This is a genomic window from Megasphaera sp. SC8-1 (assembly GCF_024436295.1).
Taxonomy (GTDB): Bacteria; Bacillota; Negativicutes; order Veillonellales; family Megasphaeraceae; genus Megasphaera; species Megasphaera elsdenii.
This window is the reverse complement of sequence record NZ_JANFQH010000032.1, coordinates 57,672-115,342: the sequence shown is the minus strand read 5'-3', so window position 1 is coordinate 115,342 and position 57,671 is coordinate 57,672. Positions and strand designations below refer to the sequence as shown.

The window sequence follows — 57,671 nt, the reverse complement described above, 5'->3', positions numbered from 1 at the left end:
GGTTGAACTTCTTGATGAACAGGCCAAAAGCGATGGCGACGAAGATGAACAACATGGAAATGGAAGCGGCAGCGGCATTGGGCAGGACCATGGAACCATCCTTGGCGAAGCCGTTGAACGTCGTAGCGACGATATCGCCGAAAGCGGCGATGACCAGCAGGCTGAAGACCCAGCAGAAGAGCAGGAACAGGCGGCGGCCCGTCGTGCCGATATACTTTTCGATGAGGACGCCCATAGATTTGCCGTCATTCTTCATGGACGCATAGAGAGCGGCAAAGTCCTGGACAGCGCCGAAGAAGACGCCGCCGATCATAAGCCATAAGAAGGCCGGCAGCCAGCCGTACGCGGCGGCGATTATCGGACCCGTGACAGGGCCGGCACCGGTAATGGACGAGAACTGATTGGCAAAAACCGTGAATTTCGAAGACGGCGTATAATCCTGACCGTCTTCCAGGCGATGAGCCGGCGTCAGGGCGTTGGGATCGATGCCCCACGTCTTGGCCAGCCACTTGCCGTAGAACCGATAGGCTACCGCCAAGATGACGATAGCACAGGTGACTAAAACAACACCATTCATATGAATACCTCCTACAAAAAATATGCTGCAGAGGATGCGCGAAGATACGCAGGATACAATAAATGCAGTAAATGAATAGCAAAAAGCTCTGCTATGACTTTTTCGCTTGCCTCTGTACCTGTAGGTATATCACGATTAAAATGGCCTGTCAAATATACTATTAAGTCATCGTCGGCGTTTTACTTATATTTTTTAAGTATAAAAAAGAGATTAAACGTTATGATTCCGTTTAACCTCTTTAACATCTTATATGCCTTTATGACAATGATTTATATTTTATGGATTTTAATTTTTTTACTCATCAATGGCCGGATACACTGGCCTGGCTCGTCGGACCGGCCTGGCTGTGCTGGGCCGCGCGCGGACGGCGTCCCCGTTTCTTCCGGGCAGCGGCTTTTTTGGCATTGGCCTGAAAATTGGCGACAATCGTCCGGGCCAGCCAGCCCATGAGACAGCCTGTCAGCAAGATCTTGACAGCCAGCAAGTCCCACGTCGTCGATAATAACAAGGCCAATACGACAAAAATAGACGTAACGATCGTTTTATTCATGAACAAACACATCTCCCCTATCGATATACAAAAAATTCATTACATTAACTTTAATTATATACTTTTTTCATGAATAAGGCAAGATTAGGCCTGCCCCTTGAATTTATGGATGAGCCCCGTGCGGTGGGTCACGCCGAAGCAGTGATTTTGTAAACTATCCCGGTATACATGGGCCTTTGGGGCATGGTATACTTATAAAAAACGTATAGCGAAAGGATACACCCATGAAAAAGAACGCTTTTCAGCTATGGAAAACAGCAGCCTGCCTGACCGCGGCCGTACTCATCCCCCTCGGCCTGTCGGCGTTATCGCCAGCCGCCCCGGAAAGGCCTGTGGAAGAAACGGCGCCCTTGGAGGAGCAGGAAATCCCAGTTACGGAAAAAAGCACGTATCCCTATATCGAGATCCACGGCGACTACCGCTGGCTCTGGGGACGGGGCCAGTTCCGTGCCGATAGTTTGCCTGCGCCCAATAAGGTCCGCCGCCACGATGAACGGGTCTACCTGGAGACGCGCCGCCTGCGCCTCTTCCCCTTCGTCCACTTTGACGAACGGACGTCGCTGCGCACGCAGCTCGAAGACCTGCGCAACGATAAAGAGCCTGACGCCAACCATCACTTATATCTCGGCCGCCTCTACGTACAGCACGAACAAGACCGGCTCAAAGTCGAAGCGGGCCGGTTCAACTACTATCTCCTGGACGGCAACGTCATCGACAAAAAAGTCGACGGCTTGCGCCTGCGCCTGGGCCAGCGGAATGACAATCTGGGCAGCCTGACCTTCTTTGCCGGCCGCACGACGGGCGCTGACGACAGGCATCGCCAGCGGGGTTGGAGCCTGCTCCACAGCAGCCAGTACGGCCGGCTGAAAAGCGACGCAGCTTATCTCGATTTCCACCGCATCCAATCCCTGCCGCCGTCAGGGCCGAGATTTGTCGGCCAGAGCCGGGCCGGCACGGGCTTTGATTGGCAGCGCATCGCCGAATGGCGCCTGATGTATGAGCTGACGCCGAAGTTCACGGCCAGCCTGGACCTGCTCCACGCCTGGGGCCGCCACGATGCCGATGGCTATGATACGACCGATTCAGGCTTCGTCGCCGCCCTGACCTATGGCCATCTCGACGAGCAGCAAAAAGGCTCGTATGAAGCCTGGATACGCTATTACGACCAGCCGTCGGCATCTATTCTCTACCATACGATGGACGGCGATACGACCTTCTTCCGCCGCATGGGCTTTTGTGGTTGGGGCGCCCGCCTGGATTACATCGTCCAGCCAGGCCTATCCTGGGCCATCGAAGGCTTTTCCCTGAAGAACCACCACGACACGGCCTGGACAAGAGATTTCCGAGAAACGGTCATCGGCACGAGCCTGACGGCTTACTTCTGACGGGACGGGGCATAGCCCTTATCGGCGGCTTCAACGGCCAGGCCGATCAGTCTTTTGTGGCCCGTCTTGCTGAGCATATTGCTGATGTGGAAACTGACAGTCCGCTTGCTGATCTGCAATGCATCGGCGATTTCCTGATACGACAGGTTCTGACAGACCAGACGCAGGATATCCAGCTCCCGGTCCGTCAGGCTGATGTGGCAAGCCCCAAAGGTCACTTTTTCCCGCACATCCGGAAACAGGTGCTCCCCAGACAGGGTCCGCTCCAGGCAGTCCAGAAAATCACGGGCAGCACTCTCTTTATAAATGAAGCTGTCTGCCCCAGCGTCGCGGGCCATTTCGATAAAACTCACATCTTGGAACCCGGTCATGATGATAACCTTCTGGCCGGGATATTTCTTTTTCAAGCGCCGCGTCAAAGCGATGCCGCTGTTCTTCCCTTCCATGCAGATATCCAGGAGGACGGCGTCGGGCCGGAACCGGTTGCAAGCCGGTTCGACAAGTTCCGAAAAAGACAGAGTACTGACGACTTCAATATGCCGCTGTCCTTCAAATATTTTCTTCAATCCTTCAAGCAAGATTTTTTGGTCGTCTACGATGATCAGTCGGATCATGGTTCTCCCCCATTTCTACAGTAACGATAAAGTGCGGTGTCTTGGTCAGCGTCAGACGGCCGCCTAACGCCCGTACCCGCTGCTCCATAGCCTGCAGGCCCGTACCGGTCTGGATGGGGCCCGGACAGCCCTGGCCGTCGTCGGCAATGACTAAAGCAGGCTGCCGGCCGGTACCGAAGGTCACGGCAATCGACCGGGCCTGGCCGTGGAGCAAGGCGTTGGTCATGGCCTCGCGGATGATGCGCACGAACTCCCCGGCTCGCCGGGTATCGGCAGGCAACATCCCTTCTACCGTCACGGCGATGCCCAAGTTGCGGTACGCCGTCACCAAGGCATCCAACCGTTCTTGCGGATTGGCCACGGCATCACGCCGCAAATCGGACAGGACATCTTCGACGAGCGGCAGGATTTCGCCGTAATCGCTGACGGCCGGGTTATTCAGGAGCTGCTGCAAGATAGTGATGCGCTGACCCAGGAGGTCGTGTATCTTATAGCGCAGGCTCTCCGTCGTCTGCTTGATCTGGAGGGCTACGAGACCGTCGAGGACTTCTTTCATTTCTTCATTGCGCTGTTCCAGGACAGCATTCTTCTGGGCCAGTTCCCGGTTCAAGCGATAAAGGGTCGTCACATTGGCTGCCGTAATCTGCCAGCCCGACTGGCGGCGGAAGCGGATAGGGCGCCGCTGCAAGAGCCAGGCCTGGCCGGAATCCCAACGAAAGAGCAGATCCCGGCCTTGGCGTTCCATGGAAAGGCCGGGGCGATTGCCACAAAAGGGCAGGAGATGCCAGAAGATGTTGGCATTGCGGACAACCGTGCCGACGAGCTGTTCCATGACGGCATACATGGTAAAGTTGACCAGCACAGGCTCGCCCTTTTCCCAGCTGATGAGGATTCCTTCATCAAGGCAGTCTACGGCCGTCTGGATGGAGCGGGCCGTCAGATGCTGCTGATACTGATCGTAAGTCCGTGGAAAGAGGAAAATCAGGCGCCAGGCCAGACAAACCAGGGCCAGAACCAAAGAACCTGGCAGCCAGTCATCGAAGACGGGCAGCAACAGGATAGACGCTGCCAGAACCAAGAGGCTCCCTGCCTGGCGGTCATGGATCCAGTACACAGCACCTGCCGTCCCGGCCAGGGCGGTGCTGTAGCGCCAGAAATCCGTCGCTTCGTCGTAGACGATACCGCTCAGGCTGTCCGTGTAGACTTCATACAAAATAGCCGCCACCGCCATAAGCAGGAGCAGGCTGCTCCCTTCCAAACATTTGCGGCCGAGCTGGCGGAACTGGGCCTGCGGCATGAGGTAATAATAGAGGACGCTGTTAGCTAGGAAAAGACAGAGAATCACACCGATGAACAGGACGACGACATACGTCGGCAAGGTATAGAGATTAACCATGGTCCCCCTCCTTTCCCACACAGACAGTCAGACGCTGGCCATAGCCCGTATCGTCACAACGCACGGCGACATCATAAGCAGCCAGCCCTTGCCATGCCGGCAGCCAGTCTGGGCCTTCGCCTTTTTCCAAAACCAGAGAAAAAATCCAATGGTTCTCCGCTTCCCGGAACTGACAGAGCCAATACGATTCATGTTGAGCCAGGGCAGCCTCCCCCACCTCTTCAAAGACATCATATAAGGTCAAGGCTGCCGACGCCGGCAGCCGCCCTGACAGGTCGAAACCGACTCGCCCCTGAAGGCCGGCCTGGTCCAAGTAACGCTGCGATTCCTGCAGTGCCAGGAACAATTCCCGGGCATCGAGAGTCCCATCTTCTCGTCCCCGCAGCAAGAGAACACAGCGCTTTTTCAGATAACAGGCCAAGATATGGAGCCAACAGACGACGGCATCCGTATCGGGACCGGGCCGGGCCGTCTTGAGATAGGTCAGGCGTTCTTCGATAGCCGGGCGCTTCTGAGCAATGATTTCTTCCAACTCCCTATAGATGCGCTGACGGACCTGACGGTCCACGACTTGGCGGCGGATGGCACCCGCTCGGCAGCGCAGTTCATATGACCGGGTCAAGGCCCGGTTGACACGGCGCAGGGCGGCCTGTTTTTCCCGCAAAGGGCGGATATCCCGATACCAGCGGACCCAGCCGCCGCGGATTGGCATGGACTGGGCTTCCCAATCGGTCTGTACTTTGCGTTCTACATCATGCGAAGCATAGCAGACGCGGCCTGTATCATCGTAGAGCTGCATAGCTAGGTTGGACTGGCGGAAAAATTCGACATAGCCTTCATTGGCCGGAAGGAACCGCCCTTTAGTGACGATTTCCAGCCAGACCAAGGTACAGATGACCGTTGTCAGGATCAATTCGGAACGGAAGACATTCGGCAGGCCCCAGGCGTAGCCGATAACATAGCCGCCATACACAAGGGTACAGGCCAGGGGCAGGACCAGCCGCCAAGACGGGCCTACGCGCTGGTGCAGGGATGTATAACAGAGGGCACCGTTGACGGCTAAGAACTCGGCTCCATAAGAGAAAGCCAAGAGAAAATATAAGGGACCATAGCCATGGTCGCTGTCTGCCACAATGACATCCGCAGAAAAGGTAAAGGCCCACTGGTGGAAATCATTGGTCAAGATGCCGATGGCCAAGAGAAGGTTTCCGACGAAGAGCCCTTTTAGCCAGCCCGGGCAAGAACGGGTCAGGCCGATGTGAGAGGCGACATAGCCAATCCAGACCAACAGGGAAATGAGGATCCCGTAAAAGAGATAATAACTATACCAGCTCCAGCGAATCCCATCAGCCCAAAAAACGGGAAAGCTCAATTTGAAACAGCGGAGCAATATCCAGGCACAGAGAGTGATGATGACGCCGAGATATGCCTGGCGGACAGGCGGCTGTAAGACTTGGCGTCGCAAGCGGCATCCCCAGAGGATGACCAGGAACAACGCTGCCATATACCAGGTCAGGTGGTTGATACCTGTCAAGCTGGTAAGCCGGTAAACCTTGGAAAGGCGGTAATCGATTTGTCGGGAAATCTTGTCAGCTTCTTGGAAAAGCATTTCGTTTTCTGAAATATATTGGCTTGGAGATGGTGGGATTAGGGTGTAATCTTGAGATATTAACATTTCCGATAACTTATAGTCATCCAAAGCCAGTGGGCGTTTAGCTAGCAAGCCTTTCTGAAACGATAAGGTCCCTTCAACGGGGACGACAAGATGAATAGGTGCTCCCCGACGCTGCCACTGCCGGGCTTGGTAATCAAAGAGGACCCATACCTGGGCCGGCAAATGCTGCGGTCCTTCTGCCATCTGCAAACGCCCTTGTTCCTGGATGCGCTGTAGCAGGTCCATCCCGGCTTGGCCAGACAGATTCCCGTCCAAGCCATAGCTCATGGCTTGCATGAAAAAGAGCGACTCTGGTTCATCGGCCGTCAGCGCCAATGACACTGGTGCCGCTGCCAGGCTCTGCCAGCCTGTGATAGGAAAAGGACAGGTATCGGCTACGGCCAGGACGACCGTCGCCGTATAGTGAGGATACCAATAATAAGGAATACGGCGATTCTGCTGCAAGACCGCAGCCTGGACGTCGTAAGCTTCAATGGCCAAGACTTCATCCTCAGCCAGCCAGCGCAGCAACTGGGACGACGGCTGGCCCTGTACTTCGTCCCCTGTCAGTTCAGCCAGGATACGGCCATAGGCCTGACCATCATTATGATCATATAAAATGACGGCCCCAAAGGCTCCCGTAAATGCCAAGAGCCAAAAGAACCAGCAAAGGCACACCAGCCTGCCCCTTTTCCCCACCTCCGTCACCTGCCTCTCCGTACACATAACCGTTGCTTTTTATTAATTATAACATAAGACAGCTGAATAGACAAAAAGGCGCTGTCGCATGAAGACAGCGCCTTTTTGAGTATTAAGATTGCAGTTTGTAGTTTGTAGTGAATGGTTTTAAATTTAAAGCCATCTTCTACAAACTCCGTCCTTATTTCTTGACGCGGACACACTGTACCGTCGGCGTGCCGTCTTTATCTTGATGAATCGTATCGATGCGGATATAGGACAGTTCATTGCTAAATTCACGGGCCAGGCGGTTCATTTCCGGATCCGTATGGCCAAGTCCTTTTTCCATCAGGCGGTAGACGATGGCTGCAAATTCGTAGCGCGTCATCATCTGATTGCCCTTGAACAAGCCGTCGGGATAACCTTCGAGGATACCGTTGCCAGCCAGTTTGCTGACGTATTCGTAAGCCCAGTGGTTATCGGCTACATCCGGGAAGAGCAGGCTCTTATCGGGGTCGATAGCCAGATGATGCATCCCTTTGAGCTGAGCGATTTCAGCAGCCTGTTCAGCCAGGGCCTGCCGCAGGTCGCGGATTTCCTTGGCCATGGCGACACGGGAGTTGGAAACATGGTTGCCGCGGCCGATTTTCAGGCTGACGCCGGCATTGATCATGTTTTCACCGCCGCCGAAGCTGCCACCGACGCTGAACATGGTGTCTTCATTAGGCCGATAGATGACACATGACATAATTCAACAACGCAACTGTCATGACAGATAAAAAGGCAAAAAAAAGACTGCCCCATGATGGGCAGAAGCCTTCATGGGACAGTCCCTTACCGTTAGGGCAGATCCAGGCGATAGAGGTGCTGGACGTTCTGCTTACGATTGTAAATGGTGAAATAGACGTGGTTCGTTCCGTCCGTGGTGATGGCATCGGGCGTGTAGACCTGGTCGTCAATCTGATAGGTGATATCTCCGACAGCGGCACCGGTCTTTTTATTGAAAATGCGGAACAGGCCCCGTCCGGTAAACACGACATAGTCCTGAGTCACTACGATAGGTCCGCTGGCGGAAGCTTTCTGCATTCCTTCAGCCAGGCCTGTATTTACTTCAAAGGAACGCAGTTCCTTGCCATCCGGGTCAAAAGCATAAACCGGTTTCGTCCATCCCGTGCCATTGTTCGAACCATTACGGGCCGTCCACTGCATATAGAAGCCGTCTGTATCGGCTGCAATCAGCTTGGGAGCGACTTCGTCTTTAGCAGCCTTGCGCTGGTCTATATAACCAAAGGTAGCCAGCAGCAGTTTGGGATTCGAAAAGCCGTCTTTCGTGAGCGTGCCCCGCGTGATGCCGGCCGTCGCACTGGCCCCTTCGCGATCGAAATAGACCGTATCACTGCCGTAGACAGCCTGGAGGGAACCTTCCCGGTTGCTGCTCAAGGCCGCCTGGTGGACAGCCGAACCGTCATAGATGCCCTGGACATGATTGCCCTGGCAAAAATAGACGTTCTGGCCGTTCGTCGTCAGCCAGGACCGTTTCATCAGACCGATTTCCTGTCCAGCCGAGAGCTTGTCGCCTTTCATCGGGAATTTCCAGAGATGAGCATCGTCTTCCCCTTTCTCCTGAGTCGGAGCATAGACCGCATCCGCTGTTACGGCCAAGCGAGAATTGACGAAATGAGGCAGCTCAGTGCCCGTCAATTCATAGAGCGGTACGTCTTTGCCAGCCAGTTTAAGTGTCTGGATAGCTTCCATCTTAGGCGGCGCTTCTCCGCCCGTTTTACCCGGCTCCGTACTGCCGCAGCCGCTCAGGAAGGCCGTGCAGATAAGGCCTATTGCGGCCAGGGAAAAGAGCCGTTTCGTCATGATTTTCTTCATAGGACACCTCCTCTTAACCAAAGGCCTCTTTGCGGCCTGCGTAGATGTCATAACTGTCCTGGAGCATCATCTCGACGGTGTCCGTACGGCCAAGCCAGGGAGCTGCGGCCGTTTCAGGATGCATCGTGAACCAGGCGATGTGCTGCCGCAAGGCATGGCGATAATACCACTGCTTACTTTTTGGCTGCAGCCCATCGCGCGCCGGCGTGACCTCGTAGACGAGCGGTGCTCCCTTGTCCGCGGGCGTCCGCGACAGGATTTCCAGTAAGCCGTTGCCGTCGAGGTCCGTCACGGCAAATTCCTGCAGCGGCGCCCCATCCAGGGGATGAATGATCTGCCAATGCTTTGTAAAGACGTGGATCTGCTGGGCTTCATCAGAAAGAAGGCGCACGGCCTGGGGACGGCCTTCTTCACAGGCAAAGCCGCTGCTGCTGAGCAGGCAGGCTGCGATTAGGAGTAACAACTGTTTTTTCATAGAAAGTCCTCCTCGTATCATTGTTTGGAGGGGCGCTTTTTTACGGGCCGATGGCAATCCGTCCTTGTCCAGTGGGATTGCCATAGTCCGCAGCCAGCGTGTCCCCTTGATGGCGGAGATAGTCTGCCAGAGCCTCGACGTCGGACAGGCCCGTATCTTCCAGCAGGAGGCTGCCCTGCAGGCTGGTCTGGCCGTCGCCGCCGTTTTGCAGGACGTAGGCCGTACCGCCGACGCGGTAATCTTCATCGGCCTCGATGGCCTTGCCGTTGACTTGGACGTCTTTGACCCGCCGCGGGCCGGCCACTTTGACGAAACGGCCCTTATCGTCGAGGACGACGGAACTGGGAATCGCCGGATCGATGCGGTAAGTCAGGCCGGACACCTGCAAAAATCCGCCAAATTCCTGAGGATACCGCGAAGCCCCCATTTCCAGGGCATCGAGGAGCTGCTGGCCCGTTACGCTGCAGACGACGAGCTGATTGGAAAAGGGAAAGACCCGGTATAACGATTCATAGGTCACAATGCCGGCTGATAGCGGGGCCCGGAAGGAACCGCCGTTCAGGAGCGCCACATCCGTATGCAGCCGGTACCGGATGGCATCGACTGCTAAATCGGCCAAGTTCGTTTCCCCGTTCCGGACGCGCCGCTGACCCTCGATATCGGTCACGAAATCCACAGGCAGCGTGGCAACCGGCTGCTGGAGTTGTTCCCGAACGACAGCCATTTCGCGCTGTACGACGGCTTCTGTCGCCGCATCGGCCCCGTCCAGCTGGGTCACTAATTCGCCCCGCACGTGGCCGTAGTCATCGATGACCAATTTGCCGACAGACTGGAACTTCGTTCCCGTCTGTGCGATGAGGACGGGCTGACCTTTGCGGTTCTTGACCAAGCGTTCATATTGTTCATGGGAATGACCATCGATGATGGCCGCCACTTTCTGCGTATGTGCAGCCAAGGCCTCGCTGGTCCAGACCGGGAGCGACCCATTCTGACCTAGATGCGTGACCAGGATAATCGTCCGGGCCCCTTCGTCCCAAGCCTGGTCGATGGCCTTTTGGACTTGTTCATAGAGTTTCTGTCCTGTCGCATCTTCTGAAAATCCGTAGATGAACTGTCCCTTATCGTCCTGGAAGTAACGGGGCGTCGAAGAAATCAGGGTCTGCGGCGTCGTCACGCCGATGAAGGCCGCCTTTTTCCCGCCGTCATAGGCCACCATCTTATAGGGCGGAAAAACGGTCTTCCTCGTCCGCAGATCTACCAGGTTACAGCTGTAATAGCCGCCAGCAAGCTGCGGTGCCAGTTCCAGCAGGCGTGCTACGCCATAGTCAAATTCGTGATTGCCGGGAATGGCGAAATCATAGCCGGCGACATTCATGATGTCGATGACGGCCTGCCCCCGGGTCAGACTTCCCAGAGGTTCGCCCTGGATGGCATCGCCTGCATCGACGAGCTGCACCGTATCGTCAGGATTCTTCATCAGGTCCTTTTTATACTGGGCTAGCTGGGCATAGCCCAGCTGATTCTCCACGCCACAGTGGACATCGTTGGTGTGTAAGACGACGAGATCGGCGCTGACTTGGCCCGCCCCCTGCAGAGCCAGGCAAAGGGCCAGGCCCAGCCAGTATTTTCTGCCAAAAATCATCGGATTTCCTCCTTCGTATTTTGCTTAAAACTTCCCGCCGCCACCGCCGTGATTCTCGTCGGTACTGTCGTTGCGGCCCGATTTTTTCGCTTTGGCTACGCGGGATACATTCATAAACAGGAACGTATCTTCCTTTTCCGTAAGGTCAAAGCTGTTCTCATCGAGGTAGGCCGACGCCGCCAGGGCCGGTGCGACATTGCTCATGGTGCTGATGAGATAGCGCCGGATGAGGAAGCCGCCGCCGATGCCGAGGGCCAGGGCGATGAGCAGCGCCGTCCAACTGAAGGCGTCATGCGGATCATAGGCCTTGCCATTGGCTTCATAATAGGCCAGCAGTTCACCGGACTCCAAGGCATAGGCTTTGAAAGCCTCGGCATATTTCTTTTCTTTCAGCAAGGGCAGGAATTTCTCTTCCAAGACGGGAAGGCTGCCTTTATCGCTGATGCGCTGGCGCATGGCTTTATCGGTGGCTACGTAATAGTCCCGCGTATCCATCGCCAGGACCAGGACCATATTGCCGTTCTTCCCGTCTGTATAGGTGCTGTCCAGGAGCTGATTGGCATAGTCGCCGATTTTTACTTTATTCGTCGTCTTGACGGTGACGACGGCCAGGCGCACGCCGTATTTCCTTTCAATGTTGCCGAGTTCATTCAGCACGGCAATGCGTTCACTGCCCTTCAGGAGCTGGGCCCCGTCAGCCAGGCTGGACGGATTGGCGGCCAAGACATTCATCGCCAGGAAGAACAGACAGGCCAGGAACAGCAGACTCTTGGTTACATATCCTTTCATGGCTATCCCTCCTTACACGAACCACTTGGCAATGAAGTAGAAAATCGTCGTCAAGATTAAGGCACTGCCGGCCCAGTACAGGTTGGCCCTGGCCTTGTCATAAGGCAGGCTGCCGACCATCTTGCCGGTCTGGCCGTTCATCATGAACGTATACGGCTGGTCCTGGTAACGCGTCGTCAGGATCCACACGGGTGCCATGGCATAGGACACAGCCCCTTCATCTTTGCTGATGACATCTTCTTTGAGTTCTACCCGGTCATAGCCTTCGACGGTATCTTCGAGGACGCCGAGGGCGCTCTGGCGGACCCGTTCGTCCGCACGGGGCACGGCGGCTTCGGCATCGACGTCGTATTTATCGGCCAGATAACCCGTCAGATAGGCGCTGCTGAAGGGAACCAGGTCGTGATAATCGTAAGGCTCGATGCTTTCCATATAGGTATCGTCCATCTTCTGGCTGCCGTCGACGGGAATACGCTGGAAGCGCATGGTCCCCTGGCGGTCGCAGCGGTAGACGCTGGTTTCGGTCACGGTTTCATCATTCGTTTCATAGACCGTATCGGTCTCAGCCCGGAATTCGGCCGACGCTGTCACATCAGAATCGAAGAGCCAGAAAGGCACGTACATGGCCTGGATGGCTTCGACGCGGTTATTGGCCGTGAAGGCCTTGGGCAGAAGCCGTTTGCCCTTATAAAATTCTTTCAAAGCGGCTACGGCCTCGTCTTTCGTCTTTTTAAAAGGAATAACGAAATCCGGCTTGAGCATCCCCGAAAAACGGCTGGGGATCATGGTCGGGTTGCCGCAGTAGCAACATTCCGTCGCCATCGTATTGCCATCGCTGACCAGCTCAGCGCCACAGGAGGAACAAGTGAAGGTCTGCATCTGGGCTGCTTCGTCTTCGCCCCATTCACTGCCGGCATCGGCCGTATCCCACTTGGCTTCTTTCGCCGCCTGGGCTTCGGCAGCCAATTTTTCCTGTTTAGCAAAGAGTTCTTCGATCTTGGCGACTTCAAATTCCGTATCGCAGTACGGACAGGTCACTTTTTCCGACCCCGGCGCAAAGGCCAGGGGGCCGCCACAGTTCGGGCATTTATAGCCTACGGAAGTATTGGCCATAAGCTCACCTCATTTCTTACGCTATTGTTGATCGTGCTCGTCGAAAGGATCGCCGCACTGAGGGCAGAATTTCGGCGGATGATGCGGATCCGGCGGCTGCCAGCCGCACTTGTCGCACTTGAAGAGCGGTGCGTCAGCCGGCTTCTGAGTCCCACATTCCATGCAGAACTTGCCCTGATTGACAGCGCCGCACTTGGGACAGGTCCAACCCGCTTCCGGCGCTTTCCCTTCGGGCTTGGCCTTACCGCAGTTCATACAGAATTTCCCCGTATTGCCAGTCTGGCCGCAGTCGCAGTCCCACGTATCGGCCGGCTTGGGTTCCGGTTTCTTCGTGCCGCAGTTCAGGCAGAACTTGCCCAGGTTTGCCGTGCCGCATTGCGGGCAGGTCCAGCTGCCTGCCTGCGCAGCTACGCCCCGTTCTGCTTCGGCCTTCACTCGGGCCATTTCGGCTTCTAACTGCTGCTGGTCCATCAGTCTTTGCCGCCGTTCCATCAGCTCCTGCTGCTGAGCCATCTGCTGATACATGCCGGCACCGGCATTGCCGGCCATATTCATATTCATGAAGCCGAAAGCCGCGCCGCCACCGCCTTCATTCTGGGCCGCCATGCGCAGGGAATCGCTGGTGGCATCGGCCATGGCACCCATGGCCAGCGACGGATCCGACAGGGTCTTGCCCATCTGTACTTTCTGGATCTTCGCTTCATCTTCTTCATTGGCCTTGATGCTGTTGATGCCGAAGGATACGATTTCCAGGCCACGCAGTTCCCGCCAGCGCTTGGACAGGACCTCATTCAGGGCGTCGGCGATTTCAAAGGTCCGCCCCGGCAGTTCGACGTAGTCGATACGCTGGGCACTGAGCTTGGCGAAGGCCGGCTGCAGGGCGTTGAGCAGTTCCGATTTCAGCTGGCTGTCGATCTGGCTGCGTTCATACCGGTCGGAAACGTTGCTCGCTACGTTGGTATAGAACAGGACCGGGTCGACGATACGATAACTGTATTCGCCGAAACAGCGCAGGCGGATCAAGAGAATCTGACCCGTATCGGGGTCTTTCATCTTGAACGGGACTTCCTGCGGCGTGCCGTACTTATTGCCGATGAGCTCTTTCATGTTGAAGTAGTAGACCCGCTGGTCCTTGCCCGTATCGCCGCCAAAGGTGAAGCGTTCCTTCATCTGGCCCCACATATCCCGGAGCCCCTGTTCGAGGCCTCCCGTAAAGATGGACGGTTCTGTCGACATATCGTAGATATATTCGCCCGGTTCGTTGCAGACGTCGACGACCTTGCCCGATTCGACGATCATCATGCACTGGCCGTTGTTGACGGCAATCTTCGAGCCGTTGGAAATAATATTGTCTTCGCCGCTCGTATTGGAACTGCGGCCGCGCGAACTCGTCTGCTTCTGCCCTTTCATCATGAGGATGTCAGGGGGCATACTATCACAATAGAAAAATTCCTTCCACTGGTCAGCCAGGACACCGCCGGCTGCTCCCATTGCCGCTTTGATCAAACCCATAAGACTACCTCCTTTTCGTAACGATTCTTGTAAAATTCTTTTCTTGCTTATAGGATAGCTTATTTCAAAAAAAAATCACCTGTATTTTACTACAGGTGATAGATATAAAATATACATAGCACACGGCCATTTTGCCTTTAGTTATGCTGTTCAATCATTATTTGATTTTATTGAGCTGCGCTGCCAGTTCTTCTGCCGACGGGTCGCCGTTGACCGGCGTCATGATGTTCTGCGGCCCTAAGTAGAGCGTACCGCCAGATGCCGTAGCCGGCTGCTTGCTGTGGCCGTTCTGATACGCGGCAGCCAGGTTGCCCAGGACGAAATAGGACCGTTCGGCACTGCTCATGCTGTACGTGGCGGCAGGCTTGATGAATTTCTTGCCATTGACGTAGACTGTACCGTCTTTGACGCTGGCATGTTTGCCGCTCATTTCATAGAGCTTCTTGGCGTAACTGTCGCGCCGTTCCTGATGGGACGGATGATCCGACGGCGAGAAGATTTCCCCGACGAAGTCGCTCGTGTTGTCGCCGTATTTTTCCATGACCCGCTGCCAGATGGCGGCCGTCGCGCCGGGATTATAGCCGGCCCCGGTGATATAGCCGAAGGACAGGTTGTCCGCTTCCCATTCGGCAGCCCGGTCGATGTGGACCGTCTCGATCTGGTTGCTGATCGTATTGAGGATGAGGTTGTTCAGGCCGGAGCCACCAATCGTGTCGGCCAGGACCATCTTGCCGATTTCGACATTGACCTTCTTCTGCGTCGAATTGGCGACGTGGTGTTTCTGCCCATGGCCCATTTCGTGGCCCAAGACGACGGCGATTTCATCATCATTGCTGACCAGGTCGAACATGCCCTTGTTGACAATCATGACGTGGCCCATGGTGCAGGCCGCGTTGAACGTCTTGTCCGGGCTGACATACCAGCGGTAGGGCAAGGTCTTGATACTGGAGTCCGTCTGGGCGATGCTGTGGCTGAGGCGGTTCATGATGGACGCCAACCGTTCATTATAATACTCATTATCGAGGACGCCGGTCCGCTTGGTGACGGCCTGGTAAATCTCGTTCTGCCCTTCCTTGGTCGTATCGTAGTGCTTGATCTGCTTGCTCAGGGCCGACTTCACCTGGAGGCCGCCGATGACATCGGTAATGAGGTCTGCCTGGACCGGCTGGACCGGCACGATACCCATAGGCAGTGAAACTGCGGCCATGACTGCCACACAGGCAGCAGCTGCTTTTTTCTTCATGTTCATAAAAATCACCCTTCCCCTGTAACGGAAATCTATACTTTCATTATACAAGGAAAGGGTGGACTTGCAAAGCCTAATGAGCCATCAATTCTTCGTAGTCGACTTCTTCGCCCTTCTTTTCGCGGACGACGACTTTTTCTTCAGCCAAATGAGACAGATGAGGTTAGGAATTGTACTATTTTATATTTAATATGTAAAGTGTCAAACGTTTAATTGATTTAAATCTCGTAAATTTGGACTACCTTTCCCTCTGTCATATCCAGACTGTTGATCTTTCCCAGTACATTCTGGAAGGTGCAGTCGAGTAGTTCCAACCGGGAATGATTCACTTCAAAAAGTGAGAGATCCGTGCTGGTGTCTTTGAAAGTGGTCCGGACGATCTTTAGATTCTGGCACTCTGTGGCACTGACCAGACCATAGGTACAGCCGCGGATTACGCTGTCCCTAAGGAGGATGTTTTTGCATCTCCGGGCTTCGTACCCATAAGTCCCGCAACCGTACAGATCCAGGTGATCCAGACTGGCATCTTTCACCTGTTCCAGATTCAGCACAGCTCCGGTACAGTGGCCTTCTTGCTGGATATGCCCGAACCGGAGATGAGCCAGCCGGATTTGCTGGCAGTTCAGGAATTTAAACACCGAGGAATAGGGGTCCTCCGTGACGATTTCTGCCGTGATGGCCCCGGTATCCTGTCCCCGGATGGTCAAATCCTGGAATCCGGCCAGTTCCAGTTCATGATAGACCCGGTACAGCCCCGGAGGACTGATGGGATTCCAGGCGAAGTTGTGAATCACCGGGTCCGCAAAGGGTCCCCGCAGCCAGGCAGACAGGTTGTACTGGCCCGGTGCCAGGATGATTTCCGTATGGTCACCAAGAGCCTCCATCATTTCCCTTACATTGTGGACCAGGACAGTTCTCCGGGCCCCCAGCGCCGTTGGGGCCATCATCATGACCAGCAGCAGGGTCAGAAGGGCACATCGCAGCAGCCCCGTCCATTTCGTCTTGCCAAATTGTTTCATCATCTGTCACCTCCGAGAATACCATGCCTATGAATAGCTAACGCTTGACCTTCCCTGCGGCCGTGACCCGTGCCTTCCCATCTACATCCACACGACCTTTGCCGTAACGGTCCAAGGACTTCCAGGACAGTTTTTTCACCTTGTTCCTCAGCTTCTCTTGGAGTTTACCGAACTGATCCATCGTCATATCTTTTTTCTCCGACAAGGTGATGTCCGGGACTCCAAAGGTATTCCAGTACACTTCCATTTTCTCTACAGCCGGATCCCAATGGGTAAAATAATAGCTTTCACACACCAGGTTCCCATTCCCGTCCAGATGGTATTCTCCCAGTATGGAAAGGCTGGCACCCCCGGATCCCTGGTTCAGGAACCGTCCGTTTCCCAGATAGTACCAAGCGTTCCGGTAAAAGCCGCTGAACACCTGATGGAGCTGGCCGTCCCGGATGGTGAACAGGTTAGTGAGCCGGTTGTCCTGACCGATCAGCAGTTCCGGCTTCCCGTCTCCGTTGCAGTCCAGCAGCTGGTACTTCACCGCTTCCAGCCCCTGTTCCGGGGACAGATCCCGCACGCCTTCCCAGACGGCCAGCAGGTCGTCCCGTTCCTCCCCGAAGAGGATATAGCTGCTGCCACTTTGGACCATGGTATACAGGATATCCAGTTCCTCCCTATAGATATCATCTCTGCTGGAAGCGCCAGCCAGTCCGGACAGGCCGATGAGAAAAACCATCAGACACAGACAGGCCCTCTGCTTCCAACCCTTTTTCCCTTTCATGACGCTGGCCTCCTTATTTTCCATGTTCAAAAATCCATAAGCAGTTATCCTTACTATCATTTTACTAAACATAAAAAATAAATACACTGTAATTTATTACAGGTATGGGCAAAAAAAAGGCGCTGTCTTCATGCGACAGCACCTTTTTGAGTTTGAAGTTTGAAGTTGAAAGTTTGATGTGGATGGGACAAAATTTAAAAGCCATTGCCTCAAACATCATACATCAAACCTCAAACATTAAATCTGTGCAAAGAGTTTCTTCCGGGTCCGTTCGGCTTCGGCTTTGATCTTTTCGATGTCCAGTTTGGTAAATTCTTTATGGCGTAAGAGGACTTCCCCATTGACCAGGACTGTGTCAACGTCCATGCTATTGGCACTGTAGGCCATGAGGCTCAAGGTATCGTTCTTAGGATACCAGTGCAGGCCTTCGCGGTCGACGAGGGTGATGTCGGCTTTATAGCCTGTTTCCAGTTTGCCTACGTCTGTGTATCCTAGGCACTTGGCGCCGCCTTCGGTCAGCATGTTGAGGGCTGTTTCGGCCGGAATGACCAAGGGATCCAGGGTATGGGCCTTGTGGATGAGCGTAGCCAGACGCATTTCTTCGACGATGTCCAGGTTATTGTTGCTCGATGCCCCGTCGGTGCCGAGACCGACAGTGATGCCTTTAGCCAGCATCTTGGGCACCGGTGCGACGCCGCTGGCAAGCTTCAAGTTGCTGCCCGGATTGTGGGCGACGCGGACGTGTTTTTCTGCCATGATGTCCATATCGTCGTCATCGACCCAGACGCAGTGGGCGGCCAGGCAGCCGCAGTCCAGTACGCCGATTTCATCCATCAAGGCGATCGGCGATTTGCCGTATTGCTGCTTGATGTTTTCCACTTCCCCTTTGGTTTCGCTGAGATGGATGTGGATTTCTGCTCCCAATTCCCGGGCCTGGTCGACGAATTTATGGAGATAATCGGGCGGGCACGTATAGGGAGCGTGAGGCCCCATCATGACGGTAATGCGGCCATCGGCTTTGCCGTGCCAGTCGAGGAAGAGCTGGCGGTTTTCATCGAGGCCGGCCTGGGCATTCGGTCCGATGCCGATACTGCCGCGGCATAAGCAGGCGCGAATCCCCGATTCTTCGACGGCGCGGGCTTCCTGGTCCATGTGGTCGTACATGTCGGCATAAGCCGTCGTACCACAGCGGATCATTTCGGCAATGCCCAGCATGGACTGGGCGTAGATGACATCATCCGTCAGTTTGGCTTCAGCCGGCCAGATTTTCTTTTCCAGCCAGTCCATGAGCTGCATGTCGTCGGCATAACTGCGGAAGACCGTCATGGCTACATGGTTATGGGTGTTGACGAAGCCCGGCAGGGCCAGCATGCCCTTGCCGTCGATGACTTCATCGTATTCCGAGGCTTTCGGCGCTTCGGGAAAACCCGTGATGCGCGAACCGTCGATGGCGATATTCTGTCCTTCTAAGACGCGGTGGTCCTGGTAGAGGGCTACGTGCTGAATCAGTTTTTTCATCGTTTCCCCTCCTGGTCCTTAGTCGAGATTCAAGTATTTGCGCTGTTCTTCGCTGAGCGTATCGATGGCATAACCCATGGAAGCCAGTTTGATCTTGGCGATTTCCGTGTCGATTTCATGAGGCAGGACATAGACGTGGTTGCCAAGTTCCGCATGGTGTTCGAGGATGTATTTGGCAGCCAGGGCCTGGACGGCGAAGGACAGGTCCATGATTTCAGCCGGATGACCGTCGCCGGCAGCCAGGTTGACCAGACGGCCTTCAGCCAGGAGGTTGATGACATGGCCGTTCGGGAGTTCATAGCCTTCGATGTTGTGGCGGGCTTCAAAGTGGCGGACGGCCAGGGCTTCCAGTTCAGGTTTATTGATTTCTACGTCGAAATGACCGGCATTGGCCAGGACGACGCCGTCTTTCATGTTCTTCATGTGTTCGCCGCGGATGACATCCTTGTCGCCGGTGAGGGTGACGAAGATATCGCCGACCTTAGCCGCTTCGGCCATGGGCATGACTTCAAACCCGTCGAAAACGGCTTCGATGGCTTTGATCGGGTCGACTTCGGTGACGATGACATGGGCACCGAGGCCTTTGGCACGCATAGCGCAGCCCTTGCCGCACCAGCCATAGCCGGCGACGACGACTTTCTTGCCGACGACGGTCAGGTTCGTCGTGCGCATGATGCCGTCCCACGTGGACTGGCCTGTGCCATAACGGTTATCGAAGAGGTATTTGCAGTACGAATCGTTGGCTGCGACCATGGGGAACTTCAATTCGCCGGCTTTGTCGAGGCCGTGGAGACGATTGACACCGGTCGTCGTTTCTTCCGTGCCACCGAGGAGGTTTTCCATGGCATCGGCCCGCGTCGTGTGCAGGAGATGGACCTGGTCGCCGCCGTCATCGATGATGATGTCCGGATGATGGTCCAGGGATTTATTGAGGAAATCGAAGTATTCTTCATCGGTTGCGCCATACCAGGCATAGACGGTCAGACCATCTTCGACGAGAGCCGCTGCGACGTCGTCCTGTGTGGACAAAGGATTACTGCCGGTCACGATGACGTTGGCGCCGGCCCGGTGAAGGACTTCGGCCAAATAAGCCGTCTTGGCTTCGAGATGGACGCTGACGCAAATCGTTTTGCCTTTAAAAGTCTGGTCGGCTTTCAGTTTGTCGCCAATGGCATTGAGGGCCGGCATATGACGATCGACCCAGCTGATTTTTTCATGACCGCTTTTAGCTAACTTGATATCGCGAATAATAGATTCCATACGAATAAGACCTCTTTCTATAATGAATTAATGTTGGAAAAATGCCGGTACGGATACGGCATCCGGCCGGTGGATAATGCCCTTTTCCGTCACGATGGCGCGGATATTTTCATGAGGCGTCACATCGAAGGCGGGATTGAAGACGGGCGTTTCGGGGAGGGCTGCCGCCACACCCCGGAAAGAACGGACTTCGTCGTGATTCCGTTCTTCAATGGGTATCTGACTGCCGTCAGTTATCGACAAATCGAAAGTCGAAGCCGGTGCGGCAATATACAGGGGAACCGCCAGTTCCCGCGCCATCAGGGACAGGCCGTAGGTCCCGATCTTATTGGCCGTATCGCCGTTGGCAGCAATGCGGTCGGCGCCGACGATGATGGCATCGACACCTTTCGTCTTGAGGGTCCAGGCGGCCATATTGTCGGTAATGAGGGTCACGGGAATGTGGTCGGCCATGAGTTCGAAGGCTGTCAGGCGGGCGCCCTGCAAAAGGGGCCGCGTTTCATCGGCATAGACCATGGACACCAGGCCCCGGCGATGGAGCTCGCGGATGACGCCCAGGGCGGTGCCGACGCCAGCCGTAGCCAGGGCCCCGGCATTGCAGTGCGTGAGCAGTGTCAAAGGGCGGCCGAGCTTTTCCAGCTCATCGGCGCCGAACCGGGCCATGGCCGTATTGATGGCCACATCGGCTTCATGGATGGCAATGGCCTTTTCTTCCAAGACCGCCGCCACAGCTTCTGCTCCGTCTGCTTCATGCTGGCGGGCACAGACCATCATCTGGGTCAAGGCCCAGTGCAGGTTGACCGCCGTCGGGCGGGCCGCATCCAGGTCCTGGCAGATGGCTTCGAGAGCTGTCAAAAAGGGCGTATCCCCGCCCTTCTGGCACAAAGACCGCGCCGCCAGGACGACGGCATAAGCCGCAGCGACACCGATAGCCGGAGCCCCGCGGACGGCCAGGACAGAAATCGCCTGGCGCACGTCCTGCCAAGAATGGCAGGGCAGATAGATTTCTTCAAAAGGCAGCTTCGTCTGGTCCAGGAGGAACAGCGTACCTGCCTGCCAACGCAATGTATCCATTATACCGTGAACCCTCCGTAAGCCTGTAAGGTATGACGGCAGGCGCAGTCGCCATTGTCATATAATTCGATGCTCTTCAAGATGAGCTGCTGCAGGCGCTGGGAATTTTCCGCCATGGCTTCGACGACTTCTTCATGGGTCAGCGGCGCCGGAGAAATGCCGGCGGCAAAATTAGTGACCATGGAAATCGTGGCATAGCAGATTTCCGCTTCCCTGGCCAGGCAGACTTCGGGTACGTTGGTCATGCCGACCAGGTCGCCGCCGAGCTTTTCGTACATCCGGATTTCGGCGGGCGTCTCGAAACGGGGACCTTCCGTGCAGACATAGGTGCCCTTGTCGTGGAGCGTATAACCGCCGAGAGCCTGGGCCGCAGCTGCCACAGTCCGGCGCAGGTTCGGGCAGTACGGTTCGGTCATATCGACGTGGACGACGCCATTTTCACCGCCGTCGAAGAACGACGTATGGCGGCATTTGGTGAAATCCAGGAACTGGTCGGGCAGGACGAAATCGCCAGGCTTATCGTCGCGGTTCAGGGAGCCTACAGCCGTCGTCGACAAGATAGCCGTGACGCCCAGGCGCTTCAAGCCCAGGATATTGGCCCGGTAATTGATGAGATGCGGCGGAATGGAATGTGTCCGGCCGTGGCGGGGCAAGAAGACGAGTTCCCGGTCTTTATACGTCCCCTGCCAATAATGGATGGTCCCGTAAAAGGTATCCATATAGTCTTCATGGACATTGGATAAAATCTTCGGGTCACAGACACCGGTACCGCCGATGATGGCAATGAGTCCCATGGTAAAACCTCCTTCAAGGATCTAATTCTGCTTATGGCGCTGGGCAGCCGCTTCATACAGCGCTGCCAGTTCGTCGTGAGACAAGACGTATTTAGCCCCGCAATACTGGCAGGTCATTTCTACCTGCGGGTCCTTCAAAAGGGCTTCCTTATCTTCCTGGCGCAGGGACAACAGGGCATTTTCAAAGCGCTGGCGCGAGCACGTGCAGCGCCAGTACAAATTTTGACGGTAGAGTTCTTTGAAATGCATGCCGCTGAGGATGATATCGATGAGGCCTTCCCCATTCGGATGGTCCTGCAAATACGTCGTCAAGGCACCGACCTGGGTGATATTGGCTTCGACACGAGCCAGGTCTTCATCCTTCGCGCCCGGCAATGCCTGGACGAGGAAGCCGCCGGCTGCGGCAATGGTATAATCCTGACTGACCAGGACGCCCAGGCTGATCGTCGACGGCACCTGTTCCGATGTGAACAGATAATAAGCGATGTCTTCAGCGATTTCACCGGATACCAAATCGGCCTGGCTCGTATACGTCGTCTTTTCCGGCGTGAAACGCGTCACTGTCAGTTGGCCGTGCTGACCGACACCGGCAGCGACATCGAGCTTGCCATTGGCCTTCAGCGGCAGGTCGACCTGGGGATTATCTACATAGCCGCGGAGCTTATTCGTATCGAAGCAGTCGGCATGGACAGCGCCTAAAGGCCCGTCACCGGCGACCTTCAGGGAAACGCCTTCGTGGTTCTTGTAGTCCCCGGCCAGCAGGGCTGCGCCGGTCATCGTCCGACCCAGGGCCGCACTGGCCACAGGCGACAAATTATGGCGCTGCCGGGCCTTTTCAACGATGCCCGTCGTCAAGGCAATAGATACCCGGATGAGCTCATCCGATGTATAATGAATAATCTGGTTACGTGTAATCATGTATGTTCTATCCTTTCTTTACAAATCCAGTCTTTATTATACAACATCAGTGCGGACCTAGCCAGTACTGTACCGACAAAAAAGAGGCTGTCTTCCTGCAACAGCCTCGATTCACTATGCTTTTACGGCGATACCTTCCAGATGGAGGAGCGCTATTTTCTTGTCAATGCCGCCGGCATAGCCCGTCGCCCTGCCATTCGCCCCTAAAACGCGGTGACAAGGGATGATGATGGAAATGGGATTATGTCCCACAGCCCCGCCGATGGCCTGGGCCGACATGGCCTTCCCCGTCCGTTCTTCAATTTGTTTGGCCAAATCGCCATAAGTCGTCGTCTGGCCATAGGGAATCTGACAGAGCAGATACCAGACAAGGCGGCGAAAATCACTGCCCTGCGGCGCCAGAGGCAGCGTCATGATAGCCGGCATACGGCCGGCAAAATAATCATCCAGCCAGCGCGCAGCCTTACGCAGGATCGGCGTCTCTTCGTCCCGCATCACTTCGCCCTGCAAAGAACCATAACAATACTTCTGCCCGTCAAACCAGGCCCCGACCAGCGCCGTGTCACTGGCCGCCAGAATCATCGAGCCTAACGGCGACTCATACATCATTTTATAGTACATTTATATCTTCCCTACTCTTTCTTACTTCTTCAACAGCACTTCTTTGGGCTGCAACAGTTCCGGATGGCGCACCATGTAACCTGTCAGATTCTTCCAGGCTGTCCATTCGTCTTTATAAGGAATCGGCCCTTCACAGAGCTCACTTTCCGCATGGCCAACACCCAAAGGCTGATAGAAATCATTTTCAAAAGTCCCGTAGGCATCGGGCCGGAGCCAGTGGTACGGCGAGACAAGGTGATCAATAGGTTCTGTCAACGACGAGAAGAGCGAATAGTATTCAAATCCTCGCGGTGCAATCAATTCGAAGACAGTCGGCATGATATTCATGTGGCTGCCAATCGTATTGCCCGCAAAAATCGCTGAGTCCAAATCCTGATGATTAATCATGAAAACCGGGCAGTGCCGTTCGCGGACAGAGCAGTCGCGCTTCATAAGCGACGTCTGCTGAAGCGGCGTCATGGCAATGGCATGGTCCGCTGTAACGATGAAGAGACTGTCCGGATAGACCGCACGCATGCGCTGGATGAATTTGCCGATAGCCTGATCCGAAAACCAGAAAGTGCCGAGATTCTGCTGCAGGTCCTTATTGTGCTTGATATCATCCGGTGCATCGGGCATGACCGTTTCCGTATCATAGCCGTATTTCTTCAGATGAATCTTAAAGGGGCCGTGGTAGGATGTCGTATAGACAAAATGGAATTCTGGCTGACCGCTATCCGTTTTCTGAATCAATTCAGCGGCTTTGTCCAAAAAGACGTTATCGTAAACGCCGACCCAAGTCTTCGGTGCTTTGGGTCCACAAAAATCCGTCGCCGTCATGACACGGTCAAAACCACAGGCCGGCGCGAACTGATTGAAATTGCCATACGTCACATTACCGCCGTACCAATAAGTTGAGCGGTAACCCAATTTCTTCAGCTGCAGCGGGAAGGCCGTCGGCACGGTCCCTTGCCAGAACGATTCTTTTTCATTCAGTTCCAAGCCAGCATCAAAGATTCCCGACATCAGGCTGACAATGGATGGTCGAGAAATGATGCCGGCCGAAAGGGAGTTCTTCAGGCTCACCGTATGAGGATCATGCATCAGGTGTTTGCCGCCGGACGTCAGATTGAGGCAGTCATAAGCCGGGTCAAAGAGCTGCTGCAGGTAGCTTTCGCCAACAAGGAGGAATATATGCGACGGCTTGGCAATGCAGGGTCCCTTAGCTGCGTGCTTGAAGGCATAGACAGGATTCGGATACGACGTCACAGATGACACATCCTTTGGCAGGATTGCTTTCAAAGAACTTAAATCTTCTTCATCACTGTGCTTATAAGCCTCATTAAGTTTATGTTTTTTCACTTGTTCCAGAGCCACTAAATCATCTACTGTAGCTTTAGCAAAAAAAATATCCTTTTTAACAATACTGGGAATCGTATCCCATTCCGGCTTATCGTCATGGCTCAACGTACCGCCGTAGCGAAACCAGTAAAATCCTAAAATAATGCCAATTGAAACGAGAATGTTAAAGCCATACATGATAACAGGCGACGTGAAATGAGGATACGGCAGACTTGGTAGTGACAGCATGCCAATAATCGAATACTTGACGAACCACCAGTAAGGAATACCTGCAAGGATGCACAGAAGACCGTGGTCCTGATGGAAGAAGATATCAATTAAATTATGTTTTTCCGCCTTACCGCCAAGACGCATGATTTGATTGTACGTATCGTGGAAATGATTATAAAAAATCATCTTGCCGATAAAAGCTACATAGAGTACCATGGCATAGGCCATGCCGGCATAAAGGCGCACTTCATTGCCAACGGCATAATAACCGGCAAAAAAGAGGCCCGGCAAAGAGACGAAAACCAAAGGCAGTAAAAAAGCGTAAGCATTGAAGTCCATGCCCCACCAGAAACCATAGCGAAAACAATGCCAGACAACGTTCCAACGGCCCTTTAGGCTGTCATACGGAGAATACACCTTAATAAAAATGACACGAAAGACAGCACAAATAATTGGAAAAATCAAAAATAGTTTGATGTCCTGCTGCATCGATAAAAAGAACTGTGCAAACACTCACTTCACCTCATACTTCAAATGATAAAAACTATAATTCAAAAAATCATTTTATATTATAATATGTCCGGTACCATTCGGCAAATTTTCCCAATCCTTCTTCAATCGTCGTTTCCGGCGTAAAGTCGAAGTCGCGTTGCAGTTCGCTGACGTCAGCATAGGTCTGATAGACATCGCCGGGCTGCATGGGCAGGTATTCTTTTTCGGCCGTCTTACCGAGAGCTTTTTCCAGAACTTCAATGAAATGCATGAGCTGTTCCGGCTTGTGGTTGCCAATATTGTAGATCTTATAGCGGTCGCCTAGCTCATTTTCTTTCGGCGGATTACAGAGCATATTTTCAATGCCCGTGACGATGTCATCGACATAAGTGAAATCGCGATACATATCGCCGTGGTTGTAAATCTGAATAGGCTCTCCTTTACGGATTTTGTTGGCAAATTTGAAATAAGCCATATCTGGACGCCCATATGGTCCATAGACCGTAAAGAAACGCAACCCTGTCGCAGGAATCCCATAGAGATGGCTATAGGTATAGGCCATCAGTTCGTCTGATTTTTTTGTTGCCGCATACAGACTGATAGGATGATCCACATTATCTGTCGTCGAAAAAGGCGTCTTCTTCTGGTTTCCGTAGACAGACGAACTGGACGCAAAGAGCAAATGGTCTACTTTATGATGGCGGCAAGCTTCAAGCACGTTAAAAAAGCCAATGATATTAGACTCAATATAGGAACGAGGATGGTCGATACTATAACGTACCCCAGCTTGAGCCGCCAAATTCACAACAATATCCGGCCGAAAAGACTCAAATATGGCATTAACAGCTTTTTCGTCCGCCAAATCTCCTTTGATAAAGGTAAATTCCGGGAACTGTCGAAGAATATTCAGCCGGCTTTCTTTCAAAGAAACGTCATAGTAGTCATTGAGGTTGTCAAACCCAAAGATAGTAGCCCCCGTGGTCAGCAACCGCTTGGCTAAATGGAAACCAATGAAACCGGCGGCACCGGTAATCAAGACTTTATTTGTACTGTCAAAAGATTTAAAATCTGCCATTATCATCGAATCTCCCTTCAATCACGATCAAAAATATCTCGCGTATAGACTTTATCACGAACATCGCTGAGTTCTTCAGCCCAACGGTTAGAAATAACAACATCGCTCATTTCCTTGAATTCATGCAAATCACGGATAACACGGGAATGGAAAAATTCATTGTCTTTCAGAGTCGGTTCGTAGACGACGACTTCAATACCTTTCGCTTTGATGCGCTTCATAACGCCCTGGATGGCCGAAGCACGGAAATTATCTGAATGGCTCTTCATCGTCAGCCGATAGATGCCAACGATGTGGGGATTCTTGGCGATGATCATATCGGAAATATGATCCTTCCGCGTCCGGTTGGCAGCGACAATAGCTGAAATGAGGTTCTGCGGAACATCTTGATAATTGGCCAAAAGCTGCTTCGTATCCTTCGGTAGGCAATATCCGCCGTAGCCAAAGGAAGGATTGTTATAAAAATCACCAATACGCGGATCGAGGCAGACGCCTTCGATGATTTCCTTCGTACTCAGGCCACGCATTTCAGCGTACGAATCGAGTTCATTGAAATACGCTACGCGCAAGGCCAGATACGTATTGGCAAAAAGTTTGATCGCTTCGGCTTCCGTAGAACCGGTAAATAACATAGGGATATCCTTTTTTACCGCACCTTCTGCTAGCAGATTGGCAAAGACTTTAGCCCGTTTCGACCGTTCGCCGACGACGATGCGCGACGGATGGAGATTATCATAAAGTGCTTTTCCTTCTCGTAAAAATTCTGGCGAAAACATGATATTATCCGTATGATATCGTGCTTTTACCTGTTTCGTATAGCCAACGGGAACTGTCGACTTGATGACCATGACGGCTTTTGGATTGATATCTAACACCTCTTCGATGACCGTTTCCACTGACGATGTATCGAAGAAATTCTTCTGCGGATCATAGTTAGTCGGCGTCGAAACGATGACGAAATCTGCATCCGAAAAAGCTTCTACAGGATCTAATGTCGCCTTAAAATGTAAATCGTCCCGCTGCAAAAAAGCCGAAATATCAGCATCAATGATGGGAGAAATTCCCTTATTCAGCATCTCTACTTTTTTCGGCACGATATCCAAGGCAACGACATTGTTGTGCTGCGCCAGTAATATTCCATTCGAGAGACCTACATACCCGGTCCCAGCAATCGCAATCTTCATTCGGTACACCCTCCACTCGTAATGAATCTTATTTATTATACCACTTTTGTTCATTTTCGGATAATTTATCAAAATACAAAAAAGCTGCTGCATGAAGCATTTTGCCTCAAAACAGCACCCCCGATACGATAAATTTAAAAATGCAATTTATAGCGAATCCTTAGCCAGGAATACCAAAATAGTCCTTTTATATACCCAGCCATATTGCCATGGTCTTTCTGATAACGTCCCCATTGCTGGAAATCATGGTAATTTTCAGGTTTTTTAATCGGTAAAATATTCGTAATAGTCGGCCATGGAGATAATTCATTATATTTCCGCCACTGTGCGTCGAAATCAGTCAACACCATCTGCCACGGCTTGCGTCGTCCTGTCCAATGAATAAAGACACTATCCGAAGGAGCATGATATCCTCCACCATAAACGTTATATTCTTTCGGTAAGAAGTAATTTTGCCCATCAAACACTAAATTCAAAACATCCTGACTTTGGCCTAAAAATCGTTCTTTAGGTTCACACTGATACGAAAAACATTTTTCTGTTATATGCTGCTTTTCCCATTCATTAATATCAATAAGCATGATGCCGTCATTAAAATATTTCCCGTTTTTCAATTTTAAATACCCAGCCCGGTACTTAACTGCGTCCGAAGTTTCTGAAACAGCCCCCATCGCAGCCCCTTTCATATCCAAATGCCACAGTTTCTGCAATGAGTTGACACACATCGCGTCAGCATCTACATAAATAAAGCGCGAAGCAACTTTTTTCAATACTTTTGGCATATAGATGCGGCCATAAGTGATTCTGGAAAAACGAGCCACTTTAATATGAAAATCATGAAACGGATCCATATTTAAAACATAGATAGTGCAAGTACAATGAAACTTTTGAGCAAATCGTTGAATGTAATTCTCATTTTGTTCCGAAAATCCATCAGTGAAAATATGGAAAACAAATGCTATATCTGGGTTGTTTTCTACGATTGAAACCATGGAAGTTCCCATGATAGAGATGAAAGGCTCATTAACATTATAACATACGTGCCCCACTATACGCTGATCGTCCTCAGGATTAAAAGAAAAATCGACTTGTGATAATATAAAATGATTTAAATCAAAAAAATTGTTCTCAAACGTTTTCGTAAAAATTCCCCCTACTCATCGATTCTTTTATGTACCACTTTTTGAAGCAATTCTTCCCACTGCCCCCATACAACATCAGGTGAATATGTTTTCATCGCCTCACGAGCAGCTTTCCCCATCTGGACCCTCAAGGCTCTATTATCCATCAATAAAGTTAGCTTTCTTGCAAAATCATCCTCATCAGTCGCCAAAAAGCCTGTAACTTTATCTTCTATCAATTCATTTACAGCTGGAGCTGCTGCAAAACCGACAGCTGGAAGACCTACTGAATTGGCCTCTGCTAATGCTAATCCAAATCCTTCATAGGCTGAAGGAAAAGCAAATATATCTGCATCATGCAAAACATTTAAGGGCATATCTGTAATACCTTCATAAATAACTTGATGATGTAAATCATGAACTTTAATATACTCATCAATTTTTTGCTTATATTCTGAATCTGTGATAGGTCCGTAAAAATGTAATTGCCAGTTTGAAAAGCGTGACGCATTTTTAAGAAAAGCGCGAATAGCAATAAGGGGTCTTTTTTGATGACAATCAATACGACCTATCATAATAATTCTGTATATTTTTTTACAAAGCGATAAATCGGCAACGAAACTATCAGGAATAGTTTTCACAACATTGGGAATACAATAAATATCTGTATTTAAAAATTTTTTTGCTTTGTCGACAAAGCTCGGCATTAACACTTGATAAGCCGTCACTTTACTAGCTTCTTTTCGTTGTAATGTAGTCAAAGAAGCTATTTGATCTTCTACAGAATTATGGCACATGGCAACGACAGGTATTTTTTCTTGTGACAACTGATTAGCCACCATAATGCTGTTAAACTCATAACAAATCATGACATCAATCTTCGACAAATTAATTTGTTTTCTAATAGCTTGACAAAGCTTATCTGTTCTATATTGATCAACACGATTTTTAATATTTAAATGTAGGCCTTTTGATATTTCACGAAGAACTTTATATGATACAGGAGCTTTAATTTTCCCGAAGCCAAGATTGACTTGTTTCACTTGAGAGTTAAAGGGATAATAAGGGACAACGCCTGGACTATCATTCCATATTGTATAAACAGTAGCACCTCGCTCAGAAAAGCGATTAGCCATTTCAACAAAAACTTTCTCAGCTCCTGATACATTGGATATCGAGGCAATACCAAAAAACAAAAGGGCTATATTCATCTGGTTCACTTCTTTCAGGTAATTATTTTAAACTATCATCTCAACGATTTCTTGATATCGTTTTTAATCTTCTTCCATTTTAAACTAATATAGATAAATCTAAACCATCTTAATCTTAACAGCTTTAGGTATTTACGTCCACTACGGTCAATAACCGATAAGTTTTCATCCACTAAAAGTTTGTCTACCAAAGGATGATTTCGCATCTTATTCAACTCACTTTTGCAAGCTGGATAATCTTTTCCGCTTTCAAGGACTTCTCTTTTAATGCTATGCTCTATATTTTTAAGAAAAAACCAATCATTTGTTTTTAACATTATTTCGGATTTTCCTTTGTTCTCAATCAAAAAGCCAAAATCACGATATAGTCGGACAGAATTTTCAAAATAAAATGGCTCATAACGAACTGTCATGTTAGTACCATGTTTACGATAAAAATAGACATAATCATCAATAATATGTAATACCGACACATCCATCATGATTGCAGCAAATAATAGATGATCTTCTGAAAACCAGAGTTTTGAATCAACGTAGGGCAAATTATTATAAATTAAACTTCTCCGGAATAAAGCCTGCCATATGACCCCATCCATGCTCATGCCACCGTATCCATGTTCTGAATAAATAACTCTCTTTTTTATATCATACAATTTGTCTCCATGATAAATTCCCGGACGAGTTCTAGATATTGTTGGGACTACGTCTTCTCCTTGAAGAACGTAGTGTTGTCCTACACAAACATCAGCGCCCTGAATTCCCCGCCACAGAGAAGCCAATGCATGTTTAGCCAGCATGTCATCTCCATCAAGGAACATAATATACATGCCTTTAGCATATGCCAAGCCATTTTTTCTGCTCTGTGCAGCACCACAATTCTTTTTATTGCGAAATAATAATATACGTTTGTCTTTTTTTGTACTCTTTTCTACTATACTTGTACTGCCGTCATCTGACGCATCATCGACAAAAATGGCTTCCCAATTTGCAAAATCCTGTTGCAAAATAGATTTTATACATTGTTCTAAATAAATTTTATCGTTATAAAAAGGTATGACAATAGAAATCAAGGGTTGCATTCTTACTGCTGTCTCTCCTCTATGGATACAACACAACTGCAGGCTATTAAGATAAGCCAATACAGCTTACAAATCAAATATACATACAACGAATAATCTACAATATCATGAATTAATAAGACTATAAGACAAAAGATTCCAATAAAAGCATTTAAATTAAACCGCCGTTTAAAAAAGAAATAGCCGAACTGCCACTCCATAAATAAAAACCCTACAAAACCAACGATGCCCGTTGTTGAAAAAATCGCTAGAATAAAATTATGAGCATGTGGCAAATTCCTTTCAACCGCACCTTTGACCATATAGTGAGCAACATATTCTTTGTTAAAATTATCTAACCCAACTCCAACAATTGGATGTTCTTTTATCATATTCAAAGTTCCCTGGTAAAGATAAATTCTATTTTTTTCACTGTATGAATCAATCGTTGTCGACTCGAAACGAATCACCCCTTTTATATCAGCCAAATGATTACTCTGAGGTATAACCGTAAAAGCACCGACTATTATCAATAAAATTCCCATTGCACTAATAAAAATTTTTTTCTTACTGATATGCTGATGCACACAATAAATAAAGATAAAAAGTAATCCTAAAAGCACTAAAGACAAGACAGCTCCTCGTGACTCAGTACAATACAAAGTCAGACTTTCTAATACTAAAAACAGGCTCCATATTATCCTTTCTACTAAGTATTTTGCGAAATATGTTAAATAGAGAATCGTACAAGGAATCATGAGGATAAAAACATCTGCAATCATGTTGCGATGCAGATCATATTGGTAATACTGTTGATGATGAAAATACTGAAATATCATATTATCCGTTCCAAGACATATCCCTGCAGTCCCGATAGCTAACCCATAGAAAACAGCTCTTGGAAAAAAATATTGACCATTCATGAGCAACAGTATTTCAAACGAAGCCTTCATATATTTAAAATAATTATAAGCAACATGACTGCTCTGACGTACGGTTGGAGAAAATTGAGACACTGCAACAAGTATTATTACATAAACAAGCATGCCAATTACTGGCCACCATCCCTTAAATTGAAAAAAGTCGGGTCTCTTTTTCAGCTTAATACATCTTACTAATAAAGATGCTATGCCAATGAAAAAAGCAACATCTGTCACCTTGTCCGGCATAAAAGGGAATATCCCTATTGAAACAAGGAAAACCCCGAAATTTTGAATTCCATATGTTATTTTCTCTAATTTATCCATTGTTCCACCTGCACCAACGAGTTTTTATAGAAGTTTACCTACTTTCTTATTATAGCATAAATATGATAAAAAAAGAAAATAAGCCACTGCACAAATGCAGCAGCTCATTTTCAAGCATGCCATCCTGGTTTATAGGTTTCATGCATTCCTAGCTTTTCATATTTTGCATCTAACAAAGCCGCTAAACGAACCCGATATTTATCAGTCTTTATATGAAAAAATAAATGTATTTTAGCTTTTATATAATCAAGATGCCAGTGAAAAAAATATTGTCTTTTAAAATGCCGTTTAAGCATTAAATATGAATTACGAGCAGAATAATAGTAATGCCAATCAATTGTTTCTTTTTCATCTTTTATTTTTTGTATAACTGGTTTTTTATGCAGAACTTCCATGTCTGTATAACAAAGGATTTCACCACAAGTTGCTACCCGCAATGAATGTTCAGCATCATCATTATAAATAAAAAATTCTTTTTCGCATAGCCCTACTTTTCGCAGAACCTCTGCTTTAATAATTACCCCTACATAGCTAAATAGCTGTAACGAAAAAACAGATTTTTTATACTCATTTATAGGTACTGACATGGCTTTCATATTATCCCAAGTTAATTCGTAACGACGACGATGATCAGCCTGTATACGACCTTGCTCTAAAACTACAGTACAAATAGCCGCCGCATTTCTCGCTCTTGTATCATTTTGTACATGGGCCTGAAAACGTTCTATGACATTAAGTGCTGGGCAAGCATCATCATCCGCCAACCATACATAATCAGCATTTAATTCTAAAGCTTTTTGACAACCCGTATAAAAGCCGCCACTTCCACCTATATTTTCAGATAAATGAATAATACTGCATTGAAATGGATGCCTTTGCTTTTTCCATTCATCAAGATAATCCAAAGTGCCATCACTACTGTTATTATCTACAACAATAAGGTAATCCGGTGCCTTACTTTGTTGTTCATAACAAGATAACGACCTTTTTAGCAGTTCTAAACGATTAAATGTAACGACTACACAAGCAATACTAGGTTTCATTCAATGGTTCCTTTCGCTCATAAAATTATTAAGCCAATTTTCAAAGCTATACTCACAAACAAATCTTTTCTGCCAGTGACTTTGACCATCTAAGATAAACTGACTCATAGGACGGTGATCTTTTCCAATCAGATAAATATTTGAAGAATCATAGAAATCCATGCTAAGAACTTCATCATTATTGGTAATAAGTTTCTTGTTGAAAAACATAGCTTCTACGATGCGCCAAGTCATTCCTTTTTGCCTTGTCTGCACCATATCAAAAACACATTTTGTATGCTTCACATATTCAATGCACTCAGCATAACTAATGTGTTCACTTAAATAGTCTTTTTGCTTTTTTGTATATTTCTGTTTGCGATCACCAACAACGATAAATCTTGTATCTATGCCTTCTTGCCTAAGCTTTTTATCGATATTCATCAAGCTCTGAAGTCTTCCTTTATCCTTGCCAACAAAAAATACATCTGACGCATAGTCAAAGTTGCGCAACGTGTCATTACTAAAATTAAGTTGCTTAAAATAAAATTGTGGATTGTATTTCAGCCCATATTTACGGGCATCGTTTTTATCAAACGACCAAATTTCACAATTTAACTGTTGAATTTGGTGCAATAATTCAATCCGTTTAATCAGATTATAATAGTAAATAATTAATCGTGCTTTAGGGGCTTTATCGTTAATATATTTAACTACACTGCTATCCTCAAAAGCATCAAATAAAATAATAGTGTCATAGTTAACCACATGCTCTGTCCATTCCGAATTATACCAACGACTTTTATTATTTTCCCCTAAATGATACTGTAACTTATAAATCATTTTAGATAGGCCCTGCACTTTACGATATACAGGGCACACATCAACTAGTTGAGTATTTGCCATAGACTGAGACAACCAGTTTTTTTCTCCTATTAAGATTAAAATATGCTTATGTCTCATGACTTATTCACCTATCAATTGTTAAAATATCAACAATATACTTAATGAGCTTATCTTGCCCATATTTTTCATTCGCCTTAATCAAGCCTTGACGATAGCGTTCTTGCTTTTCTGGAAATTCATTGACAAACTTTTCTAGTTGCTTGGAAAACACATCTACAGAATCTAATTTGACAGCTTCACCAATATCAAATTCTTGTAAGATTTCCGGATTCATTTCAGGCGATTGCATCACGGGTTTATAGTAGCCAATGGCCGTAAAGAGCATGGCGCTTGGCTGATAACGGTAGCGTTCGGCACCATAAGGCAGGAGCATGACGTCGATATCCATGATTTCTTTCTGCCATTCTATGCCTAAGAGATTTTTATGCAGGAAGTGGATATTCTCATAGCCTGCATATTCTTTTTTCAGCCGTTCAAAATCATCACTGTCGACCTGGGTTGCTGTCGCCCCCTGTACGGTCAGCGTAACGGGAACTGTGAATTTTGCCTTAACGAAAGCCTGCAGGAAAAAATCCAAATTCTTTTCCCGCCGGTATTGGCCAAAAAAGCCGAGCCGTAACGGATCATGAACATGAAATTCCGGCGTTACAGGCAAATCAAAAGGAATGTAGACGGGAGCCATAATGGTGTGAAAATTCGGGCAGTCCGCTAACTCAGGGAATTCGGTCTGCAATCCCAACGCGCCTAAATGGACCATTGGATAGTCCTTCAAACTTTTCACACCGTCGCAGAAACGCTGACGATCTTTGGGCATGATACCATGAAACATGAACAAGAAAGGAACTTTGCTGTCTTTCAAAATACTGTGCCGTATGGAGCGCATGACACGCCAGCTATTCGTCGGTACAATGACTGCATCGCATTTGCCAGCAGCGCCTTTTTTGCAGGCGCTGTTCAACCAGGCAATCCGGCGGCGTTCCCGCTGCATCGAGAGCCAAAGCCGCTTCAAACGGCTCACGCCTGCATAAGAAATGGCTTCTCCCCCGTCCAAATAGTCGACATCGCAGTGATAATCGAGTTTGAAAGGGAAGTGTTCCGGCACAAAGAAAACCGGTTCATGACCTTGTTTTTTCAGTTCTTCGACTAGTATCCGGTCAAATTCAACTTCATGCCCCGCCGGCATGACAATCGATTCCAAAATAGCCACACGCATTATTTACTACTCTCCCTTCCGTTGCAACTCATGCAATTTCAAATATTTCAACATGGTGTAGAAAAAGTGGGTGCAGCATAGATAGGAACCGATGCCGCCGTCCAGGAAGCCTTTGCGAAGGACGAACATCTTGAAGAAGCCGCCGATACTGTGCATGAGGATACCCGGCATGGAAGTGCGTTTGCCGCGCTTATAGGCGTCTTCGGCCCAGATGGACGTATACAGGCAGAGTTTTTCTTCCCATTCATGCCAATCACGATAGGTATGATGTTCGATGTAACCTTTCAAGCGTTTATCCGGCAAGTCACATTCCGGGTGTTCATGGACTTTATTGACCCACTTTACGGTCGTCCGCGGGAACATGCGCCGCACGTGATCCGGGTCGAGGACGCCGTGGTTAAACGTAACGCCAAACGCGACGGATTTACGCGTAATTGCATATTGTGTATCCATTTTTCCGTCGGCGATGATGCGCTGGATATCGCCAATCAATTCATCGTTCAGGCGTTCATCAGCATCAAGGTAGAGCACCCAGTCGGCTGTTGTCTGTTCTAAGGCGAAATTGCGCTGGGCCGCAAAATCATCGGTCCAGGCGCGGAAGCAGACCTTGGCTCCATGGGCCTTGGCCAGTTCTACAGTCTTATCGGTACTCCCAGAGTCGATGATCAGTACTTCATCGGTACATTTCTTGGCATTCTCGACAACATCGACGACGTTGTCTTCTTCGTTTTTTGTCAAAATCAAAATGGCGAGTGAACTCACGAGCAGCGTCCCTTTCCTTTATAAAATTTCACGTCTGTTAGCCTACATAATCTTGTAACATTTTACCACATCCAGCCAACAAAGTACAGGAAGGAGATTGTCACACACAGGCTTCTGCCATTATGCACAATCTCTTTTGTTTCATTGTTTGATGTTGCGTGTTTGATGTTTGAAGTGGTCCAGTCTTATCGACGTAAATTTCAGAATTCACGGCTTCCAGAAACGCTTCTGCTCATGGATTTAAGTAAAGTCCCATCGCGCACCTCCTAATGAATAATGGTTCGAGCATACATGTTTATTTTCAATATAACATAGCAGCTCGTGCTTCGCAAGGCGACACAAATACGTTCTAGGCTAATGACATAATTCACGTGGGCGCCCCTACCCAGCTTAGTGACCGCACAAAAAAAGGGACTGCCGCACACTGCGGCGAGCCCCTTTTCGTGGTTCGTTTGGCGTTCGTTGAAATTCCGCACAAATACAATTCGGGATATCCCCAGGATTCGCGCGGGCGTCCCGCACGGACGCCCCTACGAAATCGCATACAGGCGATATTTAATAATTCACAGCCGCAGGCTCGTGCGTAGGGGCTCGCGTGCAGCGAGCCCGCCGTGACTGATGGCATCTATCACGGAATTTATGACGGACAGCAAATGGTCGTAATACAATCCTGAGTCTGTCGTGACGGTACGTCGCATCTGAGTCCGAGCGAACCGCGGACTGCGGACTGCAAACGGCGTGCTTTTCGACAAACGATGAACGTCAGTCTCTTATAATTCTTTGATAAGGTTGACCATTTCGATGGCGCTGGTGGCGACGTCGAAGCCTTTGTTGCCGGCTTTTGTGCCAGCCCGTTCGATAGCCTGTTCGATGTTTTCGGTCGTGATGACGCCGAACATGATGGGGATGCCCGTTTTGAGGGATGCCTGGGCGATGCCTTTAGCCGATTCGCCGCAGACCAGGTCATAGTGGCTGGTAGCGCCGCGGATGACGGCACCGAGGCAGATGACGGCGTCGTATTTGCCCGATTCGGCCATTTTCTGGGCGATCAGGGGGATTTCAAAAGCACCCGGGACCCAGGCTGTCGTAATATCTGCGTCATCGACGCCATGGCGATGGAGAGCGTCATAAGCGCCGCCGAGGAGCTTGCTGCAGATGAATTCGTTGAAACGTGCGACGACGATGCCGAATTTCGCACCAGAACCGATTAATTTACCTTCTTTGACTTGTACCATTGTAAAACACTCCTATTCTGAAATAATTATGTTAAAATCCATTTTCCAGCAGTTTTTCCATCGTCAGGCCCGAAGAAGCCTGCGACGGATGACCGACGGTAAAGCTATGGACGTATTTCCCGATGACATCGGTTTCCAAATTGACGATAGCCCCTGGATGCTTATCCATGAGGGTCGTATTGGCCATGGTATGGGGGATGATGGAAACGGAAAATTGGCTGTTGCCGACGGATACGACGGTCAAGCTGATGCCGTCGATGGTGATGGACCCTTTTTCGACGATGAACGGTTCCATATCCTTCGGGATGGAAATGGTGATGACCCGGGCAATGCCGTCCGTCGCGATGCGGGCGACATGGCCGACGCCGTCGATGTGGCCGCTGACGATGTGACCACCCAGGCGGCCGCCGACCTGCATGGCCCGTTCGAGGTTGACTTTAGAGCCGCTCTTGATGGTGCTGAACGACGAACGGCGCATGGTTTCATGCATGACATCGGCCGAAAAGGTCGAATCCGTCATATCCGTAACGGTCAGGCAGACGCCGTTGACGGCAATGCTGTCGCCAAGCTGCGTGCCTTCTAATACTTTGTGCGCCTGAATGGTCAGGCGGATGGAATCGGGGCGGCGGTCCATATGGGTAATCGTCCCCAATTCCTCAATGATGCCAGTGAACATAGGCACCCTCCCTGTTGGCATTATATGCCGTAATCAATATGTTATTTTCATGGAGCTCTACCGAATCGTAGGACAGCGGCATACATTCGTCGAGTTCGTCGACGCCGCAGCCGCCGACAGACGGCAATGCGCCGGTCCCGCCGATGACCTTGTCGCCTACGAAGGCGTAAATCTTATCGACCAGGCGGGCATCGAAGAAGCTGCCCTGAACGGTGCTGCCGCCTTCGACGAGGATGCTGGTCAGTCCTTCATCATGCAGGAGTTGCAAGGCGTCAGGCAAGTAGATGGTCTTGCCGTCCTGGAGCGGAGCCAGGATGACGCGGACGCCGGCGTTTTTCAAAGCCTTCATCTTCTCTACGGGGCACAAAGACGTCGTGACGATAAGGGTCTGCGTCGTCTTATCGGTGACGACGAGTGAATTCAAAGGTGTCCGTCCTTTGGTATCCAGTACGACGCGTACAGGCTGATGCGGTGCGTCCTGGCCGGGCCGGTCGATGCGGCTGGTCAGGAGCGGATTATCGGTCAGGACCGTATTGATACCGACCAGGATGCCGTCGTAGATAGAGCGCAGGTAGTGCCCGTAACTACGGGCCCAGTCATTGGTGATCCACTGGGATTTCCCCGTCCGCGAAGCCGTGCGGCCATCGAGGCTTTGGGCCAATTTGATGGCGATGAACGGTTTCTGGACCATCATGTTCTTGATGAAGACTTCGTTGAGCTGGGCTGCTTCCTTCGACAGGAGGCCGACTTCGACGGGGATGCCCGCCTGCCGCAGGATCGCGGCCCCCTTGCCGGCGACTAAAGGGTTCGGGTCGAGCATGGCCATGACGACTTTGCCGACGCCCTTTTCAACGAGGGTCCGGGCGCAGGGCGGCGTCCGTCCGTAATGGGCGCACGGTTCGAGAGTCACATAGACCGTCGCTCCTTTGGCCCGTTCGCCGGCTTCACGCAAAGCCCATACTTCCGCATGGGGCGTGCCGGCCTTATGGTGATAGCCCGTGCCGACGATTTCACCGTCTTTGACGATGACACAGCCGACAGCCGGGTTAGGTGTCGTATAGCCCAGGGCGGTCTTTGCCAAGTCCAGGGCTTTTTTCATATACTCTGCCGGTTCCAATGTATTCCTTCCCTTCTTTTCAGATTGGCAAGTGAAACAAAAAAAGGCTATGGACGTAAGATTCCCATAGCCTTTTGAGCGCAACAAAAACACAATCTGTCGTCTTTTCCCATCCAGACTGTACTGTCGGTACCGAAATTGCATCGGTTCAACCCTTGCGGGTTAGCGGACTGTCACCGCCGGTCAGGAATTGAAAGCGCCGCTTTCTCACCTTGCCTCAAAGACTATCCTTATTCACTTGAACTACATGTATGATTTTAGCACATGCAAGGAAGAAATACAAGTCCTTATCGTAAGGACGCAATGGCTGCGGCCCGGTCTTCAGCTCCGAAGACGGCACTGCCGGCGACGAGGAAGGTCGCACCGGCGTCTTTGACGGCCTGGACAGTCTTGGCATTGACGCCGCCGTCGACTTCGATGACGGCCGCCGTATTGCCGGCCTGTTCCAGGAGGGCTTTTGCCTGGCTGATCTTATCGACGGCATAGGGGATGAATTTCTGGCCGCCGAAGCCGGGATTGACGCTCATGATGAGGATCATATCCAACTGCCCGGCCACGCAGGACAAGGAAGATACGGGGGTCGCCGGATTGAGGGCGACGCCGCCTTTCATGCCTGCTTCGCGGATCTGCTGCAGGACCCGGTCGAGGTGGACACAGGCTTCCTGATGGACCGTGACGTACTGGACGCCGGCAGCCGCCAGGCCGTCGATATAGGTTTCCGGATGTTCGACCATGAGATGGGCATCGAAAGGCAGTTTCGTGCAGCTGCGCAGGGCTTTGATGACCGGTACGCCGAAGGTCAGGTTCGGTACGAAATGGCCGTCCATCAAGTCGAGATGGATGCAGTCGGCCCCCTTCCGTTCAACGTCCTGGATTTCTTCGGCCAGGCGGGAAAAATCAGCCGACAATATAGAGGGGCAAATGGTTACCATGACTATCGTTTCCTTTCTGCAATGGAAGTGAGTATCTTACAGTATGTATCGTAGCGTTCGGCCTGGATATGGCCGTCGGCTACGGCTTGTTTGACCGTACATTCCGGTTCGGACAGGTGCAGGCACGATGAGAACTTGCAGCCGCCGCTGTATGGCAGCATATCCGGGAACAAGCGCAGGACTTCCCGGGGGTCGAGGTGCTCGAAATCGAGGGCACTGAAGCCCGGCGTATCGACGACGTACGTGTCGCTGTCGAGGCGCATGATTTCCGAATGGCGCGTCGTATGGCGGCCGCGCTTGATCTTTTCGCTGACGGCGCCGACGGACAAGTCCTTCCGCCCCAGGAGCTGCGACAGCAGGCTGGACTTGCCGACGCCCGACGGGCCGGCAAAGGCCGTCATGCGGTGCGGCAGGAGAGCCCGCAGCGTATCCAGGCCTTCGCCGGTCTTGGCCGACACGAGATAGACGTCATAGCCGCAGCGTTCATAAAAGGCTTTATAGGCTTCGGCTGTGTCCCGGTCCAGGTCGCACTTATTGAAGCACAGCGTCGGATGGATGCCGCCGTATTCACAGGTCATGAGCATCTTGTCGACGAGGAAACGGTTCGGGTCCGGCGACTGGGCCGCCATGATGACCAGCAGCTGGTCTATATTGGCCACCGCCGGCCGGCGGATCTGGTTGCGCCGGGGCAGCAGGGCTTCGATGACGCCCTTATCCTGGCCCAGCTCGGTGATTTCCAGCTCGTCGCCGACGAGGATCTTGGCTTTCAGCAATTTGCCGCGGCGGCGACATTCGACGAGGTTCTCCCGGCCGACATCGACATAATAATACCCGTTATAGTTCTTGATGACGCGTCCTTTTGTCATGTTCCTCCCCTTAGATGTACTGATCCTGTACTAATGAATTGTTGATATAGACTTTGACTCTCGTCTTGCCCGTGCCGCTGACGCTCTTGGAGATGTTATCGCCACCGGCCTGGCTGCGGTCATAGACGACGCGCGAGCCGTTGTCGTCGGATACGACGATCTGGACATGCTGGCTGGAAGCGCCGGATGGTACGCTGATATTGACGGTCCCATAATGGGGCGTCCCGGCCGGTTCCTGGTTATTGGCACTGCCATCGGAGCCGCCGGAACTGCTCGACGGCGAACTCTGGCTGCTCTGGGACGACGGATATTCAACGGACAAGTTGACGACCTTGCCGTCTTCCGACGTTTGGCCCGTAACGACAGCCTGAGAGTTATCCTTCGACGAATCGAGGTTGGATACGCTGCCGACGGAGTAGCCCGCGCTTTCCAGGGCTTTCACAGCCGCATCGAGGCTCATGCCGCTCGTATTGGGCGCTTCGTTCTTAGCCGCTTCGGCTTCTTTTTCCGCTTCGCTCTTACGGCAGACGACGAGGTCGACTTTCGTCCCCTTTTCGACTTTCTTCGGCGATTCCGGATCTTGGTCTATGATGGTCCCATCCGCATACTGGGCGCTCTCTTTGTAGCGCACCTTGCCGACAGACAGACCGATTTCCTTCAGTTTCTTTTCGGCCTCGTCGAGGGTCAGGCTCCGCAGGTCCGGTATGAGGACTTCTTCGCCCTTATTGCCCTTGCTGACGGTCAGGTAGATGGTCCGGTTGGCCTTGACGACAGCCCCTCCGGACGGAGTCTGGGAAACGACTTCGCCTACTGGCACTTCGTCGCTTTCCACTTCCTTGACGGAGACGTCGAGCTTCTTATCCTTGAGGATCTTCTTGGCGATTTCTACCTGCTTACCCGTCACATCCGGTACGGTAATGTCTTCAGTACTCCAAAAATTCCCGAAGGAAAAGAAGGCCCATACAAAGGCAACGAGGAAGACGCCGAGCATACCGATGATGATGGTTTTCTGAGAATGATTGCTGATAGAATCCATGAACCGCGTAAAAGGGTTCTTCTTCTTTTCCGGAGGTTCGTCTTCGGGCAGGTCCTTTTCCTTGATAGGCTGCAGTTTCTGCGTACCGAAGTTATACGGGCCCTTGCTGATGATCGGCCGGGCGCCGTTGGTGTTGATGAAACCCTGGGACAGGCGCAGTTCCGACATCATCTCGCCGATGGACTGGAAACGGTCGTCCGGGTTCTTGGCCATGGCCTTGAGGATGACCTGTTCGACGAGCCGCGGGATGCGGCGGTTGTACTTGGTCGGCAAGGGGATGTCGTCCTGGACGTGCTTCAGGGCGATGCTGATGGCCGTATCGCCCTGGAAGGGAACGACACCGGTCATCATTTCATACATGACGACACCCAGGGAGTAGATATCCGTCCGTTCATCGATATGGCCGCCGCTGGCCTGTTCCGGTGAAAAATAATGGACAGAACCCAGGACCGTGCGGTCGCTGTTTTCGACGGAATTGACGGCCCGGGCGATACCGAAGTCGGCGACTTTGATGCGCCCTGTTTCGGTGACCAGAATATTATGGGGCTTGATATCGCAGTGGACGATGCCGTTGGCATGGGCATTTTCCAAAGCTTCGCCAATATCGAAGGCAATCTGTATCGACGTGTTGATCGGCAGATGGCCGTGCTTTTCGATATACTCTTTCAACGTTTCGCCGCGCACGAATTCCATGACGATGTAATGGACATTTTCATCGTAGCCGACGTCGTATATATTGACAATATTGGGGTGTGACAATTTGGCAGCCGCCTGGGCTTCCTGCCGGAAGCGGACGACAAAATCGTGGTCATTGCCGTATTTTGAATGAAGTATCTTTACGGCGACGATCCGGTCCAGGAGGATATCCTGTGCTTTGTACACGCTGGCCATGCCGCCTGTGCCTACTTTTTCCAATATCTTGTATCTGTTATCTAAGATATGACCAATCATTTTTAGCTATTCCACCACTTTCATAGTCGTTCGCGATTATATGGTCGTTAAAATTGCGGTAACATTATCGTTGGCCCCGTTCTCATAAACGCGGGCAAAGAGATCATTGATGATTTCCCGTTCCGTCCGGCGATAATCGCCGATGGCATCGCGGAGTTCCTGTTTCCGGATGAACGACGTCAGGCCGTCAGAACAAATCAGGATACGGTCCTTTGGCTGTACTTCAAAGGCTCCGCTGTCGACGACCAGGTTTTCATCGACGCCGACGGCTCTGGTCAGCACATGGCGCTGGGGATGGTCAATGGCCTCTTCTTCCGTGATCTTGCCCTTATCGAGCAGGACCTGGACGATGGTATGGTCGGCAGAAATCTGCGTGAACTCCCCATCGCGGTATAAGTAGATACGGCTGTCGCCGACGTGGCCCCAAAAAGCCATGTGCCGGGCCAGCGTCACTAAAGAAACAGTCGTCCCCATCCCTTTGAGCGAGGGGTCGATCAAGGTCTTGCTGAGGATACTGGAATTCGCATATTGAATGGCCTTCTCCAGTTGTACCGGTGCCGCATAACTGAAATTCTTGAAGTAATAGGCGATGGCTTCTACAGCCGTCTTGCTGGCGATTTCACCGCCTACATAGCCGCCCATACCGTCAGCTACGGCCAGTACGTTTTTCTCGTGGCTGATATAAAAGGAATCTTCATTCACTTTCCGAACCAAGCCGATTTTGGATTCACCGTATGTGCCCAAATTCTCACGTCCTCTCACGGTGTTTCGTTATAGGTACACTTTAATTCATATCATATTCGCCGTCACCTGTCAAATTTTTTCGCGTTTTATCCGCAATTGGCCACAGGCAGCCTGGATTTTGCTGCCCATTTCCCGCCGCAAGGTGACAGGGACGCCATGGCGCTGCAGATAGGTGACAAATTCATTCATCGTCTTTTCGTCAGGCCGGTAGAGACCGACGTCATAATTATCATTGATGGGGATGGCGTTGACCAGGATGTTCTGGCCGCCCAGGAGGCGGGCCAGTTCCTTAGCGCAGGCATTAGTGCAGGTCAGGCCCTTGATGAGGATATATTCAAAGGTGACTTTTCGGCCTGTGACGTCGAAATAGTGACGTGCCGCTTGGAGGACGGCTTCCAGGGGATATTTTTCGGCAATGGGCATGATCCGCCGCCGCAAGGCGTCGTTCGGCGCGTGGAGGGACACGGCCAGGGTGATGGGCATGCCCTCTTTGGCCAGGTCATACATCTTGGGGACGATGCCCGACGTGGACAGGGTCATGTTGCGATAGCCCAGATAGAGCGTATCCTTGTCGTGGATGAGCTTCATGAAACGGATGACGTTGTCATAATTGAGGAGCGGTTCCCCCGTCCCCATGATGACGATGGAGTGCAGTTCCGGCGTGACGTATTTACGGAAAGCCAGGAGCTGGGCGACCATTTCACCGGCCGACAGGTTGCGGACAAAGCCGTTCTTGGCCGACGCGCAGAAGGTGCAGTTGACGGCACAGCCGACCTGGGACGACACGCAGATGGAATTGCCGTAATCGTGCATCATGAGCACCGTTTCGACGGTTTCGCCGTCCGCGAGCTGCAAGAGCAGCTTGACTGTCTGGCCATCGGGCGCATCCAGGCGGGACACGATTTCCGGAAAGTGAATGGGCAGGACGTCTTTGAGAAGCTGCCGGTCTTTCTTGGGCAGCAGGACCATTTCATCCCAGGAAAAGATATTTTCTTTATAGACATAATGGAAAATCTGGTCGGCCCGGAATTTCTTCATTCCCTGGGCGACGAGGAACGTTTGCAGTTCCTTTTTCGTCATATCGAAGAGGTTATTCATGTCCACCCTCCTTTTTCATGCGGGCAATGAAGAAGCCGTCCAGATTGTCGCGCTGCGGCAGGAGCTGGATAAACGGGCCTTCATGACCAGGGACGGTCAGCCACTGCGTCGCATTTTCGACGTGAAATTCCGGATGGTTCTTCAAAAAGTCAGCCACAATGCGGCTGTTTTCATCATCATTCATGGTACAAGTGCTGTAGACCAGGACGCCGCCCGGGCGGACGCATTGCGAGGCGCTGTCCAGGATGCGCCGCTGCAGGGCCGGCAGGGTCCGCAGATCGCTGGGATTTTTGCGCCAGCGCAAGTCGATTTTGTGGCGCAGGACGCCGAGACCCGAACAAGGCGCATCGACCAGGACCCGGTCGGCTTTGCCGGCATATTTCTGGCCGATGGTGCAGCCGTTCTGGAGCAGGGTCCGCACATTCTTGAGACCCAGCTTCTGGGCATTGTATTCGATGAGCCGCAGCTTATGTTCGTGGATATCGCCGCCGTAGACGACGCACGACGGGCCGCCCAGGGTAGCCAGATGGGTCGTCTTGCCGCCGGGAGCAGCGCAGACGTCGAAGACGACTTCGTGCGGCTGGGGATCGACGATATGGGCGACCAGCTGGGACGGTTCATCCTGGATGATAGCCCGGCCATCGCGGAGGCAGGTCAGCTCGTGGATCCCCGGATTGCCATCGAGATAGATGCCATCCGGCGAAATGGCAGCCGGACGGGCCGGCTGGCCCTGCTTTTCCAGCTCAGCCAACAGGTCTTCGCGACTGGTGACGGCCGTATTGACGCGCAGGCACAGTGCCGGGATGGTATCGAAATACTGGCAGAGCCGTTCTGTATCGTCTGGGCCATATTCTTCCAGCCAGCGGCGGACGAGCCAGTCCTGCTGATGATACGTCAGGGCCAGATAGGCTGTCAGGTTTTTGTCCTTATCGGGAATGATGAATTGGTCCCGCCGGCGGATACTGTTGCGCAGCATGGCATTGACGAACTTGGCCATGCCTTTATTGCCGAATTTCGTCGCCATCTTGACAGCTTCGTTGCAGGCTGCCGATTCGGGGACTTTGGTCATGCCGAAAATCTGATACAAGCCCAGGCGGATAATGGCCAGGCAGACGGGATCGAGCTTTTTCAGCTTGCGCGTACTGATCTGGGAAATGATCCAGTCCAGGTAATTGAGGCAGCGCAAGGTCCCGTAAACGAGTTCTGTATAAAAACGCCGGTCCCTGTCGGCAAATTGATGCTTCTGTATCGCCTTAGAGACGACGATATTGCTATACCCTTCGTCCCGGCAGATAGTCAGCAGGCTCTGAAAGGCAATTTCACGTACGTTCATAGATTCCTCCCTATTTCAAAAAGCACGGGTGAACAGCACAAAAGCAGGGCAACCGTCTTCTTTGCGGCAGTTGTCCCGCTTCTCTGCATGGAGTCTTGTTTATAGCCGTTCCCCAGCCGTCAAGGTCACACCCTGGAGATATTGGGCAGCAGCCATCCGCTTCCGGCTTTCCGGCTGGACTTCGCGGATGCGCAGGGCGCCGCTTCCGGTCTGGATGGTGAACTGCTTCTTGGTCACATCCAAGATGGTTCCCGGTTCGGCCCCGGTACCTTCGACGACATCAGCCGACCAGATTTTCAGGCGCTTGCCATCGTGACAGATCGTATATGCGCCGGGATGAGGATCCAGCGTCCGGATGAGCCGTTCCAGTACGACAGCATCCTGGGTCCAGTCGATCTGGGCTTCTTCCTTGGTAATTTTTGCCGTATACGTCGCCTGGCTCTCATCCTGGGCGACAGCCCGGCTTTCATAGCCCTCCAGGTCCGTCAGGACGTCGAGCAGGGTCTGGGCCCCGAGGAGGGACAATTTATCGAACAAAGTGCCCGTCGTTTCCTTGGCATCCAGGGGAATGGCCGCTTTTTTCAGCATCTTCCCCGTATCCATGCCTTCATCGAGGAGCATGATGGTCACGCCGCTTTCAGCTTCGCCGTCTTTGACAGCGTACTGGATAGGAGCCGCGCCGCGGTATTTCGGCAGCAGCGAGCCGTGGACGTTGAGGCAGCCGTATTTGGGGATGTCGAGGACGGCTTTCGGCAAAATCTTGCCGTAGGCGATGACGATGATGACATCCGGTGCCAGGCTGCGCAGCTGTTCGATGACGTCGTCACGGCGCATGGAATCGGGCTGGAAAACGGGGATTCCCAGTTCCAGGGCCTTTTCTTTCACCGGCGAGAAAGTCACCTTTTTGCCCCGTCCCCGCTGCTTGTCGGGCTGGCTGTAGACGGCGGCGATATCATAACCGGCCTGGGCCAGGCTTTCCAGGGACGGGACGGAAAAATCCGGCGTCCCCATGAATACAATGCGTAACTTATCCATTAGTCCCCTACTTTCCGTAAATCCGCTGCTTTTTCGATGAACAGATGACCATAGAGATGGTCGATTTCATGCTGGAAAATGCGGGCCAGGAAGCCTTCCGGTTCATAAATGACCGTCTTGCCATGGCGCGTCAGGGAACGGACCTTGATTTTCGAAGCCCGTTCTACCTTGCCGTAATATCCGGGGATGCTCAGGCAGCCTTCGGTGTCGACGTTGGTTTCGTCCGACTTTTCCAGGATTTCCGGATTGATGAGCTCGATGAGACCATGGCCGTCGTCGAGGACGATGAGCTGCAGCGATTCATTGACCTGCGGTGCGGCTAAGCCGACGCCTTCAGCAGCATACATCGTTTCTGCCATGTCGTCGAGCAATTTCTTTATATGTTTATTCACTTTTGTAACGGGTTTCGCCGTCGCTTTCAAGACGGGGTCACCGGCTTTAATAATATTGAGTACTGCCATATAACTTTCACCTCATTGTAATAGTAAAAATGCTTATTCTGTTTTATTATATAACAAATCTGACATTTTTGCTATCATATCTTTTTAGGAAACGGCGGGACGCCCGTTTCTGCCCGATGGAGGAATGAGTTCATATGCCTGACGGGCTCGCCACGTGCGAGCCCCTACCATTATGTAATGCTAGGTCGCCATGATTACATGGGGTCGATGTCGATGATGACGCCGGTCTGCCAGCAGGCCGGAAGGTGCTGCATGGCTTTTTTGATGGCTGTCAGGTCTTTCCCGGTCAGGGAGAGGACGACGCGGTACTTATTGCGTATCTTCTTGATGACGTCTTCGTAGGGGCCAATGACTGCGACTTCATCACCGTGGTCCTGATTCCAGCTGTTCAAGGCCGCTGCGACGTCGTTGGCTTTGCGCCAGACCTGTTCTTCTGATTCGTCCTGGATTAGTATCTTGGCCATTTCCTGGAACGGCGGATAGCCCAATTCCTTCCGGAACTGGACTTCCTGGTCATAAAAAGCCCGGTAATCCTGACGGGCTGCGCACTGGATGACGTAGTGGTCCGGTGCATAGGTCTGCATGATGACGCGGCCCGGGATATCGCCGCGGCCGGCCCGGCCGGCTGCCTGGGTCAGGAGCTGGAAGGTCCGCTCGCCAGCCCAGTAAGCCGGGATGTTGAGCAGGCTGTCTGCCGACAAGATGCCGACGGCACTGACGCCGGGAAAATCATGACCTTTGGCAACCATCTGCGTTCCCAGGAGAATATCGTATTCGTGGCGGCGGAAGGCTTCGATGATGCGGTCACCGCTGTGCTTGCGGCTCGTCGTGTCCTGGTCGAGGCGGATGATGCGGGCCGTCGGCAGGAGTTCGTGGAGCTGGGCTTCCACTTTTTCCGTACCGCTGCCAAAGAACTTGATATACTTGCTGCCGCAGGAAGGACAGACGGTAGGAATCGGCTTTTCGGCATCGCAGTAATGGCAGCGCAGATGAGCTGCCTGGCGATGGTAGACCATGGCCACATCACACGTGTCGCACTTGACGACGTAGCCGCACTTGCGGCACATGACGAAGGTCGAGAAACCGCGGCGGTTGAGGAGGATGATGGCCTGCTGACGGGCTGCCAAAGTCTCTTCCAAGAGAGTGAGCAGGGCATCGGAGACGACGCGGTAATTGCCCCGGGCCAGCTCATCCCGCATGTCGACGACCTGGACAGCCGGCAGAGGGCGATGGCCGACTCGTTCTTTTAGTTCGACCAGGACGTATTCTCCCTGCAAGGCTCGATAATAGTCAGCCAGCGCCGGCGTCGCGCTGCCCAGGACGACGGGGCAGCCGTAATACGCGGCCCGCTGGCGGGCGACGGCGACGGCATGATAGCGCGGCGCCTCGTCCTGCTTGTACGAGCTGTCGTGGGCTTCGTCGACGATGAACAAACCGATGGACTGAGCCGCCGCGAAGACCGCCGACCGGGCACCGATGCAGATATGACTCGTCCCGTTCTGCATGCGCAGCCAGTTGTTGCGCTTCTCCCCCTGGGACAGCTGGCTGTGCATGACGACGACATCGTCGCCGAAACGGCGCAGGAAGCGGCGGACAATCTGGCCGGTCAAGGCGATCTCCGGCACTAAGACGACGACCTGTTTCCCTTTTTTCAGGGCCTGGCTGGCTAACTGCATGTAGATTTCTGTCTTGCCGCTGCCGGTGATACCGTGGAGGACGTAGGTTTTACCATGCTCATCGCTTCCGATAACCTGTAATGCCTGTTGCTGTTCCGCTGTCAAGGAAAAAGCTTCGTCCCGGGCAAGGCTCGGCAAGATATTCGTCGTCCTGGCCGGCCGCTGGCTCCAGCGGGCCAATCCCGTCGCACAGAGGCGGCGCATGAGATCGCGGCTGTAGCCTTGTCCCTGCCAATAAGAGACAGGGCCTTCGCCCTTGGCTTTCAAGGCCTGGAGCAGTTCCTGCTGGCGGCGACGGCCATGAAGAATAGCTTCCGTATCGTCGGCAGCAAAAGAAAGCCAGTCTTCCATCTTGTCGGCAATCTGGTTCTTATAACAAATCCGGCTGGTCAGGACCTGGCTGGCCAAAGCCTTCTCGACGAGGTCTTGGCCGAACCGGCGGCTCAGTGCGCCTTTTTCACAGCGCCCTTTTCCGGCCACATAGGTTTGTAGCCGCGCTTCGTCCGCTGTCTGCGGCTGGGCCGGTCCGGCCGATACGACATCGCGGCGGACCAGTCCTTTCTTATCGATCATGAACAGGCGCAGGGCATCGGACAAGTTGCAGACGTAGTAATCGCGGATCCAAAGGGCCGTGCGGATCATCTCTTCCTGGAAGCCGTTCTGCGTCGAGAGCAGGCCTTCAATGGGCTTCAGCGTGAAATCAGCCGGCTCCGCCAGGTGTTCCTGCAGGGCGACGACGATGCCTTCTTCCCGGCGATGACCGAAAGGCACGAGGACGCGGCTGCCGACGCGGACAGCCATCCCCTCGGGGACGATATAGGAAAAGGTCTGCTGCAGCCGCTTCGCCGTCGTATTGATGATGATTTCAGCAAACAAAGAAACACCTCCGTAGTTCGTGGTTTGTGGTTCGTAGGGGCCGTCCTGTCAAGGCGGCCCGCAAACAATGACACTTAAAAAGGGACCGCGCAGTGATGCGACAGTCCCCTTTTTTTGGATGTTCAGTTTATCGAACCGCCTCTTATAAGCCGGCTTCTTTGCGGAGCGTATCGGCTTTGTCTGTCTTTTCCCAAGGCAGGTCGAGGTCGTTGCGGCCGAAGTGGCCATAGGCAGCGGTCTGTTTGTAAATCGGGCGCTGCAAGTCGAGCATGGCGATGATGCCAGCCGGACGAAGGTCGAAGTTCTTTTCAATGAGTTCGACGATCTTTTCGTTCGGGACTTTGCCCGTGCCGAAGGTTTCGACGTGGATGGAAACCGGGCGGGCTACGCCGATGGCATAAGCCAGCTGGATTTCGCATTTGTCAGCCAAGCCGGCAGCGACGACGTTCTTGGCGACGTAACGAGCTGCATAGGCAGCCGAACGGTCGACTTTTGTGGGGTCCTTGCCGGAGAAAGCACCGCCGCCATGACGAGCCATGCCGCCATAGGTATCGACGATGATCTTGCGGCCCGTGAGGCCCGAGTCGCCCTGGGGACCGCCGATGACGAAGCGGCCTGTCGGGTTGATGAAGAGTTTCGTCTTGTCGTCGAACAAGCCTTCCGGAAGTTCCGGTTTGATGACGAATTCGAGGAGATCGCTTTCAATCTGTTCGCGGCTGACTTCCGGGCTGTGCTGTGCCGAAATGACGATGGTGTCGATGCGGACGGGTTTGCCGTCTTCATATTCGACAGTGACCTGAGTCTTGCCATCGGGACGGAGATACGGCAGGGTACCGTCTTTGCGGACCTTTGCCAGGCGGCGGGCCAAACGGTGTGCCAAAGAAATGGGCAGCGGCATGTAGTCGTCCGTTTCGTTGGAAGCATAGCCGAACATCATGCCCTGGTCGCCAGCGCCGATGGTATCGAACTTATCTGTATTGCCTTCCTTCTTTTCCAAGGCGTCATCGACGCCCATGGCGATATCCGGAGACTGTTCGTCCAAGGAGACGAGGACGCCGCAGGTATCGCAGTCAAAGCCGTATTTAGCGCGGGTATAACCGATATCGCGGATCGTTTCGCGGACGATGTGCGGAATATCGACGTAGCACGTCGTAGAGATTTCGCCGACGACGTGTACCATGCCGGTCGTTACCAAGGTTTCGCAGGCAACGCGGGCGTTTTTATCTTTTGCAAGAATGGCATCCAAAATGCTGTCCGAAATCTGGTCGGCCATTTTATCGGGATGGCCTTCGGTGACGGATTCGGATGTAAAGAATTCACGATTTTTAGCCATGAGTGATCCTCCTTAAAAAAAATTCCCCTCATCCATGACTTCATGAGAGGGGCTTCTAATCCCCATCTGCCAGTATATCACTGCTGGAATTAGCACCTTTCATAGCTGAAGGTTGCTGCGACATCACAGGGCCAGTCCCTCCGTCGTCTCTTGATGGTTCTTTATTTGGTTTGCTTATCCATTATAATTCAAGTCTGCCCTTTTTGCAAGCATTTTTTGTTGCAAAAAGCATTGTCTACTAGACGCTTCCCTACAGGCAGGGGTATAATGTCTACAGAAGATAGAAAGGATGATAGATATGACCAAATTGCGGCCTAGAGATATATTCTTCAACGACCCTTATTTTGATTATGCCACCTGCAGCAAACCCGGCGACCTGCGGCTGGCTAAGCGAGTCGAAATATTCGGCAAGTGGTATAAGACCCCAAACCTGGTGACGACCCTCCTGTCCCAGGAACGGCTGACCTTCAGCCGCTACACCGGCACGGACAAGGAAGACGCCCTGGTCCTGCGGATCTACGAACGGACGGCAGACCGGCTGCTCATTAATACGTATTATACGTCCCAACAAAACCCGGAAGAAATCTACGCCGGCACGATTCACCTCGAACGCTACGACATGGCGCAGACCATGGAGTCCTTTTCCTATATGGGCATCATCGACCTGCTCATGCTCCAGACGGACAGCCAGATTCTTGAGCTGACCAACGTCTTTGAAGATGTACAGATGGCCAAGCACGCTGTGGCCCACGCCCTGGGCATTTATCTCATGGCCATCTGCGACCAGCCCTGGTCTGACGAAGCCGTCACAGGCGGCCAGGAAACGCCGGCCATGATGATGGGCAAGGAAAAAGAAGAACTTCAGCAGCTGCGGGAGGAAAAGGCCCAGATGGACGCCGATAAGGAAGAGCTCCTGCGCCTGCGCCTGGAAGCCAAAAACCGTACGACGGTCCTGGCCGAACTGGAACGGCTGCGCCAGGAATTAGAAAGCGAACGGGCCGGCCGCGAACAGGAGCGCAAGCAATATGAAGACCGCATCCGCAAACAGGAACAGTATATCGAAAAGATCAAGGAAACGGCATCCGGCCAAATCGCCGAACTCCTGGCCCTGCGCAAGGAACTCAACAAGCGTCAGGTACGGCCGGACCTTTCCAGCGGACAGGCGCACCGGAAAGTGACGCCTCAGGAAGCGTCTCGGTCGGCCCGGGACCCGGAAGACCGCGGCCTGGACCTGCCTTCCTTCATGACCCAGCGCGACTATACGCGTCAGCTCGACCGCTTCCTCACGGGGCGTCAGCTTGCCCTGGCCGGCGGCGACCCAGACTGGCAGCGCCGCATTCAGCGCCGTTTCGGGGCCGTCGTCATCATCAGCGGCCAGCCGGGAGATGATCGGATGCTCAAAGAATCGGCTCTCTTAGTCATCAACATGGAAGACGGCAAGACGCCGCTCATCCGCTGGGCCATTACGGAAGCCAAAGAAAAAGGCTGTCCCATCCTCCCCATCGGCCCGACCAACCTCAACGGCTTCGCCAAAGCCATCGTAGGGCGGGTTAGTGGTTAGTGGTTCGTGGCTCGTGGCGGGCCGCCCTTTTGGACGGCCCCTACAACATTAAAACCATCTGCTAACCCCTAACTACTAGCCACTAGCCACTAAAAAGGACTGTCGCATGTGCAACAGTCCTTTTTCTGCAACCTATAAACTCTCATCAACCCTGTTTTTTCGCCATGATAGCCGCAGCGCGGGCTACGATGATGGCAGCGAGTTCGTCTTTATCCATTTTATCTAATTTTTCCATAGAGCCGTCCGGGAAAAGCAAGGTGGCGATGTTCGTCGTCCCTTTGAAGCCGGCCCCTTCGGCACTGACGTCGTTGGCGACGAGCATGTCGAGGTTCTTCTTCTTGAGCTTCTTCGTACCGTATTCGATGACGTTCGTCGTTTCAGCGGCAAAACCGACCAGGGTCTGATGGGTCTTGCGCTGGCCCAGGCCATAGAGGATATCGGGATTCTTGGCCATTTCGAGGGTCAAGGTATCGTCGTTCTTCTTAATCTTGTTTTCTGCCGGATGAGCCGAACGGTAATCGGCAACCGCTGCCGATTTGATGACCAGGTCACAGTCATCGTAATAGGAGTCGACGGCGGCTTTCATGTCGCGCGTACTGCCGACATCGACGCGGCGGGCCAGGCCGACCGGCGTCTTGAGGTTATCCGTCGTCCCGGCGACCAATGTGACTTCTGCGCCGGCCATGACGGCAGCCTTGGCGATGGCAAAACCCATGCGGCCGCTGGAATGATTGCCGATGAAGCGGACCGGATCGATGGGTTCCCGCGTACCACCAGCCGTGACGAGGACCTTCTTGCCTTTCAGGAGGTCGTTGCGGCAGGCCAGGAGTTCGATGTAATCGACAATGGTATCCGGTTCAGGCAGGCGGCCGACGCCGTCGATGCCACAGGCCAGATGGCCGCTGTCAGGTTCGATGAAATGGTAGCCGAATTTCTTCAGCTTGGCCATATTATCCTGGGTAATAGGATTCAGATACATATTCGTATTCATTGCCGGTGCGATGAGGACCGGTGCCGTCGTAGCCATGACCGTCGTCGACAGCATGTCATCGGCAATGCCGTTGGCGATCTTGCCGATGATATCAGCCGTCGCCGGGGCGATGACGAAGACGTCGGCCCAGCGGGCCAGGGCGATGTGTTCTACGTTAAATTCGGGTACATCGTCGAACATGGATACGGCAACGGGATTGCCCGAGATTTCCCGCATCGTCAGCGGCGTGATCAGTTTCGTCGCATGGTCGGTCATGATGCATTTGACTTCAGCACCTTGCTTGCGGAGCTGGCTGGCAATGGATGCGGCTTTAAAAGCAGCGATGCCGCCAGTGATACCTAAGACAATCTTTTTCTTTTCCAAGCTCATGGAAAACACCTCCGTGTTATTTAATGCCGTCACGCGGTGCTTCATACGTGATCTTGCCCTGGTCGATTTCTTCCATGGCAATGGAAACTACTTTCGTCGTATCGACGTCGACGAGGGGTTCGTCGCCATCGGTGAGCTGACGGGCCCGTTTGGCAGCCAGCGTAACCAGCGTGTACTTGCTGTCTACTTTAGTCATCAAGGATTCGAGGGTCGGTTTAATTAACATAGTTCATCTCTCCTATTATTTGTACAATTCTTTCGTATGGGCGATGCGATGGGCATTGCGCGTCACTTTACACTGTTCGGCTTTCAAGATGGACGCCGCTTCATCGACGGCTTTCTCTAGTTCGTCGTTGACGATGACGTAATCATAGCGGTCGATCCAGTCCAGTTCTGCCCGGGCCTTGGCCAGCCGGCCGGCGATGACGTCGTCCGAATCGGTCTGACGGCCGCGGAGGCGTTTTTCCAGGACGTCCCGGCTGGGCGGTACGATGTAGATGAAGACGCCTTGGGGATACCGTTTCTTGACCTGCATGGCCCCTTGGATGTCGATTTCCAGCATGACGTGTTTGCCTTCTTCCAGCATCTGATAAACGTACTTCTTCGGCGTGCCGTAGTAATGGTCGTAGACCTTGGCATGTTCCAGGAAGGCATCTTCTGCCAGGAGCTGCTCGAACCGCGCGTTATCGGCAAAATAATAATTGACGCCGTCCACTTCCCCAGGACGGGGTTTTCGGGTCGTCATGGAAATAGAATATTGGATATTCGGGAACTGTTCCCGCAGAGCGGAACAGATCGTCCCCTTGCCGGCTCCGGACGGGCCGGACACAACGATGAGCAATCCGGAATCATTCATGACACAACTACTCCTTTTCTTCTTCCCCTGTTTCCGTATCCTCTTCCAGGACGGCATCACTGCCGGCAGGGACGATGCGATGGGAAATCGTTTCCGGCTGCAAGGCCGATAAGATGATCCAGCCGTTATCCATGACCAGGACCGACCGGGTCTTGCGGCCAAAGGTCGCATCGATGAGGGTATTCCCATCACGGGCGTCCTGGACGAGGCGCTTGATGGGCGCCGATTCAGGACTGATGATGGCTACGACTTTGTCACCCATGACGACATTGCCGAAGCCGATATTTAATAAATTGAAGTTCATCATTCGATATTCTGCACCTGTTCGCGAATCTTTTCGATTTCATTCTTGAGCTGCAGGACTGCTTCGGTCACGGCCAGGTCGCCAGCTTTAGAGCCGATGGTATTGGTCTCGCGGTTCATTTCCTGGATGAGGAAATCGAGCTTGCGCCCTACTTCACCGGAACTCTGGAGCATCGTGTGCAGCTGGTTCAGATGGCTGCGGAAACGGACGACTTCTTCCGTGAAATCGACTTTATCCGAATAAATGGCCACTTCCTGCAACAGCCGGTCCTCGTCGGGAACGGCGGCCTGGACCTTGTCCATGAGGGCCAGGATTTTCTTTTCCAGCCGTTCTTCATAGGCCTGGACGATGAGGTCCTTGCGGCTGGCAATGGTTTCGACGAGGGACGCCATCTCATCAGCCCGGCTGAGGAGATCCCGGCCGATATTGGCTCCTTCCCGTTCGCGCATGGCGACCATGCTGTCCAGGGCTCCCTGCAGGGCCGCTTCAAAGGGCGGCCAGCTGGCCTCGGCGTCGATAGCCGGCGGCGTCTGGACGAACCAGTCCTTGGTCAGGGACGTCACATCGCCGAGGGTCACGGCCTTGCCGGCAAAAAAGCGGTCGTTCACGTCCTGCAGGGCCGTCTTGACGGCGCCTAAGGCAGCGTCATCGACGCGGACATCAGGCGCTGCCGGATCCAAATCCTGTACGGTGACGAAGACATCGACCTTGCCCCGCTTGAGGACGGCCTTGATGCCGCTGCGCAGCCGGTCTTCCAGGGCCAGGTAGGCGTGAGGCATACGGATATTCAATTCCAAAAAACGTTGGTTCACAGCGCGCATTTCAATGGTGACAGCCAGTTTCCCGTCATTGCCGGAACCGCTGCCAAACCCAGTCATACTTCGCATTTACGAACCCCCTTATTATTTATTCAATATCTCATTATACCCTAGATGGCTTGATTTTTGCAATATTTTACCACAAATTAAGCAAATAACCATCGCCTCAAACATCATACATCAAACCTCAAACGATAAAAGGCAACCTTTCAGTCAGCTTCGCTGACAGCTCTCCTATAAGGAGAGCCTACGACCTGCCCCTACGAGCCACGAATCATTATTTTTTCGGTTCTACCATATAGGTCGTCTGGTCGGTGAAGATGACGTAGCCTGGAACGGCGTGGGCCGGCTTTTTGACGTGGCGCACGAGGGTGCAGTCGACTTCGACTTTCGAGCTTTCCCGGGCCTTGCTGTAGTACGCTGCCAGCTGGGCCGCCCGTTCGATCTGGGCGTCGGTCGGCGTCACGTTGTGGCAGGCCAGGATGACGTGCGAGCCGGGCTGGTTCTTGACGTGGAACCAGAGGTCGTAGGGATGGGCCTTCTTCAAGGTCAGGAAATCGTTCTGGCGGTTGTTGCGGCCGACCCAGATGTCCAGGCCGTCGGCTTTGAGGGTCAAGATGTCCTGGGCCGATTCTTTCTTAAGCTTGTCCCGGTTGTGGCCGCTGATGAGGTTCATCTGTTTCATTTCCGCTTTGATGTCGGCAATTTCATCTTTGGTGCTCGTATTTTCCAAGGCGTATTCCAGAGAATAGAGGTAATCCAGGTGTTTCTGGTTCTCTTCGTGGAGCTGGGCCGACATCTGCTTGCGGTTGCGCATCTTTGTATAGCGCTTGTAATAGCGATTGGCATTGTCGGTCATGGAATAGGCCGGATTCAAGGGGATGGTCACCTTTTCCTGGGCTTCGGACAGGAGATTTTGGACGGTCACTTCTTTTTCATGGTCGTGCTTTTCATAGGCGTAGATCATGAGCAAGTCGCCATAGAGCTTGTACGTGTCCATCTTTTTCGTTTCTTTCATTTCGCTGGCAATGCGCTTGATCTTGCGCTTCTGCTTTTCGATGAGCTTGCCCACTTTC

53 protein-coding genes and 2 riboswitches (2 of these 55 cut by a window edge) are annotated in these 57,671 nt (G+C 52.1%); of the genes, 2 read left to right on the top strand and 51 right to left on the bottom strand.

The window, feature by feature from the left end; genetic code table 11:
* Together NOS26_RS10385 and NOS26_RS10380 are read right to left on the bottom strand one after the other, a co-directional pair.
* Positions 1–577, bottom strand: the beginning of a protein-coding gene (locus NOS26_RS10385) for a carbon starvation protein A (RefSeq protein ID WP_072981247.1). The gene continues 1,121 nt to the left of window position 1, outside the view; only the first 577 of its 1,698 coding nucleotides appear in the window; it begins with the start codon at positions 575–577; its stop codon lies beyond the left edge, outside the window.
* Between the two features lie 301 nt (positions 578–878).
* Entirely contained in the window at positions 879–1,127 is a 249-nt protein-coding gene (locus NOS26_RS10380; protein WP_072981349.1) for a hypothetical protein, read from the bottom strand.
* Positions 1,128–1,351: 224 nt separating this feature from the next.
* Between NOS26_RS10380 and NOS26_RS10375 the strand changes: the two genes are divergently transcribed.
* Complete coding sequence (locus tag NOS26_RS10375; RefSeq protein ID WP_072981245.1) at positions 1,352–2,512, top strand: hypothetical protein; 1,161 nt, start codon at positions 1,352–1,354, stop codon at positions 2,510–2,512.
* Here the strand turns inward: NOS26_RS10375 and NOS26_RS10370 are convergent.
* The 43 genes from NOS26_RS10370 to metK form a co-directional block, all read right to left on the bottom strand.
* A complete protein-coding gene (locus tag NOS26_RS10370) occupies positions 2,503–3,126 on the bottom strand; it encodes a response regulator (protein WP_054336580.1) in 624 nt (207 codons plus the stop codon). The two genes, NOS26_RS10375 and NOS26_RS10370, sit on opposite strands and share 10 nt — an antisense overlap.
* Entirely contained in the window at positions 3,083–4,522 is a 1,440-nt protein-coding gene (locus NOS26_RS10365; protein ID WP_054336579.1) for a sensor histidine kinase, read from the bottom strand. The genes NOS26_RS10370 and NOS26_RS10365 overlap by 44 nt, the downstream gene beginning before the upstream one ends.
* Positions 4,515–6,827 carry a hypothetical protein gene (locus NOS26_RS10360; protein ID WP_255917710.1) on the bottom strand — a complete coding sequence of 771 codons (2,313 nt, stop codon included), beginning with the start codon at positions 6,825–6,827 and terminating at the stop codon, positions 4,515–4,517. The genes NOS26_RS10365 and NOS26_RS10360 overlap by 8 nt, the downstream gene beginning before the upstream one ends.
* A gap of 229 nt (positions 6,828–7,056) precedes the next feature.
* Positions 7,057–7,602: an S-layer homology domain-containing protein gene (locus tag NOS26_RS10355; protein WP_255917709.1), complete on the bottom strand. Its 546-nt coding sequence runs from the start codon at positions 7,600–7,602 to the stop codon at positions 7,057–7,059.
* A gap of 92 nt (positions 7,603–7,694) precedes the next feature.
* On the bottom strand, positions 7,695–8,732 hold the full coding sequence (locus NOS26_RS10350; protein ID WP_255917708.1) for a hypothetical protein: 1,038 nt from the start codon (positions 8,730–8,732) through the stop codon (positions 7,695–7,697).
* 13 nt (positions 8,733–8,745) lie between these two features.
* Positions 8,746–9,207, bottom strand: coding sequence for a hypothetical protein (locus NOS26_RS10345; protein WP_143073040.1), 462 nt, complete (start codon positions 9,205–9,207; stop codon positions 8,746–8,748).
* 40 nt (positions 9,208–9,247) lie between these two features.
* Positions 9,248–10,849, bottom strand: coding sequence for a bifunctional UDP-sugar hydrolase/5'-nucleotidase (locus tag NOS26_RS10340; RefSeq protein ID WP_072981239.1), 1,602 nt, complete (start codon positions 10,847–10,849; stop codon positions 9,248–9,250).
* 24 nt (positions 10,850–10,873) lie between these two features.
* Positions 10,874–11,638 (bottom strand): TPM domain-containing protein, encoded by a 765-nt coding sequence (locus NOS26_RS10335; RefSeq protein WP_036204394.1) that lies wholly within the window; start codon positions 11,636–11,638, stop codon positions 10,874–10,876.
* 12 nt (positions 11,639–11,650) lie between these two features.
* A complete protein-coding gene (locus NOS26_RS10330) occupies positions 11,651–12,751 on the bottom strand; it encodes a hypothetical protein (RefSeq protein ID WP_014016676.1) in 1,101 nt (366 codons plus the stop codon).
* A 21-nt stretch (positions 12,752–12,772) separates the two neighbouring features.
* Positions 12,773–14,263, bottom strand: a complete 1,491-nt coding sequence (locus tag NOS26_RS10325) for an SPFH domain-containing protein (protein WP_072981237.1) — start codon at positions 14,261–14,263, stop codon at positions 12,773–12,775.
* A gap of 157 nt (positions 14,264–14,420) precedes the next feature.
* On the bottom strand, positions 14,421–15,512 hold the full coding sequence (locus NOS26_RS10320; protein WP_014016678.1) for a M48 family metallopeptidase: 1,092 nt from the start codon (positions 15,510–15,512) through the stop codon (positions 14,421–14,423).
* 215 nt (positions 15,513–15,727) lie between these two features.
* Positions 15,728–16,531, bottom strand: a complete 804-nt coding sequence (locus NOS26_RS10315) for a right-handed parallel beta-helix repeat-containing protein (RefSeq protein WP_255917705.1) — start codon at positions 16,529–16,531, stop codon at positions 15,728–15,730.
* 34 nt (positions 16,532–16,565) lie between these two features.
* On the bottom strand, positions 16,566–17,300 hold the full coding sequence (locus NOS26_RS10310) for a hypothetical protein (RefSeq protein WP_255917704.1): 735 nt from the start codon (positions 17,298–17,300) through the stop codon (positions 16,566–16,568).
* Positions 17,301–17,537: 237 nt separating this feature from the next.
* Positions 17,538–18,818, bottom strand: coding sequence for an amidohydrolase (locus NOS26_RS10305; RefSeq protein WP_074786304.1), 1,281 nt, complete (start codon positions 18,816–18,818; stop codon positions 17,538–17,540).
* An 18-nt stretch (positions 18,819–18,836) separates the two neighbouring features.
* The gene (locus tag NOS26_RS10300) at positions 18,837–20,078 is read right to left on the bottom strand and encodes an adenosylhomocysteinase (RefSeq protein ID WP_014016682.1); all 1,242 of its coding nucleotides are present in this window, start codon (positions 20,076–20,078) and stop codon (positions 18,837–18,839) included.
* A 27-nt stretch (positions 20,079–20,105) separates the two neighbouring features.
* Positions 20,106–21,152: an S-methyl-5-thioribose-1-phosphate isomerase gene (gene mtnA / locus NOS26_RS10295; protein ID WP_169012931.1), complete on the bottom strand. Its 1,047-nt coding sequence runs from the start codon at positions 21,150–21,152 to the stop codon at positions 20,106–20,108.
* A complete protein-coding gene (gene mtnP, locus NOS26_RS10290; protein WP_027894553.1) occupies positions 21,152–21,946 on the bottom strand; it encodes an S-methyl-5'-thioadenosine phosphorylase in 795 nt (264 codons plus the stop codon). The genes mtnA and mtnP overlap by 1 nt, the downstream gene beginning before the upstream one ends.
* Before the next feature lie 21 nt (positions 21,947–21,967).
* On the bottom strand, positions 21,968–22,864 hold the full coding sequence (gene hslO / locus NOS26_RS10285) for an Hsp33 family molecular chaperone HslO (RefSeq protein ID WP_027894554.1): 897 nt from the start codon (positions 22,862–22,864) through the stop codon (positions 21,968–21,970).
* Between the two features lie 114 nt (positions 22,865–22,978).
* Positions 22,979–23,485 carry a methylated-DNA--[protein]-cysteine S-methyltransferase gene (locus tag NOS26_RS10280; RefSeq protein WP_255917703.1) on the bottom strand — a complete coding sequence of 169 codons (507 nt, stop codon included), beginning with the start codon at positions 23,483–23,485 and terminating at the stop codon, positions 22,979–22,981.
* Positions 23,486–23,506: 21 nt separating this feature from the next.
* Positions 23,507–25,342: an LTA synthase family protein gene (locus NOS26_RS10275; RefSeq protein ID WP_255917702.1), complete on the bottom strand. Its 1,836-nt coding sequence runs from the start codon at positions 25,340–25,342 to the stop codon at positions 23,507–23,509.
* Between the two features lie 253 nt (positions 25,343–25,595).
* Positions 25,596–26,603, bottom strand: coding sequence for an NAD-dependent epimerase (locus NOS26_RS10270; protein ID WP_255917701.1), 1,008 nt, complete (start codon positions 26,601–26,603; stop codon positions 25,596–25,598).
* 17 nt (positions 26,604–26,620) lie between these two features.
* Positions 26,621–27,787, bottom strand: a complete 1,167-nt coding sequence (locus NOS26_RS10265; RefSeq protein WP_072981217.1) for a nucleotide sugar dehydrogenase — start codon at positions 27,785–27,787, stop codon at positions 26,621–26,623.
* A 134-nt stretch (positions 27,788–27,921) separates the two neighbouring features.
* Positions 27,922–28,887, bottom strand: a complete 966-nt coding sequence (locus NOS26_RS10260; protein WP_255917720.1) for a glycosyltransferase family 8 protein — start codon at positions 28,885–28,887, stop codon at positions 27,922–27,924.
* Between the two features lie 53 nt (positions 28,888–28,940).
* The gene (locus NOS26_RS10255; protein ID WP_255917700.1) at positions 28,941–30,119 is read right to left on the bottom strand and encodes a glycosyltransferase; all 1,179 of its coding nucleotides are present in this window, start codon (positions 30,117–30,119) and stop codon (positions 28,941–28,943) included.
* A gap of 35 nt (positions 30,120–30,154) precedes the next feature.
* On the bottom strand, positions 30,155–31,198 hold the full coding sequence (locus tag NOS26_RS10250) for a glycosyltransferase family 2 protein (protein ID WP_072981211.1): 1,044 nt from the start codon (positions 31,196–31,198) through the stop codon (positions 30,155–30,157).
* Between the two features lie 2 nt (positions 31,199–31,200).
* A complete protein-coding gene (locus NOS26_RS10245) occupies positions 31,201–32,424 on the bottom strand; it encodes an O-antigen ligase (RefSeq protein ID WP_072981209.1) in 1,224 nt (407 codons plus the stop codon).
* Between the two features lie 110 nt (positions 32,425–32,534).
* A complete protein-coding gene (locus NOS26_RS10240) occupies positions 32,535–33,467 on the bottom strand; it encodes a glycosyltransferase (RefSeq protein WP_072981207.1) in 933 nt (310 codons plus the stop codon).
* Positions 33,468–34,409, bottom strand: a complete 942-nt coding sequence (locus NOS26_RS10235; protein ID WP_255917699.1) for a hypothetical protein — start codon at positions 34,407–34,409, stop codon at positions 33,468–33,470.
* 7 nt (positions 34,410–34,416) lie between these two features.
* Complete coding sequence (locus NOS26_RS10230; protein WP_072981202.1) at positions 34,417–35,565, bottom strand: glycosyltransferase family 1 protein; 1,149 nt, start codon at positions 35,563–35,565, stop codon at positions 34,417–34,419.
* A gap of 6 nt (positions 35,566–35,571) precedes the next feature.
* Complete coding sequence (locus NOS26_RS10225; protein WP_255917698.1) at positions 35,572–36,309, bottom strand: glycosyltransferase family 2 protein; 738 nt, start codon at positions 36,307–36,309, stop codon at positions 35,572–35,574.
* Positions 36,310–37,097: 788 nt separating this feature from the next.
* Positions 37,098–37,562 (bottom strand): 6,7-dimethyl-8-ribityllumazine synthase, encoded by a 465-nt coding sequence (gene ribE, locus NOS26_RS10220; protein ID WP_014016697.1) that lies wholly within the window; start codon positions 37,560–37,562, stop codon positions 37,098–37,100.
* A 31-nt stretch (positions 37,563–37,593) separates the two neighbouring features.
* A complete protein-coding gene (locus NOS26_RS10215; protein WP_255917697.1) occupies positions 37,594–38,238 on the bottom strand; it encodes a riboflavin synthase in 645 nt (214 codons plus the stop codon).
* On the bottom strand, positions 38,219–39,355 hold the full coding sequence (gene ribD, locus NOS26_RS10210) for a bifunctional diaminohydroxyphosphoribosylaminopyrimidine deaminase/5-amino-6-(5-phosphoribosylamino)uracil reductase RibD (RefSeq protein WP_255917696.1): 1,137 nt from the start codon (positions 39,353–39,355) through the stop codon (positions 38,219–38,221). The genes NOS26_RS10215 and ribD overlap by 20 nt, the downstream gene beginning before the upstream one ends.
* A gap of 97 nt (positions 39,356–39,452) precedes the next feature.
* Positions 39,453–39,584, bottom strand: a riboswitch (FMN riboswitch).
* Between the two features lie 58 nt (positions 39,585–39,642).
* On the bottom strand, positions 39,643–40,287 hold the full coding sequence (rpe, locus tag NOS26_RS10205; RefSeq protein ID WP_255917695.1) for a ribulose-phosphate 3-epimerase: 645 nt from the start codon (positions 40,285–40,287) through the stop codon (positions 39,643–39,645).
* A gap of 2 nt (positions 40,288–40,289) precedes the next feature.
* On the bottom strand, positions 40,290–41,153 hold the full coding sequence (gene rsgA / locus NOS26_RS10200; RefSeq protein WP_014016701.1) for a ribosome small subunit-dependent GTPase A: 864 nt from the start codon (positions 41,151–41,153) through the stop codon (positions 40,290–40,292).
* 10 nt (positions 41,154–41,163) lie between these two features.
* Positions 41,164–43,140 carry a Stk1 family PASTA domain-containing Ser/Thr kinase gene (gene pknB, locus NOS26_RS10195; RefSeq protein WP_027894568.1) on the bottom strand — a complete coding sequence of 659 codons (1,977 nt, stop codon included), beginning with the start codon at positions 43,138–43,140 and terminating at the stop codon, positions 41,164–41,166.
* 36 nt (positions 43,141–43,176) lie between these two features.
* The gene (locus NOS26_RS10190; protein ID WP_022498176.1) at positions 43,177–43,884 is read right to left on the bottom strand and encodes a Stp1/IreP family PP2C-type Ser/Thr phosphatase; all 708 of its coding nucleotides are present in this window, start codon (positions 43,882–43,884) and stop codon (positions 43,177–43,179) included.
* Positions 43,885–43,953: 69 nt separating this feature from the next.
* Positions 43,954–44,982, bottom strand: coding sequence for a 23S rRNA (adenine(2503)-C(2))-methyltransferase RlmN (gene rlmN / locus NOS26_RS10185; RefSeq protein ID WP_255917694.1), 1,029 nt, complete (start codon positions 44,980–44,982; stop codon positions 43,954–43,956).
* Positions 44,975–46,315: a 16S rRNA (cytosine(967)-C(5))-methyltransferase RsmB gene (gene rsmB / locus NOS26_RS10180; protein WP_255917692.1), complete on the bottom strand. Its 1,341-nt coding sequence runs from the start codon at positions 46,313–46,315 to the stop codon at positions 44,975–44,977. Before rsmB ends, rlmN begins: the two co-directional genes overlap by 8 nt.
* A gap of 99 nt (positions 46,316–46,414) precedes the next feature.
* Positions 46,415–47,350, bottom strand: a complete 936-nt coding sequence (gene fmt, locus NOS26_RS10175) for a methionyl-tRNA formyltransferase (protein ID WP_036204361.1) — start codon at positions 47,348–47,350, stop codon at positions 46,415–46,417.
* The gene (gene def, locus NOS26_RS10170) at positions 47,350–47,811 is read right to left on the bottom strand and encodes a peptide deformylase (protein WP_014016707.1); all 462 of its coding nucleotides are present in this window, start codon (positions 47,809–47,811) and stop codon (positions 47,350–47,352) included. Before def ends, fmt begins: the two co-directional genes overlap by 1 nt.
* Before the next feature lie 194 nt (positions 47,812–48,005).
* Entirely contained in the window at positions 48,006–50,363 is a 2,358-nt protein-coding gene (gene priA, locus NOS26_RS10165; protein WP_255917691.1) for a primosomal protein N', read from the bottom strand.
* A 142-nt stretch (positions 50,364–50,505) separates the two neighbouring features.
* Positions 50,506–51,696 carry a methionine adenosyltransferase gene (gene metK / locus NOS26_RS10160; protein WP_014016709.1) on the bottom strand — a complete coding sequence of 397 codons (1,191 nt, stop codon included), beginning with the start codon at positions 51,694–51,696 and terminating at the stop codon, positions 50,506–50,508.
* Between the two features lie 59 nt (positions 51,697–51,755).
* Positions 51,756–51,856, bottom strand: a riboswitch (SAM riboswitch).
* Positions 51,857–51,985: 129 nt separating this feature from the next.
* Here metK and NOS26_RS10155 point away from each other — a divergent pair.
* Positions 51,986–53,257 carry a hypothetical protein gene (locus NOS26_RS10155; protein ID WP_255917690.1) on the top strand — a complete coding sequence of 424 codons (1,272 nt, stop codon included), beginning with the start codon at positions 51,986–51,988 and terminating at the stop codon, positions 53,255–53,257.
* A gap of 145 nt (positions 53,258–53,402) precedes the next feature.
* On the opposite strand, the gene coaBC is transcribed toward NOS26_RS10155, so the two are convergent.
* The 6 genes from coaBC to NOS26_RS10125 all read right to left on the bottom strand — a co-directional run.
* Positions 53,403–54,617, bottom strand: coding sequence for a bifunctional phosphopantothenoylcysteine decarboxylase/phosphopantothenate--cysteine ligase CoaBC (gene coaBC / locus NOS26_RS10150; protein ID WP_027894639.1), 1,215 nt, complete (start codon positions 54,615–54,617; stop codon positions 53,403–53,405).
* A gap of 16 nt (positions 54,618–54,633) precedes the next feature.
* Complete coding sequence (rpoZ, locus tag NOS26_RS10145; protein ID WP_014016712.1) at positions 54,634–54,843, bottom strand: DNA-directed RNA polymerase subunit omega; 210 nt, start codon at positions 54,841–54,843, stop codon at positions 54,634–54,636.
* A 15-nt stretch (positions 54,844–54,858) separates the two neighbouring features.
* Positions 54,859–55,473: a guanylate kinase gene (gene gmk, locus NOS26_RS10140; protein ID WP_014016713.1), complete on the bottom strand. Its 615-nt coding sequence runs from the start codon at positions 55,471–55,473 to the stop codon at positions 54,859–54,861.
* A gap of 7 nt (positions 55,474–55,480) precedes the next feature.
* Positions 55,481–55,777, bottom strand: coding sequence for an extracellular matrix/biofilm regulator RemA (gene remA, locus NOS26_RS10135; RefSeq protein ID WP_022498058.1), 297 nt, complete (start codon positions 55,775–55,777; stop codon positions 55,481–55,483).
* Positions 55,777–56,664, bottom strand: a complete 888-nt coding sequence (locus NOS26_RS10130) for a YicC/YloC family endoribonuclease (RefSeq protein ID WP_255917689.1) — start codon at positions 56,662–56,664, stop codon at positions 55,777–55,779. Before NOS26_RS10130 ends, remA begins: the two co-directional genes overlap by 1 nt.
* A gap of 208 nt (positions 56,665–56,872) precedes the next feature.
* Positions 56,873–57,671 carry the final stretch of an NFACT family protein gene (locus NOS26_RS10125; RefSeq protein WP_255917688.1) on the bottom strand. 905 nt of this gene lie beyond the right edge of the window, so the window shows 799 of its 1,704 coding nt (coding positions 906–1,704); its start codon lies off the right edge, out of view; its stop codon occupies positions 56,873–56,875.

What these genes read in the sequence shown, in the direction of transcription:
- NOS26_RS10255 (WP_255917700.1), bottom strand. Translation starts at nt 30,119, where the DNA reads ATGAATATAGCCCTTTTGTTTTTTGGTATTGCCTCGATATCCAATGTA.
- NOS26_RS10245 (WP_072981209.1), bottom strand. Translation starts at nt 32,424, where the DNA reads ATGGATAAATTAGAGAAAATAACATATGGAATTCAAAATTTCGGGGTT.
- NOS26_RS10305 (WP_074786304.1), bottom strand. Translation starts at nt 18,818, where the DNA reads ATGAAAAAACTGATTCAGCACGTAGCCCTCTACCAGGACCACCGCGTC.
- rpe (WP_255917695.1), bottom strand. Translation starts at nt 40,287, where the DNA reads ATGGTAACCATTTGCCCCTCTATATTGTCGGCTGATTTTTCCCGCCTG.
- NOS26_RS10370 (WP_054336580.1), bottom strand. Translation starts at nt 3,126, where the DNA reads ATGATCCGACTGATCATCGTAGACGACCAAAAAATCTTGCTTGAAGGA.
- pknB (WP_027894568.1), bottom strand. Translation starts at nt 43,140, where the DNA reads ATGATTGGTCATATCTTAGATAACAGATACAAGATATTGGAAAAAGTA.
- NOS26_RS10280 (WP_255917703.1), bottom strand. Translation starts at nt 23,485, where the DNA reads ATGTACTATAAAATGATGTATGAGTCGCCGTTAGGCTCGATGATTCTG.
- rpoZ (WP_014016712.1), bottom strand. Translation starts at nt 54,843, where the DNA reads ATGTTAATTAAACCGACCCTCGAATCCTTGATGACTAAAGTAGACAGC.
- fmt (WP_036204361.1), bottom strand. Translation starts at nt 47,350, where the DNA reads ATGGATAAGTTACGCATTGTATTCATGGGGACGCCGGATTTTTCCGTC.
- hslO (WP_027894554.1), bottom strand. Translation starts at nt 22,864, where the DNA reads ATGATTACACGTAACCAGATTATTCATTATACATCGGATGAGCTCATC.
- NOS26_RS10380 (WP_072981349.1), bottom strand. Translation starts at nt 1,127, where the DNA reads ATGAATAAAACGATCGTTACGTCTATTTTTGTCGTATTGGCCTTGTTA.
- metK (WP_014016709.1), bottom strand. Translation starts at nt 51,696, where the DNA reads ATGGCTAAAAATCGTGAATTCTTTACATCCGAATCCGTCACCGAAGGC.
- NOS26_RS10130 (WP_255917689.1), bottom strand. Translation starts at nt 56,664, where the DNA reads ATGCGAAGTATGACTGGGTTTGGCAGCGGTTCCGGCAATGACGGGAAA.
- NOS26_RS10240 (WP_072981207.1), bottom strand. Translation starts at nt 33,467, where the DNA reads ATGAAACCTAGTATTGCTTGTGTAGTCGTTACATTTAATCGTTTAGAA.
- rsmB (WP_255917692.1), bottom strand. Translation starts at nt 46,315, where the DNA reads ATGAACGTACGTGAAATTGCCTTTCAGAGCCTGCTGACTATCTGCCGG.
- gmk (WP_014016713.1), bottom strand. Translation starts at nt 55,473, where the DNA reads ATGAATGATTCCGGATTGCTCATCGTTGTGTCCGGCCCGTCCGGAGCC.
- NOS26_RS10215 (WP_255917697.1), bottom strand. Translation starts at nt 38,238, where the DNA reads ATGTTCACTGGCATCATTGAGGAATTGGGGACGATTACCCATATGGAC.
- NOS26_RS10155 (WP_255917690.1), top strand. Translation starts at nt 51,986, where the DNA reads ATGATAGATATGACCAAATTGCGGCCTAGAGATATATTCTTCAACGAC.
- NOS26_RS10310 (WP_255917704.1), bottom strand. Translation starts at nt 17,300, where the DNA reads ATGAAAGGGAAAAAGGGTTGGAAGCAGAGGGCCTGTCTGTGTCTGATG.
- mtnP (WP_027894553.1), bottom strand. Translation starts at nt 21,946, where the DNA reads ATGGGACTCATTGCCATCATCGGCGGTACCGGTGTCTGTGACCCGAAG.
- NOS26_RS10320 (WP_014016678.1), bottom strand. Translation starts at nt 15,512, where the DNA reads ATGAACATGAAGAAAAAAGCAGCTGCTGCCTGTGTGGCAGTCATGGCC.
- NOS26_RS10355 (WP_255917709.1), bottom strand. Translation starts at nt 7,602, where the DNA reads ATGTCATGTGTCATCTATCGGCCTAATGAAGACACCATGTTCAGCGTC.
- NOS26_RS10235 (WP_255917699.1), bottom strand. Translation starts at nt 34,409, where the DNA reads ATGAGACATAAGCATATTTTAATCTTAATAGGAGAAAAAAACTGGTTG.
- coaBC (WP_027894639.1), bottom strand. Translation starts at nt 54,617, where the DNA reads ATGAGCTTGGAAAAGAAAAAGATTGTCTTAGGTATCACTGGCGGCATC.
- def (WP_014016707.1), bottom strand. Translation starts at nt 47,811, where the DNA reads ATGGCAGTACTCAATATTATTAAAGCCGGTGACCCCGTCTTGAAAGCG.
- NOS26_RS10340 (WP_072981239.1), bottom strand. Translation starts at nt 10,849, where the DNA reads ATGATTTTTGGCAGAAAATACTGGCTGGGCCTGGCCCTTTGCCTGGCT.
- NOS26_RS10325 (WP_072981237.1), bottom strand. Translation starts at nt 14,263, where the DNA reads ATGGGTTTGATCAAAGCGGCAATGGGAGCAGCCGGCGGTGTCCTGGCT.
- rlmN (WP_255917694.1), bottom strand. Translation starts at nt 44,982, where the DNA reads ATGAATAACCTCTTCGATATGACGAAAAAGGAACTGCAAACGTTCCTC.
- NOS26_RS10270 (WP_255917701.1), bottom strand. Translation starts at nt 26,603, where the DNA reads ATGGCAGATTTTAAATCTTTTGACAGTACAAATAAAGTCTTGATTACC.
- NOS26_RS10250 (WP_072981211.1), bottom strand. Translation starts at nt 31,198, where the DNA reads ATGCAACCCTTGATTTCTATTGTCATACCTTTTTATAACGATAAAATT.
- remA (WP_022498058.1), bottom strand. Translation starts at nt 55,777, where the DNA reads ATGAACTTCAATTTATTAAATATCGGCTTCGGCAATGTCGTCATGGGT.
- NOS26_RS10350 (WP_255917708.1), bottom strand. Translation starts at nt 8,732, where the DNA reads ATGAAGAAAATCATGACGAAACGGCTCTTTTCCCTGGCCGCAATAGGC.
- NOS26_RS10365 (WP_054336579.1), bottom strand. Translation starts at nt 4,522, where the DNA reads ATGGTTAATCTCTATACCTTGCCGACGTATGTCGTCGTCCTGTTCATC.
- mtnA (WP_169012931.1), bottom strand. Translation starts at nt 21,152, where the DNA reads ATGGATACATTGCGTTGGCAGGCAGGTACGCTGTTCCTCCTGGACCAG.
- ribE (WP_014016697.1), bottom strand. Translation starts at nt 37,562, where the DNA reads ATGGTACAAGTCAAAGAAGGTAAATTAATCGGTTCTGGTGCGAAATTC.
- NOS26_RS10300 (WP_014016682.1), bottom strand. Translation starts at nt 20,078, where the DNA reads ATGGAATCTATTATTCGCGATATCAAGTTAGCTAAAAGCGGTCATGAA.
- NOS26_RS10315 (WP_255917705.1), bottom strand. Translation starts at nt 16,531, where the DNA reads ATGATGAAACAATTTGGCAAGACGAAATGGACGGGGCTGCTGCGATGT.
- NOS26_RS10265 (WP_072981217.1), bottom strand. Translation starts at nt 27,787, where the DNA reads ATGAAGATTGCGATTGCTGGGACCGGGTATGTAGGTCTCTCGAATGGA.
- NOS26_RS10375 (WP_072981245.1), top strand. Translation starts at nt 1,352, where the DNA reads ATGAAAAAGAACGCTTTTCAGCTATGGAAAACAGCAGCCTGCCTGACC.
- NOS26_RS10345 (WP_143073040.1), bottom strand. Translation starts at nt 9,207, where the DNA reads ATGAAAAAACAGTTGTTACTCCTAATCGCAGCCTGCCTGCTCAGCAGC.
- rsgA (WP_014016701.1), bottom strand. Translation starts at nt 41,153, where the DNA reads ATGACAAAAGGACGCGTCATCAAGAACTATAACGGGTATTATTATGTC.
- NOS26_RS10335 (WP_036204394.1), bottom strand. Translation starts at nt 11,638, where the DNA reads ATGAAAGGATATGTAACCAAGAGTCTGCTGTTCCTGGCCTGTCTGTTC.
- NOS26_RS10330 (WP_014016676.1), bottom strand. Translation starts at nt 12,751, where the DNA reads ATGGCCAATACTTCCGTAGGCTATAAATGCCCGAACTGTGGCGGCCCC.
- NOS26_RS10230 (WP_072981202.1), bottom strand. Translation starts at nt 35,565, where the DNA reads ATGCGTGTGGCTATTTTGGAATCGATTGTCATGCCGGCGGGGCATGAA.